The organism is Capnocytophaga leadbetteri (assembly GCF_003054025.1).
Classification (GTDB): domain Bacteria; phylum Bacteroidota; class Bacteroidia; order Flavobacteriales; family Flavobacteriaceae; genus Capnocytophaga; species Capnocytophaga leadbetteri.
This window is the reverse complement of sequence record NZ_QBKG01000002.1, coordinates 1-57,671: the sequence shown is the minus strand read 5'-3', so window position 1 is coordinate 57,671 and position 57,671 is coordinate 1. Positions and strand designations below refer to the sequence as shown.

Here is a 57,671-nt window from a genome sequence, read left to right as displayed (position 1 = left end):
ATAGCTTAGAACATTTAATGCCTAAGAAATGGAGAAATAATTGGGATAAACTATCTTCTAAAGAAAGTGAGATAAATAGAGATCGTAAATTATTAACATTAGGTAACCTAACGATTATAACTCAATCTTTAAATTCATCTATAAGAGATAGTAAATGGGAAGATAAACTAAAAGGAAAAAATAAAAAGGGAGGATTGATAGAATATTCAGGAGGACTTAAGACTATTAGTCAATTCTTAGAATATCCTGAATGGGATGAAAAAACAATAGAAGAAAGAGCTTTATTCTTATATGAAAAAGCTAAGCAAATTTGGAAAAAATAAAAACACAGCAATATCTATATAAAATGCCAAGAAGAAACGACCTACATTGTGTTCTGCTCATAGGATCAGGACCTATTATCATCGGACAAGCCTGCGAGTTCGACTACTCAGGCTCGCAATCATTGCGCTCTTTGCGCGAAGATGGTATCAAAACCATACTTATTAACTCTAACCCTGCTACCATTATGACAGACCCCTCTATGGCGGATGTGGTCTATCTGAAACCTCTCACTACTAAATCATTAGTGGAAATTCTAAAAGCTCACCCTGAAATAGATGCTGTACTCCCTACAATGGGCGGACAAACCGCTCTGAACCTTTGTATTGAGGCTGATGAAAAAGGTATCTGGAAAGACTTTGGGGTTGAAATCATCGGGGTAGATATTGATGCCATACAAATCACTGAAGACCGCGAGAAGTTCCGGATACTGCTTGACCAGATTGGTATCCCAATGGCACCGTCTGAAACAGCTACTTCTTTCCTCAAAGGAAAAGAAATCGCACAACGCTTTGGTTTTCCGTTAGTAATACGTCCGTCTTTTACTTTGGGCGGTACAGGAGCTTCTATCGTCTATAAAAAAGAGGATTTTGATATGCTCCTCAATCGCGGTTTGGAAGCCTCGCCTATCCACGAGGTGCTTATCGATAAAGCCCTTTTAGGCTGGAAGGAATACGAGCTCGAACTTTTGCGCGACAAGAACGACAATGTGGCCATTATCTGTACCATTGAAAATATGGACCCTATGGGTATCCACACGGGGGATTCTATTACTGTAGCTCCTGCGATGACTCTATCTGACCGCACTTTCCAACGTATGCGCGATATGGCTATTAAGATGATGCGTAGTATAGGCGATTTTGCCGGCGGTTGCAATGTGCAGTTTGCGGTATCGCCTGATGAAAAGGAAGATATTATCGCTATTGAAATTAACCCACGTGTATCGCGCTCTTCGGCTTTGGCTTCTAAGGCTACAGGTTATCCTATTGCTAAGATTGCTACCAAACTGGCTATTGGCTATCATTTAGACGAATTGCAAAACCAAATCACTAAATCCACTTCCGCTTTCTTTGAGCCTACATTGGATTATGTGATTGTGAAAATACCGCGTTGGAACTTTGACAAGTTCGAAGGTTCTGACCGTACTATTGGCTTGCAAATGAAGTCGGTAGGTGAGGTAATGGGTATAGGGCGTTCTTTCCAAGAGGCATTGCAGAAAGCAACTCAATCGCTTGAAATCAAACGCAATGGTTTAGGGGCAGATGGCAAAGGCTATAAGAACTACGAACAGATTATTGAAAAACTAACCTACCCCAGCTGGGATAGGGTATTCGTAATATACGATGCGGTACAGATGGGTATTCCGTTAAGCCGCATACACGAAATTACCAAGATAGATATGTGGTTCCTCAAACAATATGAAGAACTCTGTGCGCTCGAAAAAGAAATATCTCGCTACAAGATAGACACCCTACCTAAAGAACTCCTTTTTGAAGCCAAACAAAAAGGGTTTGCCGACCGACAAATAGCTTATATGCTGGGCTGTTGGGAGAGTGAGGTACACAAGAAGCGTGAGGAACTGAACATACGTCGTGTGTTTAAATTGGTAGACACTTGTGCTGCTGAGTTTAAGGCACAGACCCCCTACTACTACTCTACTTTTGAGGCTCCTATACGCACCGCTGACGGCAAGGAATATGTAGCTAACGACAGCGTAGTAACCGACCGCAAAAAGGTGGTAGTACTCGGTTCAGGTCCTAATCGCATAGGGCAAGGTATTGAGTTCGACTACTGCTGTGTGCACGGGGTATTGGCTGCTGAAGAGTGCGGTTATGAAACCATAATGATCAACTGCAACCCTGAGACTGTTTCTACCGACTTTGATACGGCTAACAAACTCTATTTTGAGCCTGTGTTCTGGGAGTACATCTATGATATTATTCAACACGAAAAGCCAGAGGGAGTAATTGTACAGCTTGGCGGACAAACAGCCTTGAAATTGGCTGAGAAATTAGATAAATATGGGATTAAAATTATAGGTACTAGCTTCCAGTCGCTTGACTTGGCAGAAGATAGAGGTAGTTTTTCAACCCTGCTGAAAGAGAATAATATTCCTTATCCTCGTTTTGGTGTGGCTGAAACCGCTGATGAGGCGCTCAAACTTGCTGATGAACTTGACTTTCCGCTACTCGTGCGTCCTTCGTATGTATTGGGTGGGCAAGGTATGAAGATTGTTATCAACAAAGAAGAGTTGGAAGCACACGTAGTAGACCTCTTACGCAAGATACCTAACAACAAACTACTACTCGACCATTATCTCGATGGCGCCATAGAAGCTGAAGCTGATGCTATTTGTGATGGCGAGAATGTGTATATCATTGGTATTATGGAGCATATAGAGCCTTGTGGTATTCACTCAGGCGATAGTAATGCTACCTTGCCACCATTCAACTTGGGTGAGTTTGTGTTACAACAAATAAAAGACCATACTCATAAAATAGCCTTAGCACTAAACACGGTAGGGCTTATCAATGTGCAGTTTGCTGTAAAAGACGATGTGGTTTATATCATTGAGGCAAACCCACGTGCCTCTCGTACGGTGCCATTTATCTCTAAAGCTTACCAAGAGCCGTACGTAAACTACGCTACCAAAGTAATGCTTGGCGAGAAGAAACTCACTGATTTCCATTTCAATCCGCACTTAGAGGGCTTTGCTATCAAGCAACCTGTGTTCTCGTTCAACAAATTCCCGAATGTAGATAAGAAGCTAGGACCTGAAATGAAATCTACTGGCGAAAGCATCTTGTTTATAGATAGCCTTAAAGATGATGCTTTCTATGAGATTTATACGAGGAGGAAGATGTATCTTTCAAAATAAAGAACTAAAAGGGCAAGCCTAGGCTTGCCTTTTTGGTTTTTAGTTGTATATTTGCAGAGATTTTAGAATACAAGGTTGAAAATATAAGAGTAGTGAAATAGCCGAACTATTGTGTTTTTTGGTTAGGAGAAATCCTATAGCCTTATATGAAAAACTATAAGGGAAATGTCATTTCATAGAGACAAACCTCAAGAGAAATAATTCTACTTTGAGCAAGTCCAGCTAAGGTTAATATCTTAGATATGATATACATAACTTTCATAATGTTAGGTTTAGCACGAATGTGCAAATATAGCATTAATATTTCATAGAGACAAACCTCAAGAGAAATAATTCTACTTTGAGCAAGTCCAGCTAAGGTTAATATCTTAGATATGATATACATAACTTTCATAATGTTAGGTTTAGCACGAATGTGCAAATATAGCATTAATATTTTTCTACCCAAATAGAAGACGGAGTGATATATTGACAGCTTTTAATTGATTGATATATCGTATTAGCATACATGGTTCTAGAAGATAGTGTTATCTTCTTAAAAAGCACGGCTCCGCATTTGGATTTCACTACTCTTTTTATAAAGAAAACATGAGAAAAAACAAGAAGGATTGGTTTAAGTTAAAAAAATACCCTCATATAGGAAGACCTATTTCTATTAAAGATAAAAAAAGGGTAATGTCTTATATACTTAGTCCTGAGAATATAGCTAAACATTCATTCCTGCCTTTTATCCATAAAACCTCATTAGTCCGTAAGTTTCGTAAGGAATATAATGAGGAAGGAAATCCTATAAAGGCAGAAGGAACTAATAAAATACAAAGAGTAAAAGGTCAGAAAAAAAGAGAACTTTTCTATGCAAGTCATTTAGATTCTCTTATTTTTAGTTATTATTCTTATCAGTTGTCTGATAAATATGAAAAACTTATAAAGGAATATAAATTAGATGAGGTTGTTTGTGCTTATAGAAGTATCTCAATTGATGAGAATAACCCAAATAGCACTAATAAATCTAATATCGAGATTGCAAATGATGCTTTTGATTTAATAAAGAAATATCCTAAAGATTTTTTCTGTGTAATAGCTTTTGATATTACTAGTTTTTTTGATAACTTGGATCATAGAATATTAAGAGAAAAGTGGGAAGAAGTTCTTTCTGTAGATAAATTACCTATAGATCATTTTAATATATACAAAAACATTACACGTTTCAGTTATGTAGATTTAGTGGATATATTCAGTTTTTTTCAAGGTAGTATCCTGACACAAAAAATAACAACTAGGGGAATACAACAGCCAGTTAAAAGAAAGAAGATTAGCAAGATAAAATTCTTAAGGAATCAAAATGCAATAGCTTTCTGTGAAAAAAAGGAATTTCTTAAGGTAAAACATAAATTAGTTCATTCGTTTAAAACTATTAAAAAAGGAGACCAAATTATACCAAGAACATTTGGGATTCCACAGGGCTCCCCCATTAGTGCTACTTTAGCAAATATCTATTTAGTAGATTTTGACAAGGATATTAATAGTTATATTGAAAAGATTGGAGGGCATTATAAAAGATATTCAGACGATATTATTGTCATCTGTACTTATGAATACAGAAAGGAAGTTTGTCATTTTGTAATGGAAGAGATTACAAAGTATAAATTAGAGATACAAGAGGCAAAAACTCAAGTATTTGAATTTAAAAGAGAGAATAATAAATTAACATGTGCACAAATTTTTGAGGATACTATTAATAGAAATAAAAATCTAACATATTTAGGTTTTGAATTTGATGGCGAAAGTATAAGATTAAAAAAATCAAGTCTTTCAGGGTATTATAGAAAAATGAAAAGATATATAAGTAGAGCAAAATTTTATTCTTATAAATATGAAGAGCCAATTTTTAGAAGGCGAATTTTAAAAAAATTCTCTTACAAAGGAGCCAAAAGAAATAGAAAAGTAGTATGGAATGAGGCAGAAAAAAGGCTATATAAATATGATACATATAATTATGGGAACTATATAACTTATGCAAAAAAGGCTATAAGTAGGATGTCTAATAATAAGATTAATAATCAAATAAAAAAACACTGGAAAAATATCAATAAATTACTTAAAGATTGCCATAAACCTATTTTAAAGAAAGTTCTTCACTAAAAAATTGTTTGTTTTAATTCAATATATTTTGAGCTTTCTAAAATAATAGGAACTTACGAATTGTCATATCCTATTATGCTCCGTTTATTTTTATTCCTTTTCCTTGTATAGTATTAGCACAATATTCAGAAATAAGGAACAGATTTAGAAAAACAAACCGCCACTTATTATATAAACCGTCTTCCCCTCATAAAATAAGGTATTGCGGAATAACTAAAGGGGAATGACTCCATTGTATTTATTATTGGGAAGAAAGATAAGACAGAGCTGCAGCTCACTCTAAACAAAGTTTGCAAAACCGAGGATACCGCCTTTCGCTCTTTTGAAAGGCTTAATCGGGTTTTCCCTCTGTTTAGAGGTCTTCTCTTTCTTATTTTATTAACTTATTAATCGTATTTATATGTTTTACAAAGAATTAGAGGTAGCTCCTAACTCTGTGGGACTCCTCTTCAAAAAGAATGTTTTTCAGCAAGAACTATCTGCGGGTATTTATAAATTTAGTCCGTGGGAGAAAGTGCATATTATCTCACTATCGCAAAAATTAAGAAGTGTAAGGGTGGTAAATCAGGAGGTACTGACCGCTGATAATATCGCATTACGCTTTTCTTTTTACTTGGCTTACAAACTCGATAATACTAAGCTATTTGTAGATAATTTCGGGGTTGAAGCCGATAATTTTGCCGTAGCTGAACAGCAAATAGTAGCAGTTGCACAGGTATTACTACGTCAAAAAATCGCCACTTTCAGTAGCGAAAAACTAAATGAATGTCGCAATGACATCACTGACTTTAAAGAGGAAGATTTTTGTAACGAAGTGGCTACTTTGGGGCTTAAAATAATAAAAGCACAGCTGATAGATATCACCTTCCCTAAAAGTGTACAAGACCTCTTCTCGCGAGTATTAGAAAGCAAAATACGCGCTACCTCCGAGCTCGAAAATGCGCGTACAGCTGTAGCTACTGCCAGAGCCCTTAAGAACGCTTCAGAACTAATGAAAGGCGATGAGAATATTAAGTTTTTCCAATATTTAGAGACTATCACCAAAATAGCTGATAAGGGCAAACATACCTTTGTAATAGGCGAAGTCCCTACTGCTAAAATATAAAAAGTTAGTGTTAGGATTTCGTATTTTCAAAAAAAAGTAGTACTTTCGCCCATTCTTTTATAGCTAACAATATGAAAAAAGCCTTACAATACTGTTCGTTTATTCTTTTTGCTACGCTACTCATCATCGCTTGTACGCCTAATGCCAATACTTATTACAACCGCCAGCTACAGCCAATTGTTACTAAATACAATGTGTTGTACAATGGCGAAGAAGCCTACGCCAAAGGGCTAAACGAGTTGCGAAATAAGTATCAAGACAATTTTAGCGAGATACTGCCAGTAGAGCCTATCGGTATGAGCGGCAAAGTGCAAGTAGGAGGAATGGAAAATCCTAACTTTGAACGTGCTGAAGAAAAAGCTATTAAAACTATTCAGCGCCACTCTATGGTCTTCAATGGGATACAACGCAACTACAAAATTGATGATGCGTATATGCTATTAGGGCAATCGCGTTATTATAACGAACGCTTCTTTCCTGCTTTAGAGGCTTTTAACCACTTACTTACTAACTACGGATTTAGCGAGCGCATACCAGAGGCTGCGGTATGGGCTCAGAAAACTAATTTGCGATTAGGAAGAGACAAAGTGGCTATTGATAAGCTAACAGAACTACTCAGAGAAACTCCTAAAATACGCCGTAACGACAAGGCTGAGGCTTATGCTACCTTAGGGCAAGCGTACATCAACCAAGAGCAGTATCCTGCAGCTGCAGAGGCTCTCTACCTCGCTGGTAAATACACTCGCAACAAGGCATTGCGCGGGCGGTATTACTTCATTGCTGCCCAATTATATGAAAAACAACACCAAAAAGATTCAGCTGCAGTAGCTTTTGAAAAGGTAGTAAAGCAAAATTGGAAAATACCACGTAAGCTATGGGTAGAAGCGCAAGCTGGAAAGGCGCGTAATAAGACCTTTACTCCTGAAGAAAAAGCAGCGTTTTTAGCTTATCTGCAAAAACTTGAGAACCGCTACGAGCACAAAGACTTCCTTGATGTGCTGTATTACACTCACGCCGACTTAGTAAAAGACCCTAATAAACGATTGGCAACTGACTACTACCGTCAATCACTATTGCACAACAAAGACAACAATCCGTTGAAAGCTAAAGCTCACACTCGGCTTTCGGAATTGTACTTCGACCAAAAAGATTATATTGGGGCTTACCAACACTTAGATAGTACTCTTACTTACATTCCTGAAAACACTTTTGAGCATCTATATGTGCGCCGCAAAAAGGACAATTTGGCTAAAATTGCTGAATTAGAATTTGTGGTGAAGAAGAACGACAGCGTGCTAAAGGTAATAAAACTACCCGAAGCAGAGCGCCGCGCTTTCTATCAAAAACATATCGACTCGCTACAACAGCTTGCCGCCCTTAGAAGTCAGAAAACTAAGAATGTCAAAAATGCTAATTTAGGTTTAGGCTTTACTATGCCTACAGCCGATGAACAAAAAGGTGGTAAATTCTACTTCTATAACCCTCTGACTGTAGCATACGGAAAACAGCAATTCGAGCAGTATTGGGGCGATCGCAAGTTAGAAGATAACTGGCGCTGGTCAGCTATGAACAATAGCACGATATCTAACCTCAGCGCTACAACCACTACTCAACAGGTAGCAGAAAAAGAGGTAGATACTCCTGATAATTACCTCAGCAAACTGCCTAAATCCGAAGCTGAAATCAGTAAGCTAACGGCAGACCGCAATGAAGCGCTGTATCAATTAGGGGTATTATACCGCGCCAAGTTTAGTGAGAATGAATTGGCTATACAGCGTTTAGAGCGATTGCTTTCTCTACAACCTACTGCCGACTTAGAGGTAGCTGCCCTATACGAACTACAGAAAAACTACACCGATGTACATAGCCCTAAAGCGGAAAGTATCAAGGAGAAACTTTTAGCAAACTACAGTGGCACTGATTATGCTAAACTATTGCAAGGAGGTGAAACTACTAAGCAAGAACAAAACAAATTGGCTCAGCAGTTTTTAGACTCGCTTACAGCTGAATACAATCGGAATGAGATAGTAGCCGTAGCCGAGCGTCTGCAAAATGAAGCTATCAACTATCGCGAAACAGCTCTTGCACCTAAAATAGCCTTGCTACAAGCCAAAACTACTGCTCGTTTAGAGGGAATCACTGCTTATCAACAACAGTTACAACAGCTCGTAACTAACTATCCAGCTACTGCTGAAAGCGAAGAGGCTAAAAACCTATTAGAGGAACTGAAAGACATAGAGAAAGAGACTTTTGTAACTGACGATAAGGCAACCAGCTGGAAGGTCATCATCACAGGCACTACTTCTGAAACACGTGCTCAGCTGAAAGACGCTCTTACCGAGAAACTACAAGCTATCTCGGCATCGCTTAGTCTTTCTGCCGACCTGTACAACGCACAAGAAACGTGGTGGGTAATTCACCACTTGCGCGATGCTTATACCGCTCATAGCCTTATTGAAGAACTGAAAGATTTCTTAGCGACTCATAAGCTCTCAGCAAAGGCTGTACCTACTGAAAACTACCGTTTAATACAAATACGAAAAGAGAAACTACCTGATTAGTATTACTATACAAAAAAGGGAACAGCGCTGTGTTGTTCCCTTTTCTTTTTAGCTCAGCATCTGCTGGGCTTTTTTAATTCCTTCTATAAAAGTATCTATCTCTTCAAACGTGTTATACACCGCAAAGCTAGCGCGTACAGTACCCGGTATCTGGTAGTAATCCATTATAGGTTGAGCGCAATGATGCCCCGTACGTACAGCTATGCCCAACTTGTCTAAAATAGTACCCACATCATAAGGGTGCACCCCTTTCAGATTAAATGAAATAACCGCTGTGCGCTTGCTCAAATCTTCATTGCCATAGAGCACTATTCCCTCAATCATTTTTAGTTTTTCGATAGCATACACTAACAACTCGTGTTCGTAGGCGGCTATTTCAGTCATACCCAACGAATGCATATAATCAATAGCTGCCCCAAAAGCAATTCCTCCGCAAATATTAGGCGTACCCGCTTCAAACTTATAAGGCAAATCAGCATAGGTACTCTTCTCAAAACACACTTCTTTTATCATCTCACCTCCTCCTTGATAAGGTGGTAGTTGCAACAACAACTCTTCTTTGCCATATAGTGCCCCTACCCCCGTAGGCCCGTACATCTTATGCGCTGATACTGCATAAAAATCTACATCTAAGGCTTGCACATCGGGTTGTAAGTGAGGGGCTGCCTGAGCGCCATCTGCCAAGACTACCGCTCCTACCCTATGTGCCTTCTCGATGATAGCCTCTATAGGGTGAATGTTGCCCAAAGCGTTCGATACGTGTTGCACACTCACTATTTTAGTACGCTCGCTAAGCAGCTGTTCGTATGCTTGTAGGTCTAATACCCCTCGCTCGTCCATAGGTATTACCTTTAGTGATGCCCCACTGCGCTGACAAGCTAATTGCCAAGGCACTATATTGCTATGGTGCTCAGAAGCTGACACGATTACCTCATCGCCAGCTTTCATCAGCGCTCCATAGCCGCTGGCTACCAAGTTGATACTGTGGGTAGTACCAGCTGTAAAAAGAATTTCAGACGACTTGCGAGCATTAAAATGTTTTTGTACTTTGATACGAGCCTGCTCATATAGGTCGGTCGCCTCCTGACTAAGGGTATGCACCCCTCTATGAATATTAGCATTCTCATAAGAATAATACGCTATTATCGCCTCAATAACCTGCATAGGTGTTTGAGAAGTAGCCCCATTGTCAAAATAAATAAGAGGTTTATGATTGATAATGCGCCGCAATATAGGAAAGTCAGCGCGTATTTCGTTGATAGATTTCATTTTTTACTTAGTATTTATTGGCAAAGGTAGAAAAATAATAGCAATTGACAAAACAAACAAAAAAACAACTTTACCAAAGTTTTACCCTTTAGCAAAGTTGTTTATAGTTGTTTTATAGTTTGTAACTATTCTGTAAACTCTATTACATCAGCAGAAACAACCACTTTATAGTTAGCCCCCAACAAAAAGCTAAAATAATGTATTTCTACCGTCTCATTAATGACTGCTTTTGATGAGCCTACTAAATTAGCATTTTGCAACATCTTAGCACGAGCCTCTCCTACAAGTCCTGCTTTAGTACCACCGAAACCTAACACATACAAATTAGAAGCTTCACCTTTCACGTGTTCAACTACATTAAAGTTTTTCTTAGAAAGTACCACTTGGGTAGTGTGGTTGTTTAGGTTATGAGTAAGTTCATTAGTAGAACCACAGCTCGCTAACAATAGTGCCAATGCACCAAATAAAAACAGCTTTTTCATTGCTTATAAAAATTAAATTAGTTATGATTTCCAATACAAAATTTAGGATTAAGGGAAAGTAACAGTTAAAATCTCATCACAAGTTACAGTTCCTGTATAGTCTTTTACAGTAGGATAAAGTATATAACCACTTTTTTGTTTTACATTGATATTTTTACTTCCTAAAGAAGTTTCTATTGTTTTAGTACGGCCTCCTTCTACAACATACTGCTCACTCCCTATGGTTACTGTATACGGACTAGTAGAAGTGTTATTAAGTTTTATTTTCCCTTTTGGACGTCTTATCTGTATAGAAACATAATTGTTAGAATCTTTATACTGATAAGGGTTAATACTTGAATTTTTGGTTTGACAATAAGAATATGCTATATATGGAATTTCACTATTCATAGTATCAGTAATTTCAAAAGAGATCTCTCCTACATTATTGGTAAATTTAGTTTCTCCATTAAACTGTACAGCTACATCTCCCTCTCCTAATAGTTTTCGTTGTTCATCTTCAAAAACAAAAATAAGATTCCTTTTATTCGTATTCAAATCAACAGGAAGTACACTACAATTATCATTTGCAGTTATTCTCATTTCTCTAAAGGGAGCGGTATCAAAACTATTGTTATACAGTTTAAGGGTATGCTCTAAATAATCAGTAGGGGTTGCCCATCTATGCGGAGTAAGATAACCTCTTTTACTTTTACTTTTTTCTACCAAAACTTTGTCAGTTTCATCATCAATACTTACATAAACATCTTTATCCCAATAGTTATTGATATCTATAGGTGATATTTTATCAATATGTACATAAATATTCATTTCTTTATTCTTGATATAAGTAACTATATTTTTCTCTTTCTCTATATCAGTTGCGTTATAAAAACAGCCTTCTTTACTCGCTACTACATAATAGATACCATCTTCTAAATTTTCAAACTGAAGATTTCCGTTAGCATCAGTTACCCCTGATACTACTTTGTTTTTTTCTTGCTCTAAATCAGTCTTTGTTTTATACAAAGTAACTGTAACATTAGGAGCTTTATCTGCTATCCCTCTAGTTCCAAATACGGCTCGTGCTGTATTCTCTGTATAGTAAGTGTATACATAAGCATAGCTTGGTAGTTCTTCTTGCTCTTTCTTACACCCCATTACACCAATAGCCATTGCGGCTAAAATAGTTAAAATTACTTTTTTCATTGCTTATAAAAATTAAAATTAGTTACTTATCATTGAGAAAAACACACAAAAAAAGCGCGGTTACATTCCTTGTTACTTATCATAGAAGCCCGACCAAAGGCTGCGCACAAAGTAAAAAGGAATGCCCACGCTTATTAACGTAGGCATTTCCACTTCACTTTCCTTGTGCTAAAAAATATTGGTCGTATTTCTATGATAGGAAAATCGTAAAGCGAAACGCTAATATTATGTCTTTATGTTATGGTTTTTCTGTTTCTTCTAAATAGGATTTAAATGTTTTTTAAAACTTGCGGTAAATATACACTTATTTTTTAATTGCAAAAAATATTTTTTCTTCCGCTCTCCCTCTTTATTTTAGATACACTTACACTATAGGATAAGCGAAGGATAAATACAGAAAAATATAATTACCTAATTAGTAAATCAACAAATTATCAAATCAGAAAAAATTATCAAAAAAAGTTCGTATTTCAAAGAAAAGTACTATCTTTGTACTATGATTCAGAAGACCATACAAATATTAAACAAAAGGGCTAAGTTTGAATACGAAATTCTCGACAAATATCAGGCAGGTATAGTGCTTGTAGGTACTGAAATTAAGTCGATTAGGCTCGGAAAAGCATCTATAGCCGAGAGTTTCTGCGAGTTTAACGAGCGAGGAGAGTTGTTTGTTATCAATATGACGATTGAGGCATACGACTTTGGCACCTATTACAACCATCGCCCTAAAAGCGAACGCAAGCTGCTATTGCAAAAGAAAGAATTGCGCAAACTGAACAAAGAGGTAAAAAACAGCGGACTTACTATCGTGCCTTTGCGACTTTTTATCAATGATAAAGGGCTCGCTAAGGTAGATATTGCTTTAGTTCGTGGTAAAAAGCTATACGACAAGCGTGAAACTATCAAAGACCGTGACAATAAACGGAACTTAGACCGACTAATGAAGAAATAAAATAAAAAATGTATATTGATTTTAAAGAACTTCCAGAAGATGCCCGTGTGTGGGTATACCAATGCAATCGCAGTTTTACTGAAGAAGAACAACAGCAACTGCACGCTCAATTAGAAGCATATCTAAACCAATGGACTGTACACAAAAAAGACATATTGGCTTCGTACGAGTTGCGCTATAATCGCTTTATTATTATTGGAGCAAACTACGGAGCACACGCTGTTTCGGGCTGCTCTTTAGATGCTTTGGTGCGCTTTATACAAGAGCTTGAAGAGCAATATCAGGTTATGCTGCTCGATCGTATGAATGTGAGTTATCGACAAGGAGAACATATCGCTTATAAAAACTTAATCGACTTTAAGAAGATGGTAAAGGATAAGGCGGTATCGGCAGAGACAATAGTATTTAACAACCTTGTCAATACTAAATTAGAATACGAAGAAAATTGGGAAGTGCCTTTGGCTGAAAGCTGGCACAATCGATTTCTTTAAGAAATTTAAAAACTAACGAATTATTTATTATCTTTGCCCCATAGAAACTAATAAAACCATAATATTATGACAGCAACAACCACAACACACACTACCAAAACCACTACCCACAGAGCTACAAGTACCAAAGGCTTAGCACTTGTAGTACCTAAGAAGAAAGCCACTGTTAAAAAGAAAAAAACAATAGAAGAATTAGCTGAAATAGCCCAAAATATTATTAGCAAGTACGATATTAAACCTTTCAATAGAAAAGAATTATATGGTAATTTGTGATACTAACATTATCAGCAAACTTCTCTTTCGAGACCCTTTAGTACTGAAGCAAATAGATATGATAGGGCTGAAGAATATCTATATTACCCCTATAGTATATATAGAAATCATTCATTGGCTTAGTAGTTATAAAAAGTTCACTCGTGAGGACAGAAAGGAAATCAAATCGTTTATGGACTCTCTAAAAATACTCCATACCAATAAAGCTATTTCAGAACTCTCTATTGATATCATCAGAAATGACAACAGCCTTGACTTCCCCGATATTTTTATCGGGGCTACGGGCTTATATTACGGACTACCCATATATACTCATAATCTGAAACACTTCAAACTTATCAAAGATATTATCTTATACGAAGAAAAATAAAAAAATTAGCAAATTACCAAAGGAGTAATTTGCTAATTTTCAAATTTACTAATTTTTTAGATTTCTATTTCAATTTGTCCTCTTACTAAATCGTCAAAGGTTTCAGCTCTGCGGATAAGATGAGCTTCTCCTTTATACCAAAGCACTTCGGCAGGACGTAGGCGCGAATTGTAATTGCTCGACATAGTGTAGCAATAAGCCCCTGCATTGTGGAAGCAGAGTATATCGCCCTCAGTAATTTCGGCTATCTGTCGGTTAGAAGCAAAAGTATCGGTCTCGCACACATAGCCCACTACCGAATAAAAACGCTTGCGCCCTTCGGGATTAGAGATATTCTCTATAAAGTGAGTAGCCCCGTAAAACATAGGTCGTATAAGGTGATTGAAGCCCGAATCGACTCCCGCAAAAACTGTTGAGGTGGTCTGCTTTACTACATTTACTTTCACTAAAAAATAACCTGCTTGGCTTACCAAGAATTTACCAGGTTCAAAAGCCAAAGTTAGGTCGCGCCCATATTCTTGGCAAAAAGCTAAAAAGCGTGCGCTTAGGCGTTCGCCTAATTCTTCTATGTTCGTCTGTATATCTCCCTCCTTATAAGGCACTTTGAAACCACTACCAAAGTCAATAAACTGCAAATCTTTGAAGTTTTTAGCCATCTCGAACAATATTTCGGCTGCGTATAGAAAGACATCAATATCGAGGATATCGCTACCAGTGTGAATGTGTATGCCGTTGATATGCATTTTCGTATTTTCGACAATACGCAGAATATGAGGTATTTGGTGGATACTAATACCAAACTTGCTGTCTATATGTCCCACTGAAATATTGCTATTGCCGCCTGCCATCACGTGTGGATTGATACGGATACACACAGGCACTTCAGGGTGCTTACTACCAAACTGCTCTAAGACCGAAAGGTTGTCGATATTGAGCTGTACCCCTAAGTGCATTGCCTCTTCTATTTCGTCTAGAGAAACTCCATTAGGAGTAAAAATAATCTGCTGAGGGGCAAAGCCTGCACGCAAGCCTAATTGTACTTCCTGAATGGAAACCGTATCGAGTCCCGCTCCTAATTTTTTCATCAGTTTTAACACTGAAATATTAGAAAGCGCCTTCATAGCGTAATTGATACGCAAATGAGGCACGCTGCTAAAAGAAGCTGTAAGTAGCTGATATTGAGAGCTTATTTTATCAGCATCATACACATACACCGGACTTCCGTAGGTATGTGCTACCGATAGTAAATCTTCTATTTTCATCTTATAAATGTGTTACTTAATGAGTTACAGAACTGCAAAGGTAAGATTTTTACAAAAATAGTACTACATAAAATAAAAAAATAGTATATTTGCCACAAATTTAAGACACAATGAAATTAATTATAACATTTTTGTCTACGCTATTGAGCTTTGTGGTGTGGGGGCAGCAATCGGATTTTGTACGATTGAAAGACCTCTCACCCGACTTTGTGTATGAGTTAAAATACGCTACGCCCGACAACTTCCTAAAGCAGGCGGTATACGATTGTGGCGAGTGCTACTTGCGCAAAAGTACAGCTGAAGCCTTAGTGAAGGCAAATGAGGCTTTTAAACAGCTAGGATACCGCATTAAGCTGTTTGATTGCTACCGACCGCTAAGCGTTCAAAAGAAAATGTGGAAGATACTGCCCGGCACTCACTATGTAGCCAATCCCGCTAAAGGGTCTAAGCACAACAGAGGGGCAGCCGTAGACCTTACGCTGGTAGACGCACAAGGCAAGGAACTTAATATGGGGACGCCTTTTGATTTCTTTGGAAAAGAAGCGCATCACACCTATACTCAGCACTCTAAAGAAGTACTTGAGAACCGCAAACTGCTAAAAGAAACACTCGATAAGTTCAATTTTAAGTCGATTTACTCAGAATGGTGGCATTATGAGTACCGCCCTGAGATGCAATCGAAAGTAGAAAACTTTGAATGGCAGTGCAATTAGCCGGTTTATCAATTAAAAATACTATTTTATTATGAAGATACAGCATTATATAGTAAGTTTATGTTTGTTTTTGGGACTTTTCTGTGCTGAAAAGGCTCAGTCGCAAGCACAAACATTAAAGCCTATCATTAGCGAAAAACGCCTAAGCAGTGATACCTCCACCGCAGGTATGGACGGCCCTCATATATATTATACCGGAAGAGGCCCCGAAAAAGTCATTAAATACATCACTGAAAGCGGTAGAGAGAATATGAAAATCACCTCTAAATGGTATTATTCAGGGGTAAAACGAGGTAAAAAACTAAAAACACAAGTAGGACACAAGCATTTTTTCAGCTTCAGATTGAAAAAGGAACTCACCAAGGAACCTGCAGTGTACGAAATGCCTGAAAAGCTAATTGCTATCTCCGATATAGAAGGAGAGTTTGAGGCTTTTCGCTCTTTTCTTATCGCTAATGGGGTGATGAATGAAAAGTATAAATGGACATTCGGCAAGGGGCATTTGGTAACCGTAGGTGACTTTTTTGACCGCGGACTGATGGTAACCCAAACTCTTTGGCTCATCTATCACTTAGAAAACCAAGCAGAAAAAGCAGGAGGCAAGGTACACTTTATTCTTGGCAATCACGACCTGATGAATATGAATAACGATTTTCGCTATGTACGCAAAAAGTATTTCACCAATGCCGAACTGATGAATATCCCTTATATAGACCTTTATAAGCCCAAGACCGAATTGGGTCAATGGTTAGAAACTAAAAACATAGTAGAGAAGATAGGCAACTATGTGTTTGTGCACGCAGGTATTTCTAAAGAAGTAGCTGACCTCAATCTGTCAGTACAAGAGTTGAACGACAAGGCGCGCCGATATTACTTCAGAAACAAAGAAGCTCAACAACAAACAGACAAGACATACAGCACTATTTACAAATTTGGGGTAAGCCCAACGTGGTACAGAGGTTGGGGCAAACAAACCATAGCCCTTGAAGAGGCTGATGAAATAATGAAAAAGTGGAATGTAGGCAAGTTCGTTATTGGGCATAGTCTTCACAGCGAAGTAACTTACCTATTAAACAAACGCGTTATTGACCTCGATGTATCCCACGCTAAAGGAGTGGTACAAGGTTTGCTAATAGAGAATGGCAATGAGTATAAAGTAGATAACAAAGGCAACAAAACAACAATAGTAGAAAACGCTTCTATCCCTGAAGATGATGATTAATAACTAAAAACTAATAAAAAAATGAAAGGAATTATATTAGCAGGAGGTTCAGGCACCCGCCTTTACCCAATTACAAAAGGAGTTTCAAAACAATTACTCCCTATTTATGACAAACCAATGATTTACTACCCTTTATCAGTCTTAATGTTGGCTGGTATTCGTGAAGTATTAGTGATTTCTACTCCTCAAGACTTACCCGGGTTCCAACGCCTTTTAGGAGATGGCAGTAGTTTTGGTATAAATCTGAGCTATGCTGAACAGCCAAGCCCTGATGGATTAGCTCAGGCTTTTATTATTGGCAAAGACTTCATTGGAGATGATGATGTGTGCTTGGTATTGGGCGATAATATCTTCTACGGACAGAGTTTTTCACAAATGCTTACCCAAGCTGTTCACAATGTAGAAAAAGAGCGCAAAGCTACTGTATTTGGTTACTATGTGAAAGACCCTGAACGCTATGGAGTAGCAGAGTTTGATACAGCAGGAAATGTGCTAAGCATAGAGGAAAAGCCTGCGCAACCAAAGTCGAATTACGCAGTGGTAGGGCTTTATTTCTATCCAAATAAAGTAGTGAAGGTAGCCGAGGGAATCAAGCCTTCGGCACGCGGTGAGTTGGAAATTACGAGCGTTAATCAGGTGTTTCTGAAAGATGGAGAGCTAAAAGTGCAGCTTTTAGGTCGCGGCTTTGCGTGGCTGGATACTGGCACCCACGATTCGCTTAGCGAGGCATCTAACTTTGTAGAAACCTTAGAGAAACGTCAAGGACTGAAAATCTCTTGTCTCGAAGAAATAGCCTATCGCAAAGGTTGGATAAGCACTGAAAAGCTACGCGAATTAGCTCAGCCAATGATTAAAAACCAGTACGGACAGTACCTTTTGCAACTGACAATTGACAATTAACAATTTAATAAAAAAACTCCCCTCCTCACCTAAGTTATGGCAAAACTAAAAACAGCTTATTTCTGTCAGAATTGCGGAACCCAATACAGCAAATGGCAAGGACAATGCCACGCCTGCAAACAATGGAATACTATTGTTGAAGAGGTTGTACAGAAAGACACTGCCCCTGTATGGCAAGAAAAAGAGAGCATAAGCAAAAACAAAGCTCCTAAATACATAGCTGTTTCGCAAATCAGCACTCAACAAGAGTCACGCTTAAATAGCAATAACCACGAACTGAACAATGTGCTTGGTGGGGGGATTGTGCCTGGCTCTGTAACCCTTTTAGGAGGTGAACCGGGTATTGGCAAAAGTACGCTATTGCTGCAAATAGCCCTTAACTTACCTTATCGTACCCTTTATGTGTCGGGGGAAGAGAGTGAAAAACAGATAAAAATGCGTGCTGACCGCATTCCACATCATCTTGATAATTGCTTTATCCTAACCGAAACCAAGACGCAAAATATATTTCAGCAGATAAAAGAACTTCTGCCTGAAATTGTGATTATAGACTCTATACAAACGTTACAATCTGATTATATAGAAGCATCGGCAGGAAGCATCTCACAGATAAGAGAATGTACTTCTGAGCTAATTAAGTTTGCTAAGACTACGCATACTCCTGTAATTCTTATTGGGCATATAACTAAAGACGGACAGATTGCGGGGCCTAAAATATTAGAACATATGGTTGATACTGTCCTGCAGTTTGAAGGCGACCGCAACCACGTGTATCGTATCTTGCGCTCGTTAAAAAACCGCTTTGGTTCTACCTCAGAACTCGGTATTTATGAAATGCTTAGCAATGGTCTACGTGAAGTAAACAACCCTTCAGAGATACTTATTTCTAAGACTGATGAGACTATCAGCGGTACTACAATAGCTGCGACCTTAGAAGGTATGCGACCACTGATGATTGAAATACAAGCTCTTGTGAGTACAGCTGTCTATGGCACACCTCAGCGTAGCACTACAGGCTTTAATGCCAAACGACTGAATATGCTCTTAGCTGTACTCGAAAAACGTGCTGGTTTCCGCTTAGGAGCAAAAGACGTCTTTCTTAATATTACAGGGGGTATCACTATTGATGACCCCGCTACTGACTTAGGGGTAGCAATGGCAATACTTTCATCTAACGAAGATATTGCTATTGAAAAGGATGTTTGTTTTGCGGGTGAAGTAGGGCTTGGTGGAGAAATACGACCTGTACAGCGAGTAGAACAGCGCATTACAGAGGCTGAAAAGTTAGGCTTTAATACTATTTTTATTTCTAAATACAACAAGATAGCCCTTAAAAACACTAAAATTAAGATTGTGAAAGTCGCCAAAATAGAAGATGCTATTGGTGAACTTTTTGGATAAGAAGACTTATATATGCTTAAGAAACTCTTTCAAGATACAGCTATTTACGGAATTGCAACCGTATTGCCACGTGTGATGACGCTTTTGCTCACACGCCTCTACGTTAGCAAGCTAGATACAAATGATTTCGGCATTTATTCAGGTATTTTTGTGTATCTTATTTTGGGCAATGTGCTGTTGTCGTATGGTATGGAAACGGCTTTTTTTCGTTTTATGAATAAAGGTGAACAAAAAAAGCAAGTACAATCTACTGCACTTACTTCTCTAACTGTATCTTCTTTATTTTTCCTACTACTTGCCTACCTGCTAAGAGAATCTATAGCCTCGTGGCTTAACTACAAAGTAGAGCATATTGTTTTTGGTATCTACATAATGGTGCTCGATGCTTTAGTAGTAATTCCTTTTGCATGGTTGCGCAACAAAGGTAAAGCTAACTTTTACGCTTTTGTAAAAGTAGGCAATACCGCCCTTAATTTGCTCCTAAACATCTACTTTTTAAACTACTTGTCTCAAGAAAGTATCGCCACCAACGGAGGGGTATATTACATCTTCTTAGCCAATGTAATAGCGAGCCTAGCAACTCTGATAGTGCTACTGCCTATCTATATCAAAATACGTTTTAGGTTTTATTACTCGCTGTGGAAGGAAATGATGATTTATGCCTTCCCTGTACTTTTAGCAGGGATTGCTTTTGCTGTAAACGAAGGATTTGACCGTGTATTCTTACGTATGTTACTTCCTGAAGAGACAGCTGACGCTACCATAGGTATTTATTCCGCCTGTTATAAAATGGGAGTATTTATGAATCTTTTTGTAAGTGCTTTTAAGCTCGGAGTAGAACCTTTCTTTTTCAGTAGTGCTCAAGACAAGAATGCTCCTAAGACATACGCCCGTATTACTGAATATTTCATCGTATGTAGTGGTTTTATTTTAGTTTTTATCACTGTATTTACTAATGTATTCAAATTTATCTTGATACCCAATAAGGCTTATTGGGAAGCGCTCTGGATAGTACCTATCGTCTTACTTGCCAATCTCTGTTTGGGCATCTACCACAGTCTTTCAGTATGGTATAAAGTAACTGACCGTACCAGCTTTGGAGCTATTGTATCATTAATAGGTATGGCACTTACAGTACTTTTCAATTTTGCTTTAATTCCTTGGCTTAGCTATAAAGGAGCAGCATTAGCAACCCTTATCACCTACGGAGCAATGATGAGTATCTCTTATTACTACGGACAAAAGCACTACCCCATACCTTATAACAAGCGAAAGATAAAAGTATTTCTTAGTATGAGTGTACTCTTCTCTTTCTTAGAGTTTTACCTTTTCAACTGCAATATCTATATCGGGTGCGTATTTCTACTTATTTATGGTTACTTAGCTAGTCTAACCTTAAAGTTTAGATTTCGGAAAAATAAAAAGACTGCCATTTAAAAGCAGTCTTTTTTTGTGTAGTTATAAACTAAAAAGTTTCATTTTTTCTTCTTCTTTAGTGCGCATCAACTCGCTATCTGTAGGTGTTTTATCCTTATAGCCGCAAAGATGCAAAATCCCGTGTGCTAATACTCTTAAAAGTTCTTGTTCAAAGGTTACACCAAAAATATCTGCATTTTCTCGCACTCTTTCTATTGAGATATAAATATCAGAATTAAGAGTATCTCCTTCAGCATAATCAAAAGTGATAATATCAGTAAGGGTATCGTGCTGCAGGTATTGGATATTTATTTTATGCAAATAAGCATCATCACAAAATATATAGTTAATATCCCCTATTTTTTTTTCTTCTGAAAGGGCAATCTGTTTGACCCATTGTTTCACCTTATTTTTATGATAAGGAAAAACAAAAGATATTTCATTAAAAAAAGCTATCATTATTTATTCTTCTCTTTATAAGTACTAATACCCAAAAGCATATATATTGGTGAAAAACCAATCATTATGGTCACTAATAGTAAGATAGATATAGCTCCAAGCACAGAAGCTACAGTTACAGAAAACTCATTATACAAACCTAAAATAGCAATAACTACTATTATCAAAAGGCGAATGTTCTTATCTAAAGCACTAATATTTCTTTTCATATATCTGACTTTTTTTAAAATTTGTGGCAAATGTACTTCTTTATTTTGTATAAAGCAAATTTTCACTATCTCTTAAAGTTCCCACTTTATTCCTACAAAATATGTTCTCCCTGGTGAAATACTCGAATAAAAACTAGTAGTTTTTGTTACATAGTCAAAAAGGTTATCGATACCAGCATTTAAGGTAAAATGATAAGGAAGTCTTGATGATAGCTGTAATCGCCATATAGTATATGGAGCATAATAGGTGTAATACTCTATATTATTAGATGTTTCATAGATAGTAGTAGCACTTACATATTTACCACTCACTATTACATTGGGTATATATTTTGTTTCAGTTTTCGGAATGTATTCAGCTTTCCAAGTAGCAGTATGAGGACGATTTTCTGAACGCTGTTGACTAGTATGATAATAGGCATATGATCCCTTTAAACGCAAACTTTTAGTAGGCCTATAAGTAGCCGACAACTCTGAACTTACTATTTTCGCATTTCCATAATCATTCACATATTGAATTGTGTCAGTAGCACGCGACCATTTATAAATTATTTTGTCTTTCACCACTGAAAGCTGCGTCATAGCCGTTACATTAATTTTTGAAGTATTATAATCTACTGAAAAGTTAAAATTATTACTCTTTTCAGGTTTTAGATCTTTATTACCCATTATCTGAAAACCTCCCCCCCAAGGGTGAAACCAGTTTGTATAAAGTTCTTTCAATGTAGGCGAACGAAAACCTGTAGAATACCCACCTCTGAAAGTAAAATTTTCTACCTTAAACATTCCTGAAAATCTATAAGTAAAGAAATCTTTAAAGAGTGAGTGATAATCCATTCTAACTCCCGATACTAAGGTAAAAACAGGTGATAGAGCCCATTCTTGTTGTGCAAAGAGTGTATAATTCTTAGCATTTTGCTTTGCCTCTGTTCCCGTATTATTGAAACGAAAGCTAAGTAACTCATCCGATAGCACTTCAGCGCCTGCTACCAAAGAGTGTTTCTCAAAAAGTGACTGGTTATACTGCGCTACTACACGCCATATACTATTTTCATAGTTTTTTTCTTGTTCATTGAGCAAACGGTAATAATTAAACTTATCATAGCGGTCAAAAGCTCCAGAAAGACTCAGCTTTTTATCTTCTGAAAGTGCTATATTAGTTTTGAGATTCATCACATAGTTATAATAGCGGTCTCTCACTTTTTTAGAGCTTTCTGTACCTGCATCACGTTCACTAAAATAATAATTAGGTGTTAGGGTAAGGTCTATTTTAGGAGTTACATTAAAGATAAGCTTAGGAGTAATACCATAGTTACTACCTCCTGAAATATTCAATCCTCCTTGTGTAACCAATACCAAACGACCATTCTCATAAGTACGCAAAGGCTCTTTATCCTCTAATATATAAGGTTTCATATAGTTATGATACCCTGACAGACGTACACTTCCCCAGTTCTTTTTGCTCCCTAATGAAATATTTGTTTTATGATTCCCACGATTCTCATAAAGGTAACCTACACCTGCTTCTAAAGGTTTATGAGCATTCTTAGTAATGATATTGATAACTCCTCCTAAAGCATTTGAGCCATAGAGCGAAGAGGACGCTCCTTTAATAATCTCTATACGTTCTATATTGTCAAGGTCTATACGGTTATAATCAATATTATCAAAAGTTTCACCAGCCATACGCTCACCATCTATCAAGAAAAGTACGTACTTACCTCCAAACCCCATCATATTGATATTAGGCATTCCCCCATCATATGTAAAGTTAACACCTGCAAACTCTGTCTCTAAAAACGATTGAAAATCAGTAGCCTGTGATTTTCTTATATCTTCAGCAGTAACCACTTGTACAGTGATGGGCACATTCTTGAGGTTTCGCTGGGCACGAGTAGCCGTCACGATTACCTCATTGAGTTTTATCTCTTTATCTTTATTATCTTTATCATTTTGTGCAAAAGCTTCTTGTAGTGTCAGAAAAGCAATAAACGCTGTAATAATAATCTTTTGCATAATTTTATTTGTATTTTAGAAAAAAGAGGCTGTCCACAGCTGAACAGCCTCATAAACTATCTTTTTAACTTAGAATTTACTATCTTTACTAACTATATAGTTAAATTTAGGATGTCCTCCTTTATTTTTATCATTTAAATAATCTGTAAACTGTATTTTTACAAAATCACCATTTGCAGCTTTTAAAACATATACATACTTGTAAATTTCATAAGGATTTCCTCCTCCACTTTGCATTACTTTGGGGTTGTAAGTAACGTAGCCCGTTTTATTTTCATCTTTCATTCCTCCTGAAATTATTTTACAGAAAGTGCCTTCTATAGGTTTAGGAGGCATACCAAGTTGCATAGTACCTTTTTCATCTTTGCTGTAGCCTGTGGTAGGAGCTTCGTTTACCTCATTCCACTGAGTTTTATCAGTTTTCAGCGCTTCTGCTTTACCATCTCCCGATGCACCACCATTTAATTTTACATAGTAACGATTGAAAGCAATATCCCAATCCAAGCTGGTAGTAGGACTCGCTACCGACACTTCTTTTCCAGAAGAAAAAGAAAAGTATTTCCATTCATTTCCTGAAGCATCAATTGTAGCTTCTCTAGCATTCTCCATAGGAGCTTCAATCTTGTTATCATCATCTTTCTTACAAGATGTACTAAAAAGCATCATTCCTGTCATAACCGCAGGTACTAAAAATTGTAATTTCATATATGTTTGGTTTTAATATTTTTGACGCTGCAAAGATACAAACTATTTAGAAATATACAAAATAATAGACTACTTTATTTAGAAATATTTTAATTCACTCAAAAAACACCTACTCCTCACCTACTAAATATTCCTATTGATTACATAATTCACCATCAAAATCAATGATTCTTTATAAGCAGAAGCAGGAAATTCATCTAACAAACTCAGTGCTTTTTGCTGAAAATCTTTCATCTTAGCTGTAGCATACTCTAATCCATTATGAGTTTTAACAAAGTTTATAACCTCTTTTACTCTTTTCTTATCCTTATTATATTTTTTTACCGAGTTGATAAGCCATTTTTTCTCTTCTTCTGTACAAGTATTAAGTACATAGATAAGAGGAAGAGTCATTTTTTGCTCTTTAATATCTATACCTGTAGGCTTTCCTATAGCATCTTCTGTATAATCAAAAAGATCATCTTTTATCTGAAAAGCCATTCCTATATACTCTCCAAAGAGGCGCATTTTCTCTATCAACTCTGGTGCATCAGGCATTACTGAGCAAGCTCCCATAGCACAACACGCAGCTATAAGGGTAGCTGTTTTTTGCCTAATTACTTCATAATATACCTCTTCTACTATATCCAAGCGGCGAGCTTTCTCCATCTGTAGCAGTTCGCCTTCACTCATCTCCCGTACAGCTACTGAAATAATACGTAGCAGGTCAAAATCACCATTATCAATAGACAGAAGCAAACCTTTCGACAGAAGATAGTCTCCTACTAAAACAGCTATTTTATTCTTCCATAGTGCGTTGATAGAAAAGAAACCTCTCCTTTTATTGCTATCATCTACCACATCATCGTGTACTAATGTAGCTGTGTGAATAAGCTCTATCACCGAAGCTCCGCGATAAGTACGCTCTGTTACCTTGCCTCCCGAAAGCATTTTTGCTACCAAAAAAATAAACATTGGGCGCATTTGCTTGCCTTTCCTATTTACTATATAATAGGTAATACGGTTTAGCAAAGCTACTTTAGACGACATAGCTCCGCGGAACTTCTGTTCAAAAAGCTCCATCTCCTCTCTGATGGGTTCTTTTATTTGAGCGGTTATTTTCATTGGGTTACCTCAGCCACATTTTTATTTTCTGCTGGTATCTCGGCTTCTATAGCTTCTTCAGCATCTTTGTATTTTCGCTTACCAAAAATATTTTCCAAATCATCGCGGAATATCACTTCTCGTTCTAAAAGTAGATTTGCCAAAATAGTAAGTTTTTCTTTATTTTCCGAAAGTATCTTTATAGCGCGTTGGTATTGTTCCTCTATAATTTTAGAGATTTCCTCATCTATCAAATGGGCAGTACGCTCGCTATAAGGTTTTGTAAATCCGTAATCAGACTGTGCTGAATCATAATAAGTAAGGTTACCTATTTTGTCATTAAGTCCATAGATAGTCACCATAGCGCGAGCTTGTTTAGTCACTTTCTCAAGGTCACTAAGGGCTCCTGTTGATATTTTATCAAAAATCACTTTCTCAGCAGCTCTACCTCCTAAAGCGGCGCACATCTCATCAAGTATTTGCTCTGTGCGAACTATTTGTCTTTCCTCTGGCAAATACCAAGCGGCTCCTAATGATTGTCCTCGTGGCACAATAGTCACTTTCACTAACGGAGCGGCATATTCTAACAGCCAGCTAACCGTTGCGTGTCCAGCCTCGTGAAAAGCAATTGCCTTACGCTCTTCAGGAGTCAATATCTTGCTCTTTTTCTCAAGCCCTCCTACTATTCTGTCTACCGCATCTAAGAATTCTTGCTTACTTACAGCTGTTTTTCCTTTACGGGCAGCTATAAGGGCTGCTTCATTACATACATTGGCAATATCAGCTCCCGAAAATCCTGGTGTTTGCTTCGCAAGGAAGTCTATATCCAATGTTTCTGATGTCTTAATAGGCTTCAAATGCACCTGAAATATCTGCTTGCGCTCATTTAGGTTAGGCAGCTCTACATATATTTGTCGGTCGAAACGTCCTGCTCGCATCAGTGCTTTGTCCAATATATCAGCACGGTTAGTAGCAGCCAATACAATTACATTAGTATGCGAACCAAAACCATCCATTTCTGTTAGTAGTTGGTTAAGGGTATTTTCGCGCTCATCATTAGCGCCTGTCATTACATTTTTGCCACGAGCACGCCCTATCGCATCAATCTCATCTATGAAGATGATAGCGGGTGCTTTTTCTTTAGCTTGTTTAAAAAGGTCTCGCACTCTCGAGGCTCCTACCCCTACAAACATCTCTACGAAATCAGAACCTGATAACGAGAAGAATGGCACTTGTGCCTCTCCTGCTACAGCTTTCGCTAATAAGGTTTTACCCGTTCCAGGAGGACCTACTAATAAGGCTCCTCTTGGAATTTTTCCCCCAAGCGAAGTATATTTATCTGGATTTTTAAGAAAATCTACTATTTCTTGTACCTCTTCTTTAGCTCCTTCAAGTCCTGCTACATCTTGAAATGTTACGCGGTTTTCTTTTTTCTCATCAAAAACTCTTGCTTTCGATTTCCCTATGCTAAAAATACCTCCAGGGCCACCTCCAGACATACGGCGCATTATATAAATCCAAACACCTATAACTAAGGCAAAAGGTAAAACGGTAAGCAGCAGGTCTGACAATAAATTCTGCTGACTCTTGTTTTCACGAGTGGTTTCTAAGTTATTATCTTTTACTATTTGGTCAAATCGGTTCTCAAAGTTGCTCAAGTCTCCCAATTCAAATCGATATTGGGGCACATCTGCAGGATTACCACTTTGCATAATAGCATTGCCTGTAGGTCTCACCTCTTTGTGCTCTTCTTTTTTCAGGGCATTAGGGGTAAGGTATACATTAGCTTCTTTCTTATTGAGAATGATTATTTTAGATACATCGCCATTGGTCAAATACTCTTCAAATTTTGATTGAGGTATCTCTTTCGGTTGCGTCCAAAATGTTGCTCCCGAATAATAATTAAATCCTAAAAGTATAAGGAGTAAAACAGCGTAAAGCCAATAGGCTGAAAATCGACTTCCGTTATTATTGTTATCTGCCATATTAATAGTTAGTTTCTAAGTTTATAATTTTAGCATCACCCCATAGCCCTTCTAAGTCGTAGTGGGCACGCAAACGCGTCTGAAAGATGTGTACAACTACATCTACATAGTCTATCAGTACCCATTCAGCATTAGCTTCTCCTTCTACGTGCCAAGGATGCTGATGTTCGTCTGCTTGGCTTACTACTCTCTGTATAGCGCCCGAAATAGCTGCCACTTGGGTGTTTGACGAACCATTGCATAAAATGAAATAGTCACACACCGTGTTCTCTACTTCACGCAAGTCCATAATAGTGATGTCTGTTCCTTTTACTTTTTCAATACCTGCTATAATATTGGTTATCAGGGTATTTGATGATAATTCTTTATTCAAAGCTCTTCTATTTTTTTAGTTATAACTATTGTGTGCTTATAAAGCGTGCAAAAATACTATTATTTACTTTAAAAAGCAAAAATATTGCCAATATAATCTATCAAGCCATTTTGTCAGTTTTATCTAAAACTTGTAACCGCTGGCATTCGTTGCGAAAAACTGTGTAATCTAAAGTCGTCATTGGTATCTCCTGTTATCTTTATGATATGATTCCCCGTACCTGGTACTACTGGGTAATACGCAAATGAAAATTGTATAGCTCCAAAAGGCAAATAATCATTAGTGATGTAAAAACCCAAGGCACATTTAGCATAACATTCCGTTTTAAAAAAAGAGGTGTTATCTCGTCCTATAAAACCTAAGTCTGCTGATAAAAACGGACTAATACGAAAACCAATAAACTGAAAAGGGGCATAAATTTGTGTTTGTGTGGTTAGTAAGAGCTTTCTAGTACCGTAAACTTTCTCGCTGCTAAAGCCTGAAATCCCATTGCTACCATTAAGGTTGATGATTTTATGTTGATATACAAAGTCATTAACTCCTAACACAAAGTTTGCTCTTAAAAACTCTCTAAAGTGCCAGTTACCTATATCAAATAGATTAGTGAAGTGAGTAGCACTCCCTTTTATTACTATTTCTTTCAAAGCTCCTTGAGTTATAAAAGTACCTACTTCCAAATGCATTGCATAATACCCACTTTTGGCGTAATAAGCGCGTTGTGCTCCAACAGAAAAATAGGGCAAAAGTGTGGTATTTTTCCAAATCATTCCAGAGGTTAGAAATATAGAATGTCCTACCCCTACATCTTCTGTATCTCCATTGCGAAATAGGTATCGGTCTTTCACAAAGTTACTGCTGTTCAAACTAAACTGCGTAAGCCATTGATTTTCATTAGAATGATAAGTTTCTTTATAAGGAACCTGAAGTGAATTTCTGTAATAACTTATATTTCTGTAATTTACAGCTATTATAAAGTTGTTGATATTCTTATTGCCCTCCATCTTTATAGGTTTAACCCAACTACCAAAAGCGGTAAAACTTTTCGAGTGAAGTAAAGGGGTATAAGTAGTACGCGTACGCAAATCTTCCTCATCTCTGTATTCGTAATAAGACAATCCCCCCGACCATCGAGCTAATGGCGAATACAGCGGGCGCTCTACATACAAATATTTGCTGAAATAATTGTCATAATCTGCATAATATGATCCGCGTACATTTATATGAGTATTCCTAATATTCCGCAATGTATAACTCATACCTTTCCCGTTATTAGAAATCCCAGAAAAGAATTGTTGATAGGTAAATGTGGCTTCGTGTCCTAACCCAAAAAGGTTCTGCTCTGTAAGTCGTGTCCATCCTTTGTTCCCCGCTAAATCTCCATCAAAGTACATTGTCCAACTGTCAAGTACAGTTACATACACATCTACCGAATCCGACGACTGCGAAATAAGCTCTGGTGTTATCTGCACCCTTCGTATATACCGCTGATTACGCAATAATCGCTCACTCTCGCTCAGCAAGAGAGTATCTAATGGGGTATGCGATTTAAACAGCAGTATCCCCTTTACAGTACCCTCACGTGTCTTTATATGCAACATATTGCCATAATGCTCTAAACGGGTACGAGGCACTTTTGTACTATCTTTTTCATCAAACCCAAAGGGGTCTAATGTACGAATATGTATTTTCCGAATTATTTTCCCCTGATAAGAGGGCTTAGGTATTATCTTTTTTTCAGGAATAGTAATTAATTGAGTAGGGGTAGCTACCGCAGCTGTAGCAGTAGGTGTTTGTATGAGGTCATCTAACCTTTTTGTGAGTCTATGTTTGCGTAAGTACGTCCGTATTTTCTCATAGAAGGCTTTATTTTTAGCAGAACGTTGCGGATTAATAGGATTGATAAGAGTATCTTTTGTTTTTACTTCCAATGTATCAACTGTTTGGGAAAAAAGTGAAGTCATTCCCAACCAAAATGATAGTATGAAAAGTAGTCTCATCATCGTTTTCTTTTCTGCTGAAAAAATTGTTTTAAAAGTTCTGTAGCAGGCGCTGCTAACACACCTGTTGTAATGTCGGTTTTGGGGTGAAGAGTACCACCCATCACGGTATACCCTCTGTGCGTATCGGCTGCCGCATAAACTAACCGCGACAACTGACTCCAATATAAGGCTCCCGCACACATAGCACAAGGCTCTAAAGTGAGGTACATAGTACAATCTTTTAAGTATTTACCTCCTAAGTAGTTAGCTGCCATCGTAATAGCCTGCATCTCAGCGTGCGCTGTAACATCATTTAGTCGCTCAGTCATATTATGCGCACGTGCTATTATTCTGTTGTCAATAGTTATAATAGCTCCTACCGGTATTTCATCTTCTTCAAAAGCCACTTTTGCTTCTTCAAGTGCCTTCTGCATAAAGTATTCGTCTTCTGTCATAACTAACAAAAATTACTTTGGCAGAGCAAAAACTCTGCCAAAGTAAAAATCAATGTATTAAAATGTAATTATTTACCTCCGAAAAGGTTACCTATACCACCCATTATATCATCCATTACATTTCCGTCCTTGTTTTTATCAAGGAAAGAGGTAAGCATATCGCCTATATTTCCGCCTTTTCCTCCAAAGAAGTTAGAAATCATAGGAGTTAAGTTTTGGAATATTTGGCTCACATTGTCAAGAGAAACTCCTGTTTTTTCGCTGATAGCTTGCAAGGTAGACGATTGTCCGTCGCCTGTTAGTTTGCTTAGCAGTTCAGCGCCAGTATTTTCACCTTGTCCTAACATTTGCTTAAGCGAATCTAACACGGTACCTACTTTATCTGTTGATACTCCGGTCTTTTCACTAAGCCCGTTAACGATTTGTTGGAGGTTCTCCCCACCCAAGAAGTCTAAAATTCCTGCCATTTTATATAATTATTTTAATAAAGTTACTATTTGAGCGGCTAATTCTGTGCCGATACGGTCTTGTGCCTCATTAGTAGCTGCACCTATATGGGGCGTAAGCGAAATTTGGGGGTGCATCAGCACTTGTATAGCCGGATTAGGTTCATTTTCAAATACATCTAAGCCTGCAAAAGCTACTTTTCCGTGATCTATAGCTTCTATTAGCGCTACTTCATTCAGTGCTCCTCCTCTTGATAGATTTATAACCCCTACTCCGTCTTTCATCATCCTAAATTCTTCTTCATCAAGCACATAACCTCCATCTGCTGGACTGTTATTAAGGGTTATAAAATCTGATTCCATCAGTAGTTGCTCTTTTGCTACTGTTTTCACTGTAAAAGAGGTCTCTTGTCCGTCAAAAAAACTAAGAGTAATTACAGTCTCTTGCACATTAGGGTCATATGCTAACACACGCATTCCTAAGCCTATAGCTATACGGGCTACTGCTTGGCCACTGCGTCCAAAGCCTATAATACCAAGAGTTTTACCTCTCAGTTCTGCCCCATTATTGTAGTTTTTCTTCAGTTCATTAAATCGTTGGTCACCTTCCAATGGCATATTGCGGTTAGCGTCGTGTAGATAGCGAACTCCAGTAAAAAGGTGTGCAAATACCAATTCTGCTACCGAATTAGCTGATGAAGCAGGAGTATTAATTACGTGTAGCTGCTTGCTCTTAGCATACGCTACATCTATATTATCCATACCTACCCCTCCCCTACCAATAAGTTTTAGTGTAGGACAGCCATCTATAATATCTTTGCGCACTTGGGTAGCCGAACGTACTATCAGAGCATCGATATTGTGTTTATTTATATAATCTACTAACTGATTCTGAGCTACTTTTGTAGTGATAACCTCAAATCCTTCCCGCTCCAAAGCTACCTTACCTGTCTCAGATATACCATCATTTGCAAGTATTTTTATCGCCATTATATATTATTATTTTTATTATATTTTTAATCTTTTTCTCTCTCCAACAAATTTGCTAATCTGCTAATCTGCTAATTTGCTAATTAAACCCTCCTTTGTACTACCTCAAATACTCTTTCTCCATCGCATTTCAGGGTTTTCGACGGAAATTTAAGTATAAGGGCGTAATCGTGTGTAGCCATTAATATAGTACGTCCCGAAGCATTTATCTCCTTCAGTACTTGCATTATTTCCACACTTGTTTCTGGGTCTAAATTCCCTGTAGGTTCGTCAGCAAGTATAAGCTCTGGGTTGTTTAAAAGGGCACGCGCAATAGCTACACGTTGTTGCTCCCCTCCTGAAAGCTCGTGCGGAAACTTAAAGTCTTTCGTTTCCATCTTCACCTTTGTTAAAACTTCTTTTATACGGTTTTTAATAGCTATTTTATCTGTCCAACCAGTTGCTTTTAGTACAAAAGCGAGATTGTCATACACACTACGATCGGTAAGCAGTTTGAAATCCTGAAATACCACCCCTAATTTTCTCCTTAGCAAAGGTATTTTGTCTTCATTTAGCTTCTTCAAATTAAAACCGACTACCTTTCCTTGCCCTTGTGTCAGAGGTAAATCACCGTATAGTAATTTAATAAGGCTACTCTTTCCCGAACCTGTTTTCCCAATAAGATATACTAACTCTCCTTTTCCTATCGCAAGATTGATATTCGAAAGAATAAGATTATTATTTTGATATACAGCTACATCTTTCAGCTGTAATATGGGTGCCTCCATTTATTTTCTTATAATTAATAATTGCAAAGATACAAAATAATTGAGAATTCACAAAATTCCTTATTACTTAGCGCTGATAAGCTGTTTCAGCGCACTCATCTCTCTGTATTTTTCTCTTGCTTCTCCTGCTGGGTAACCAAAGTAGGTTTGATTGCCTTCTAATGATTTCGACACACCGCTCTGCGCCAATATAACGGCTTTCTTGCCAATAGTTATCCCACTGGTCATTCCTACTTGCCCCCATATAGTTACCTCGTCTTCTATTACCACACAGCCAGCTATGCCTGTCTGCGAAGCTATTAAGCACTTCTCTCCTACTACAGTGTCGTGCCCTATATGCACTTGGTTGTCTATTTTCGTCCCTTTCTTTATAGTGGTATCTCCTGTCACTCCTCTATCTATAGTACAAAGGGCGCCTAAATCTACATTATCTTCTATCACTACTCTCCCGCCTGATTTTAGCTTATCAAATCCTTCAGGGCGTTTTTTATAATAAAATGCATCGGCTCCCAATACAGTCCCTGCGTGTATAGTTACATTATCTCCTATTACGCAATTGTCATATACCGATACGTTAGAGTGTATAAGGCAGTTCTTCCCTATTTTCACATTATTACCGATAAAAGCCCCTGGTTGTATTATAGTATTTTTCCCTATTACAGCGGTAGGTGCTACTAACGAAAAAGCTTTTACAAAAGGCTTAAAAAAATCGGTTAGCTTATTAAAGTCTCTAAATGGGTCGTCCGATATTAGTAGAGCTTTACCTTCAGGACACTCTACTTCTTTGTTTATCAGCACTATAGTCGCTTTCGATTGCAGTGCTTTATCGTAGTACTTAGGGTGGTCTACAAACACTATATCACCGGGTTGTACTACGTGTATCTCATTCATTCCCAATACGCTAAAATCATCATCGCCTATATATTTGGCATTGATAATAGTAGCTATTTGTTTTAATGTATAAGGTTGAGGAAAACGCATATGAATGTTTATTTTAATAAAAAAGAGGTTCTCCGTCAAAAAGTTTATTTTTCTTTAGGACAACCTCTTTTGTTGAATAGTAAAATTATAAATATGGGGAAACTAATCTTTCATCCTTTCTACATAAGTACCTTTTTCGGTTTCCACTTTTATGCGGTCTCCTTCATTGATGAAAAGAGGTACATTTACAGTTGCTCCTGTTTCTACAGTGGCAGGTTTAGTAGCATTAGTAGCTGTATTTCCTTTCACACCTGGTTCTACGTGTGTTACTGTTAGGATTACATTGGCAGGCATTTCTACCGAAAGAGGAGTTTCATCCTCTGCGTTAAAGATTACCATTACAGTCTCTCCTTCTTTTAGAAGGTCTGGGTAATCAAGCATATCTTTGCGGATATGTACTTGGTTGTAATCATCGTTATTCATAAACACAAACTCATCTCCTTCTGCATATAAGTACTGAAATGAGCGAGTCTCTACACGTACATCTTCTATTTTATGCCCTGCCGAAAAAGTGTTATCCAATATTTTACCTGTGGTAACGCTTTTCAGCTTGGTACGTACGAAAGCAGGTCCTTTCCCTGGTTTCACGTGTAGGAACTCTATGATTTTATAAATGTCGTGGTTAAAGCGGATACATAATCCTTTTTTAATGTCTGCTGTTGTTGCCATTAATTATTATTGTTTTTATTTTTAAATACTCTTCTAAACACTTTCACCGTAATAGCCTTTCATTATACCGTGTTGCGATTTGCGCACAAATTGCAGTATCTCATCGCGCTCCACGGTAGCCTCCATTTCGGCTTCTATATATTCCAAAGCGTGCGAAGTGGTCAGTTTCTTCTGAAAAAGCACACGGTATATATCTTGTATTTCTCGTATTTTTTCTACACTGAAGCCTCTTCTGTGCAACCCTATTGAGTTTACTCCTACATACGAAATAGGATTACGCGCTGCCTTAGCATAAGGGGGTACATCTTTTGATACCATTGTCCCACCTGTTACGAAAGCGTAACTACCTACCGAACTAAATTGGTATACAGCTGTCATCCCTGCCATTACTACGAAATCACCAATAGTTACGTGCCCAGCAAGAGTTGTACTATTAGAAAAAATACAACCCTCACCTATAATGCAGTCGTGTGCCACGTGCGAGTATGCCATTATCAAACAGTTGTTACCCACTACTGTTTTCATACGGTCTGCGGTACCTTTGTTTATGGTCACACATTCTCGTATAGTAGTGTTATCCCCTATATGAGTAGTAGTTTCTTCTCCTTTGTATTTAAGGTCTTGCGGAATAGCCGAAATAACCGCCCCTGGGAATATTCTACAATTCTTCCCAATGCGTGCGCCTTCCATAATGGTCACATTAGGACCTATCCAAGTACCTTCTCCTATCTCTACATTCTTACTAATAGTAGTGAAAGGCTCTATTACTACATTCTTTGCTATTTTAGCATCAGGGTGTACGTAAGCTAAAGGTTGTATCATATACATTTATTTTACTTTTACTATTTGAGCCATCAGCTCTGCTTCTGTAGCTAACTTACCATTTACGTATGCATATGCTTGCATATGGCAAATACCTCTTCTTATAGGGGTTAGCAATTCTAATTTAAAGATAAGTGTATCTCCAGGTACTACTTGCACCTTAAATTTCACATTATCTATTTTCATAAAATAGGTAAGATAATTCTCCGGATCGGGTACAGTACTAAGTATAAGTACCCCACCTGCTTGTGCCATAGCTTCTATCTGCAATACCCCTGGCATCACAGGTGCTCCAGGAAAGTGCCCTACAAAGAAAGGCTCGTCCATCGTCACATTTTTTAATCCTATTACATGCTTGTCCGAAAGCTCAAATATCTTATCTACTAATAAAAATGGAGGACGATGTGGCAACAATTTCATTATATCAGCCGTATTAAACAATGGCGGCTGATTAATATCTATTGAAGGCACGTTATTACGTCGCTCATTTTTTATTATCTTCAAAAGTTTTTTAGCAAACTGTGTATTGGTGAAGTGCCCTGGTTTTGTAGCAATCACTTTCCCACGTATACGGGTACCTACTAAGGCAAGGTCTCCTATTACATCTAATAGTTTGTGGCGAGCTGCCTCATTGGGGTAGTGTAGCGTAAGGTTATCAAGTACCCCATTAGGTTTTACAGTAATCTCATCTTTGTTGAAGATTTTCTTTAACTTTTGCATAGTAGTATCCGATATTTCTTTATCTACATACACTATAGCATTATTTAGGTCACCTCCTTTTATAAGCCCGTGGTCAATTAGCGTCTCAAGCTCGTGCAAGAAACTAAAAGTACGCGCATCTGCTATCTCGTTCTTAAAATCTGATAGCTTATTCAGATAAGCGTTTTGGGTACCCAATATCTTGGTACCAAAGTCCACCATTGTAGTTACTTGGTACTCATCAGCAGGTATAAGGGTTATCTCACTACCTGTTTCTTCATTTACGTAGGTAATTACTTGTTTCACCACGTATTCATTACGTGGGGCATCTTGTGGCTCAATCCCCGCTTGGGCTATTGCTTCCACAAAAAACTTAGACGAACCGTCCATTATTGGCGGCTCTGATGAGTTCAGTTCAATAATAACATTATCCAAATCCATCCCTACAAGTGCCGCAAGTATATGCTCACAGGTCTGTATTCTCACACCTTTTTTCTCCAACACTGTGCCTCGCTCAGTGTTCGATACGTAGGTTGCGTCAGCTTCTACCACAGGGTTTCCTTCTAAATCAGTACGTACGAAGGTAAATCCGTTATCAATAGCGGCTGGTTTTAGCACCATTTTTACTTGTTTGCCTGTGTGTAGGCCAATACCTTCTAAAGATATTTCTTTGGATAAAGTATTTTGCTTCACCATATTATATTGTTATTTTAATTTCTTTTCTAATTCTTCTATGCGTTTTAGCAAGTTTGGCAACTTGCGAAATACTACATAGGCTTTGTTGTATTCTGCATAGCCCAAGGCTGGCGAACCTTGTATCACTTCATCATCTTTCAGATTGCGTCCTACTCCTGTTTGGGCTTGTATGCGTACGCGGTTTCCTATCGTTAGGTGTCCTACTATGCCCACTTGCCCTCCTATCATTCCATTTTCACCTATTTTAGTAGAGCCTGCTACACCCGTTTGCGCAGCTATCACTGTATTTTTACCTATCTCTACATTATGGGCTATCTGTATTTGGTTATCCAATTTCACCCCTTGTCGTATAATAGTCGAACCCAGAGTAGCACGGTCTACGGTACTATTCGCCCCTATATCTACATTATCTTCCAATACTACATTACCTATTTGGGGCACTTTGCTATATACCCCTATTTCATTAGGAGCAAAGCCAAAACCATCTGCCCCTAATACCACACCACTGTGTAGAGTACAATTTTTCCCTATTACAGTCTCCGAATATATCTTACAGCCTGAGAATATAGTGGTATTATCACCTATTACCGAATTATCACCTATATAGGTGTTAGGGTATATCTTCACATTGTTGCCTAATACTACATTTTCGCCTATATAAGCAAAAGCTCCTACATACACATTCTCGCCCACTTTAGCAGTGGCAGCTATAAATGAGGGCTGCTCTATCCCCGTCTTGTTCAACTTTATCTCGTTGTAAAACGCTAATAATTTCGAGAAAGCAGCGTAAGGGTCATCTACTCTTACTAAGGTGGCAGTAAGCGCACTCTCTGGTTCAAAATCCTTCCCTACTATTACTACAGACGCGTGGGTTGTATAGATAAAATGCTTGTATTTAGGATTGGCTAAAAATGAAATACTCCCTTCTGTCCCCTCTTCTATTTTTGAAAGTTTATACACCTCCACCGTGGGGTTTCCTTCTACTTCTCCACCCAGTACATTGGCTATTTGTATTGCTGTAAATTTCATTTAATTAGTTTATAATCAAAACGATATAGCTCTAAAGCTACCTGTTTCAGATGTTTCTAGACTCTATTTTTCGCAACAAAAGTATAAAAATTATTTTAAACTACATCTATTTTTATCATTTTTTTTCAATTTTCTTTCCTCTCGCTCCACACAGACTACTTAGGGTAGCACACATAGTATTTCACCGTTTTTTGTGCCAGAGCCTCAAGGTTCAGCCCCTCAGCGGTCTTGCTAATATCCACTACTCTACCATTCTTAGTCAAGAGTTTTACGATTTGCTTCTCAGGATTATAGGCTCTATTTTCCATCATTCCTGTAAATACAAAATAATCTACCGTTTCAGGAGCATAGCCATTAATCACCGCCATATTCTGTAGTCGTTTTATCTTAAGCGCTTCAAAATCTGTAGGACGCAGTTTTACTTTCAGCAGGTCGCGGTTCAGCAGCATTCTGCTCAGTGAGGAAAGCACCCTATCTGAGTGAAACTGCCACTCTTTCATAGCTGCAAAAATATCAGTATCGTCTAACAGAGCAAACTGTTCGAGTACTTCTGTGGTAAAATTTTCGTTTGAAATTCTGTTATGTACAAAAAATGATAAGGCTGACGACATTCGCAGTGGTTCTCCTGCTTGCACTAATATCTTAGCTCGTTTCAGAAGCCTAATAAGCATCTGCTCTGCTGTCACACTAGTTTTGTGCAAATACACCTGCCAATACATAAGCCTTCTGGCTATCAGAAACTTTTCTACCGAAAACAGCCCTTTTTCTTCTACTACCAACTCGTCATTGCGCACATTCAGCATCGAGATAAGTCGTTCTGAGTTGATATTCCCTTCTGCTACTCCGGTATAAAAACTATCTCGCTTCAGATAATCTGCTCTGTCCATATCCAGCTGACTCGAGATGAGTTGGTGCATAAACTTTCGCGGATAAGTACCCTGAAATATCTGTATAGCCAACTCTAATTTCCCATTGAAAGTAGCATTGAGTTCTTTCATAAAAAGCAGCGAAATATCCTCGTGCGAGATATTCTCTACTATGCTATGTTCCATAGCGTGCGAAAAAGGCCCGTGCCCTATATCGTGCAGCAAAATAGCAATGTATAGCCCCTCTGCCTCCTTGTCCGATATACTCACACCTTTAAAACGGAGCATCTCTACCGTCTTCTGCATCAGGTACATACACCCCAAGACGTGTTCAAAACGAGTGTGCTTAGCCCCTGGGAAAACTAAGAACGAAAGCCCCATTTGGTTGATACGTCGCAAACGCTGAAAATAGCGATGCTCTATAATATCAAACACCAATGTGCTCGGTATATGTATAAACCCATAAATTGGGTCGTTAATAATTTTTAGTTTATTTCTTGACCGCATTCAGTTGTTGTTTTTTGAGCCAATGCGAGGTTGCTTGGTATGCCGAAATACATTCTTTTACTTCTTGTCCTGTAGGCGTTTGCGCTTGCTGCTCATAGAACAAAGGGTAATCTTTTGCAGGCTGTTCTGCCTCTGGCAACAATTGGTATTGTCGTATTTTATTCAAGGGCGAAACAATAGTCAAATGGGTAGGCGACAAATAGCCCAAATCCTGATAAGTAGCTATATAAGCTCTCGGTGTGTAGTGCCCGCTAAATACATCTTGTCCTATAAATTTAGAAGTGTATTCAAAATTCAAGAGCCCCAATACGGTTGGCATCACATCTATTTGCGATACAAGCGTATCTACCTTTTTAGGTGTTATAAAATCAGCGTAGATAAAGCACGGTATCCTATACCCATCAAGGGGCAATTCTGTACTACCTGCACTCGAAGCACAGTGGTCTGCTACTATCACAAATAAGGTGTTTTTATACCATTCTTGTTGTTTAGCCAATTCAAAAAAGTGTTTTAGCGCATAATCGGTATACTTCACGCCTCCTATTCGCTTCTTTAGGGTAGGTGGTATATCTATTTTTCCATCTGGATAAGTAAAAGGTCTGTGATTGCTAACTGTCATCCAGTGATTAAAGAATGGCTTGCCTGTTTTAGCCTGCTCATTCATCACTTTTATAGCTTTATTAGCCATATCTTCATCACAAACACCCCATATATTCGAAAAAGTAACCTCTTGTGGCGAAAAACTCTTGCTATCTACTATCTCATAACCATTACCTGTAAAGAAATCCTTCATATTGTCAAAATAGCTATCGCCTCCATAAAGGAATTTCACATCATACCCTTTACTTCTAAACACACTACCTGTAGTAAACTTATTCTTATTATCCTTGCGTTTTACCACACTTTCCCCTGGTGTGGGGGGTATGCAGAGCGTCAAAGCTTCCAATCCACGTACCGTGCGATTTCCCGTAGCATAAAGATTAGTAAAAAACAGACTCTTATCTACCAATTCGTTTAAAAACGGTGTGCGATTATCATCATTCCCATAGAGAGCAAGGTATTCAGCCGACAGACTCTCTACCGAAATAAGCACCACATTACGGCGTTGCTCTTGCCCCTTAGCAGCTACAGTACGCTCAATGGCAGGAGCATTCATCTGTTGTAGAAGTGTTGCTTCAGCCTCTGCTTCCTCTAAAGTAGGATAGAATTGAGCGTAATCCAACTCACTATGGGTGAAAGCGTAATAAAATTTATAAACTCCATTAGCTTGCATTTCTTGTGCAAATATATTACTACCGCTCAAGTTGTGCAGTGCTGGTAAAGCCCAAATAGCTAAGATAGAGAGTACGGCATAGTTAAGCACATATATACTCTTTTGCAATAGGGTCGGAATAGAGGTCAAAACCGATTTCGTTTTTACAAATACCCATATAGTGAGCGCCAATACTACTGCAAATACCCCAGAAAACAGCGGCACTACAGGGTAACTCTCCATTATATTGCCTATCACTTCATTAGTGTAAATCAAATAATCTACTGCTATAAAGTTATACCGAATACCAAATTCATTCCAAAAGAAATACTCGCTTACCGCATTCATCACTATAGCAAAAACATAAATAAATAAAGTGATGAAATAGAGAATATTCCGCAGTGTTGCGCGATATTTAGGCAAGAAGAGCAAAAGACCAAAACAGAAGGTTTTAAAACCAAAAAAAGCCAATGCTATTTCAGGAATAACCCCTCCGTACTGCTCAAATATATTATTAGGGTAGAATTGGATATAGAGCAAGAAGAGCACCAATGCCCCAAAGATGAGATAACCATAAGGCTTTTTGTATTTCACATTGGCTATAAAAAGGAAGTAAATAGCCAAAATACCCATCGCTAATACTATTGTTAGCACGTCTGAAACCAACCCAATACTACATATTTTCAGCACTTCTACAAAAGAAAAAGAAGCCGTAGTGATAGGGTGAAATACAAACACACAGCGCATTATCAGCGATATTATCACATATAAGCCAGCTATATAAGCGAAAGGTTTAAGTTTTCCTATAAAGTATTTCATATATCAAATTATAAACAATCATTAAAATCCCCCCCCTTTTACTAATATTCGTGTATGCATACCATCACATCTCCCCCTTTGAAGGGGGCTGGGGGGATGTTTTTGTGTAAAACTTCAAAAAAGGCATTTCACCCTCCTGCCCCACAATTTGGGATTATTTTGCAAAAGTAATAAAAAACTTCCAAACCACCGAAAAAAATCACTACTTTCTTTTTGCCGCCCATTCGTCTCTCGCTTCTCATCTTTCGTCTTAAAAAAAGTGCTTTCAAGAAAAAACTTCTCAAAAGCACTTTTTTTCAATAGATATGAATAAAAAAAACTATCTTTTACTGATTGTTAAGCATTATAGGCATCGCCAGCATCAGTACTTTTTCTCCCTCGTCTAAACCATCAATAGGAGTAATAATACCGGCGCGATTAGGCAATGACATTTCTAACAATATCTCGTCAGAGTCAAGGTTGTTAATCATCTCTTTCAAGAATTTAGAGTTAAACCCTATCTCCATATCATCGCCCTGATAGTTACAAGTCAAACGCTCCTCACCTTTATTGCTGTAGTCTACGTCTTCTGCCGAAATAATAAGACTTGAGCCAGCTACTTTAAGGCGTACTTGGTGAGTCGTTTTATTAGAGAATAGTGAAAGACGATTCACCGAGTTGTAGAATTGCGAACGGTTTAGCGTCAGCTTATTAGGATTTTCTTTCGGGATAACCGCATCGTAATTTGGATATTTACCATCTATCAATCTACAGATAAACTCCATATCATCAAATGAGAACTTAGCGTTGCTCTCATTGTATTCTACGGTTACCTGAGTTTCGCTACCTGCCAAAATACCCTTCAATATATTGAGCGGTTTCTTAGGCATAATAAAATCAGTAGCCTCTGTAGCTTTAATGTCTGCACGTTCGTATTTCACCAATTTATGAGCGTCAGTACCTACAAAGGTAAGCCCTTGCTCGTTAAACTGAAATAGCACCCCACTCATTGTCGGACGCAAGTCATCATTCCCTACTGCAAAAATCGTCTTTTGTATAGCAGTTGCTAACACGTCACCTAATAGCGTTACTTTGTTAGCCTCTGGCAAAGCCACTGGCTGAGGGAACTCTGCCCCATCAAGGTATGCCAATGTATAGTTACCAGTTGTCGAACTAATTTCTATTATATTATTCTCTTTTACAAGAAAAGTAAGTGGTTGTTCTGAGAAAGTTTTCAGAATATCAGTCAAAAGCTTTGCCGAAATAGCAATACTCCCCACAGAATCCGACTCCACTTCCAATGTCCCTCTCACAGTAGTCTCAAGGTCTGAGGCTGAAATAGTTAATGAATTGGGTGAAAGTTCAAATAAGAAATTATCAAGTATAGGCATAGTGTTACTACTATTGATAACACCTCCAAACACTTGCAATTTCTTTAATAGATACGAACTTGATACTATAAATTTCATATTTTATGTATTTTAAACGACAAATCTTCCCCCTCATCGGGAGTAATAATGGCAAAAGTAATAAGAAAATTTATTACTACCAAATATTTTTTAATATTTTTTATTTCCGCCCATTCCCTCCATACACTAAGTCAAACTCATCAATGATAGCTACAAAAGTATCAGGCAAATATTTCCAACGCATTTTCTCTACTATAGCTTCCGGCATCTCCTTATAAAAAGCCACCGCTATACCTCCCGTTATACACGCTATGGTATCACTATCTCCCCCTAACGAAATGGCTATGCGTATAGCATTCTCATAATCAGTACTTTCTAAAAAGGCAACAATAGCTTGCGGTACCGTTTCTTGGCAACTTTCATTAAATTTATAAGTAGGGCGTATTCCATCTATCGTGAAGTTCAAATCATACCCAAAAGTCTGTGTTACAGCTTCTTTTATCTCCTCTTTGCTCTTACCCATACGCGCCCAAAAAATAGCCGCTGCTGTAGCTTGAGCCCCTTTTATCCCTTCTGGGTGATTATGCGTTACCTCAGCCGTTTGTTCAGCTTTTTCAAGTACCGTTTCCAAATCATTATAAGCAAAGCCTACAGCACTCACACGCATAGCCGAACCGTTACCCCAACTGTTATAAGCGGGCGTTGGCGTTTCTTGTGATAACCACCATCTAAAGCGTCCTCCGTAGCCCCTATTGGCATACGTCCTCCCATAGCTGTGCATAGTAGCAGCAAAATCCTTATTATGGAGTAGGGCATCAGCTACAGCTATGGTCATCACCGTATCATCAGTAAAAGTTGTATCGTCTTTAAATAGCGGAAAATCAATTGTATGCACATTATCAAACTCATACACCGACCCTATCACATCTCCTGCTATAGCTCCTAATATAGTCTGTCCTTGTACCATAATTCTACTAATTTGCTAATTACTCAAACGACTGCATCTCCACTAACTTCTTATACATTCCCTGCTTTTGCAGTAGTTCCGTATGGGTGCCCTGCTCCACTATCTGTCCCTTTTGCATCACCACTATATGGTCAGCATTTTGTATGGTAGAAAGGCGGTGGGCTATCACTACCGAAGTGCGGTTCTTCATCATATTCTCCAAAGCAACTTGCACCAAGCGTTCACTCTCAGTATCCAATGCCGAAGTCGCTTCGTCAAGCACCATTATAGGCGGATTTTTCAGCACCGCCCTCGCTATACTCAGGCGCTGCTTTTGTCCCCCACTTAGCTTACTACCGGCATCCCCTATATTTGTATCCAACCCATCAGGGAGGTCTTGTATAAACTCATAGGCATTTGCTATTTTGGTAGCGGCTATAATCTCCTCATCTGTTGCCGAAGGCTTACCTATCAGCAAGTTATTCTTAATGGTATCGTTAAAAAGAATCGAATCCTGCGATACCACACCTATCAGGTGGCGTAGCGAATCCGTCTGCATATCACGCACATCTACCCCATCTATCAGCACCTGCCCCTCATTCACATCATAAAAACGAGTGATAAGGTTTGCCACGGTACTCTTTCCACTCCCCGACTGCCCTACCAAAGCCACTGTCTTGCCCTTAGGCACTTCCAATGTGAAGTTAGTCAGCACATTAGCCTCTTCATATCTAAAAGTTACCTTATCAAAACGAATAGCCGCAGTAAAATCTTGCATCACCACAGGCTGTTCTTTTTCCTTTATCGGGTTGTCGTAATCTAGTATCTCCAATATACGCTCAGCCGCGGCATTTCCTCTTTTCATATCATACGAAGCCTTGCTGATAGCCTTAGCGGGAGTTAAAATATTATAAGCCAAGCCCATAAAAGCAATAAACTGCGTACCTTCTAAAGTCTTGTCAAGCAACACCAGCGAACCTCCAAACCAAAGCAATATCGCTATCATCAGTATACCGAGAAACTCGCTCATCGGCGACCCTAAGTTCTGACGGTTCATCACCTTATTGCTCATCTTCATAAAGTGCTCACTCGACTGACTAAAGCGCTGAGTAAAAATACGCTCTGCCGTAAAAGCCTTTATCACGCGCAAGCCTCCTATCGTCTCCTCTATAAGCGAAAGAAACCGCCCCTGCTCTTGCTGTACAGCTATCGAGTTCTTTTTTAGTGATTTCCCTATCTTCGAAATCACCGCAGCTGCTATCGGTATAAATACAAAGGTGAAAACAGTCAGCTTCACACTGATGCCCAACATCACTATTATCGAAAAAAGTATCGTCAGCGGTTCGCGTACGTACGCCTCTAATCCCGAAAGCAAAGAGTACTGTACCTCATTCACATCTCCTACCATTCGCGAAATAATATCGCCCTTGCGCTGGTCTGAAAAAAAGGCTACCGGCTGACTTATTATTTTTTTGTAAAGGCTGTCTCGCAGGTCGCGTAGCACCCCATTGCGCAAATAGGTAATGAACAGCGATGCCAAATAGCTAAACATATTCTTCAGCAAAAAAAGCGAGATAACCAAGGCGATAACAATAGCCAACGCCCATATAGTATCCTCTCCCGCCATTTTTCCTACTTGATAGTTCAGATATGCTTTGCCATAGCCGCCTAAGTCCATCAAACTCCCTGAATATACAGGGGGCTCACTTATGGGCTTATTCTTGCCAAAAAGCACATCCAGCATCGGAATAAGTGCTATAAACGACAGCGCACTAAAAAGCGAATAGAGTACATTGAAAAAAATATTGAGCAATGCCTGTTTCTTATAAGGCAATATATAAGGAATAAACCTTTTCAGCTTCATAGTAGGTTATTGTTTGTATTTCTTTACGGTTTCATCACGCCTTATCTTCTGATTATCAGTATATACAAACTCAGGTACAAAGTAAATCTGGCGTGGCACTTCATACTTCAGCATATCCTTATCCATATAAATATCGTGCGAAAGCGTAGGATAATCCTTCTCATCACCCTGCACATACAGCACAGCGCGTTGTCCTAACTCTTCGTCAGCCTCTTTAGTGATGAAGTAATCCCCTTTGATATATTTCTTTATCTTTCTTTCCACACTTTCAGGGAACACCTTAAAGCCTCCCGAATTGATAATATTATCAAAGCGTCCTACCCATTCAAATTCAGTGCGCGATATAAGGTTCACTATATCGTTTGTGACTACAGGGTGGTCAGCTATCAAAGGAGCATCAATCACCAAACAGTGGCGCTCATCTTGCGTAAATGTCACATTAGGCAATGCCTTATATGTATTCTGATGTACTTCTGTATGGTTCACCTTGCGCATCGCTATATGCGAAATGGTTTCCGTCATTCCATATGACGAATACACTTCTGTTGAAATAGTTTGTAGCTTAGCCTCCAATTCTCCATCTATCGAAGCCCCTCCCAAGATAACCTTCTTCACACGTGGCAAATCCACTAATGATTTCGAAGCCTGTAGCGGAATCATCGCACAGAAATCGTAATTCTTGCTCGTAAGCGAAAGTGGCATAGACGAAGGTCTGATAATATCAAGATGTAGCCCCAGAATAATAGAGCGGATAATCATCATCTTACCTGCAATAAAGTCAGCTGGCAAACATAGTAAAGCCCTATTTTTAGGCGAAAGTTTCAAATAATCACCCGTAGCAAGAGCCGAATTTACCATACTTTGTTTCTTTAGCTTTATTTGCTTAGGAATACCTGTCGAACCAGAAGTGGTAGCCTCTACATAATCACGGTCATCCAACCAATCTAATAAAAAACGTCCTACCGACTTACGATAAGGAAGACCATCTTTCACATAAGCCACTGCCAATATAATAAGGCGATTTCTGTCTATCGGAAAACCATTAATTCTAAAATCTTTATGTACAAACTTGTAATCTATTTCATTCATTTTATTACTATATTAAATATTTTCTACTATTATATTTTCATACGCTTTACACCTCTTACTTTCACCGAACGATGAGCGAACAATGAGCGAAGGATAAGCGAAGGATAAGCGAACAATGATTAACTAATTCGCTAACCAATGATAATTGCTGCAAAACTACAATAATTAAACGAATTGAGCAACAATAAATAAAACTAATATTTCTATAATAGTGATTATTAACACTTTAAGTAAAAACAACAAAAAAAATTCTATTTACACCCTCTATATCAAAAATATTTTTTACCTTTACCGCAATAATTTAAGTTGAATATGTACGTATTAGATCAAACTGATTTACAATTATTAGACGAACTCCAGCAAGATAGCGAGCAGTCTATCAAACAATTAGCTGAAAAGGTGAAACTCTCTATCACCCCAGTACACGAGCGGGTGAAAAAGTTAGAACAAATGGGGATTATTCAAAAATATGTAGCTGTCGTAAACCCCAAAGCATTAGGCAAAAAATTAGTAGCTTACTGCCAAGTAAAACTACTTAGGCATAACGGCGAACTATTTGAAGAGTTTGAAAACTATATAAGCACCTTAGACGAAGTATTAGAAGCCTCTTATATGGCGGGTGCTTATGATTTCCTACTGAAGTTGGTGCTTAATGATATGGAAGAATACCAGACTTTCGTAGTACATAAAATATCAAAATTAGAAATCATCGCAAACATACAAAGTTCTTTTGTTATCCAAGAAATCAAAAACACCTCTATGATTCGTTGTTTGCGCGAAAATAACGACAAAAAATAACAGAAAAAATGCACATAGCTATAGCAGGAAATATCGGAGCTGGCAAAACCACCCTTACCGCCCTTCTGGCTAAGCACTACCAGTGGGAAGCTCATTTCGAAGATGTTGTCGACAACCCCTATTTAGATGATTTTTACCATCAAATGGAGCGTTGGAGTTTCAACCTACAAATCTACTTCCTCAACAGTAGATTTCGACAAATATTAGACTTTCACGAAAAAGGCAACGATATTATACAAGACCGCACCATATATGAAGATGCTCATATCTTTGCCCCCAACCTACACGAAATGGGACTAATGAGTACCCGCGATTTCGATAATTATCGTTCGTTATTTGCTCTTATGGAGCGACTTATCTCTCCTCCTGACCTTCTTATATATCTAAGAAGTTCTATTCCCAATCTGGTAAAACAAATCCAAAAACGTGGCAGAGAGTACGAAAACTCCATCTCCATTGACTACCTAAACCGACTAAACCAGCGCTACGAACAATGGATAAAACAATACAACAAAGGCAAACTCCTCATCATAGAAGTTGATGATATCAATTTCGTTGATAACCCCGAAGATTTAGGCGACATCATCAACAAAATAGACGCACTTCTCTACGGATTATTCTAAAAATAAAAAAAGTCTATCATTACAAATGATAGACTCTTTTTATTTTTATCTTCTTTATCTCTCTATTTGAAGTAGTTATTTACGTGAAATGCTACTAAGCCATCAATAGGTTTCCTCAATACAGTTCCCAACTTAAGTTTGTTTTCTGCTAATACTTCTTCCAAAATATCTTGAAGGAAGAAAGCGATACTACCTACGAAGTTAATAGGCACTTCATAACGTTCTTCATATTGTGAAATCCAGTGGTCTACGAATAGTTGCATTCCTTTCTTCACTATGGTACGGCAATACTCGTGATTTTTATTTTCCACTATAAATTTTGCAAAAGTAGCCAAATAGCTATTAGGGTTTGGCATCTTATAAAGGTGGTTTTTCACTACATCAGAGCCCAACTCATACTGACTTTCGAACTTTTGTACAAGGTCAGCTGGCATCTTCTTAAAGTAGTAATCTATTATCAAGCGTTTGCCATAAAAATTCCCACTTGATTCATCCATCAAGATATAACCCAATGAGTCTACTGCTTGGTAAAGCTCCTTACCATTCCAGAAAGAACAGTTAGAACCTGTACCTAATATACAAACTATAGCTTTTTCACTTGGATTAGTTGTTGCAAATACAGCCGCATAAGTATCTTCCTTTACATCTATTTTAGCGTTTTTAAAGATAGTTGCCAAACTGCGTTCTACAAAATAGCGAATGCGTTCTGTACCACAACCTGCCCCATAAAAATAGATTTCACTTACACTATTTCTATTTTCAAATAGTTGGTAGTTAGTTGTAATACGCTCTACAAGTATCTCTTCAGTTAAAACCTCAGGATTAAGCCCTAATGTTTGAGTAAAAAATACCTTTTCTCCTTTGCTGTTTAAAGCTGTCCAATCTGCCTTAGTTGCTCCACTATCAACAATTAAAATCATATTATTTCGGTTTTATTATGTTATTAATAGTAAAAAATAAAGGTGAAGTACTAACCAAAGTACTTCACCTTTCGTTAATTATAATTTAGCTACGTGTTGTGCCAAATCTACCAATTTGTTAGAGTAACCTGTTTCATTGTCATACCAAGAAACTACTTTAAAGAAGTTTGAGCTTAAGCCTATACCTGCTTTGGCATCAAAAATAGATGTATTCTTGCATCCTACGAAATCTTGAGATACTACTAAGTCTTCAGTATATCCAAGGATACCTTTTAGTTCTCCTTCTGAAGCTTTTTTCATAGCAGCATTGATATCTTCAAGAGTTGTAGCTTTCTTAGTACGGAAAGTCAAATCAACTACTGATACGTCTGCAGTAGGCACGCGGAATGCCATACCTGTAAGTTTACCATTAAGTTCTGGAATTACTTTTCCTACAGCTTTTGCTGCTCCTGTACTTGAAGGAATAATATTGCAAAGTGCAGAACGTCCTCCTCTCCAGTCTTTTTTAGAAGGACCATCTACTGTTAATTGAGTAGCTGTAGTAGCGTGAACAGTAGTCATTAAAGCTTCTTCAATACCAAAGTTATCATTTAATACTTTAGCAATAGGAGCCAAACAGTTAGTTGTACAAGAAGCGTTAGACACAATAGTATCAGTAGGTTTTACTGATTTGTGGTTAACACCCATTACGAACATAGGAGCATCTGCTGAAGGAGCTGAAATAACTACTTTTTTAGCACCTGCATTGATGTGTGCTTGAGCTTTTTCTAAAGTAGTGAAAATACCGGTACATTCAGCTACTACATCTGCACCTACTTCGTTCCATTTAAGATTGTTAGGATCTTTTTCTGCAGTAATACGTACTACTTTCCCGTCTACTACTAAATGTCCATTTTCTACTTTCACGTCTCCTTTGAAAGTTCCGTGAACTGAATCATATTTCAAAAGGTAAGCGATGTAATCAACATCCAAAAGGTCGTTAATACCAACGATTTCTACATCGGCTCTCTCATAAGCGGCACGGAATACAAGACGTCCAATACGTCCAAATCCATTAATTCCAATTTTTACTGACATATTAATTCTCTTTTAATTTAATTAACTTATTATTTTATTTCTATAAATATTTTACCTCTCAAAAAACTATGTAGCCATTATTTCCGCTACACGAAGAAGTTCTGTATTGATTTTAGAACTTCCTTTGATAGCTTTTTCAAGAGGAGTAAGCTCCATTTTAGTACTGCGGATACCCACCATATAGTTTGATTTTCCTTCTAAAAGTGACTCTACTGCTTTCACTCCCATTCGGCTTGCCAACACACGGTCGAAACAAGAAGGAGAACCTCCTCTTTGCATATGTCCTAACACAGACACACGTACATCATAGTCAGGGTGATGTTGCTCTACGTACTCTTTTAGTTCAAATACGTTTTTACCGATTTTATCTCCCTCTGCAACTACTACTAAACTCGAGGTCTTACCAGTACTTCTACTTTTCTCTAATGAGCTAAGCAGTTTTTTAAGCCCTATATTCTCCTCTGGTATTAATATCTCTTCAGCCCCAGCTCCGATACCAGAATTAAGAGCTATATGCCCTGCATCACGCCCCATTACTTCTATAAAGAAGAGACGATTATGAGAGCTTGCAGTATCTCTAATCTTATCGATAGCTTCAATAACAGTGTTGAGGGCGGTATCATAGCCTAGAGTAAAGTCAGTACCATAGATATCATTATCTATAGTCCCTGGTATACCTATCACAGGAAATCCATACTCTTGGTTAAACAAAAGCGCCCCCGTAAATGAACCGTCTCCGCCGATAACTACTAATGAATCTACTCCTGCAGCTTTTAGATTTTCATAAGCTACTTTTCGTCCTTCAGGAGTTCTAAAATCTTTTGAGCGAGCTGATTTTAGTATAGTTCCTCCTCTATTGATAATATCGCGTACACTACGCGCATTCATTTCTTTAAAGTCGCCTTCTATCATTCCTTGATAGCCGCGATATACACCTACTACGCCTATATTGTGATAGGCACACGTACGCACCACTGCTCTAATGGCTGCGTTCATACCAGGAGCATCGCCTCCTGATGTTAATACTGCTATTTTCTTTACTGACATTTATCTTTTTATTTTTCGCATCAAAGGTACGAATTATTTTTCAAATAAAAGCAATTTTATTGCTGTTTTTTTTCTATATTCTTGCTAACTCTCTAATTAACTATTAATTAACTTTTTCTTCTCGCCCTTACATTTCATATTTTGCATTCGGTCTATCGCTTTTTATAGCACTCTAATCCTTTTTTTAGTATTTCTACCGCTCTCTCTATTTTTTCTTTTTCAAGCACATAAGCTATACGCACCTGATTGCGTCCTAAACCTGGAGTAGCATAAAAACCCTCTGCTGGAGCTAACATTACTGTTTCATTATCTACAGAAAATTGGTCTAAAAGCCATATACAAAAATCTTCAGCATTCTCTACTGGCAACTCAGCTATACAGTAAAAAGCTCCCTTAGGCATCGACACACGTACTCCTTCTATCTTTTGTAGAGCATCTATTAGTACATTTCTGCGCTGAGTATACTCTTTCAGCACTTCTTCAAAATAAGTTTCTGGTACATCAAAAGCCTTTTCTGCTCCTATTTGAGAATAAGTAGGAGGTGAAAGACGTGCTTGAGCAAACTTTAGAATAGATTTCATTACCTCTTTGTTTTTAGAGACTACCCATCCTATACGTGCTCCACACATACTAAAACGTTTTGACACAGAATCTATCATTATAGCGTTTTGCTCAATATCAGGCACTTGCATAATAGAAAAATGCTGTGCTCCATCATATACAAATTCACGATACACTTCATCAAAAATGAGGAAAATATCGTATTTTTTAGCTATTGCAGCTAACTGCAAAATTTCTTCTTTAGAATACAAATAGCCTGTAGGATTTCCTGGATTACAAATCAAGAAAGCTTTAGTCTTAGGTGTGATTTTTTTCTCAAACTCCTCAATCGGCGGGAGAGCAAAATTATTATCAAAAGAAGAGGTTATAGGCACACATACTGCATCAAAAGCTTCTGAAAAACTGATATAATTTGCATAATAAGGCTCTGGAATGATAATCTCATCATCAGCATTAGCTACTGTAGCGATTACATAAGTAAGGGCTTCAGAGCCTCCACAAGTAATAATAATATCACTACTATCTACCTTTATATCGTGTTTTTTATAATACTCTACTACCTTTTCTCTCAGTGAATTAATCCCCTCACTCTTAGTATATTCAAGCACTGTAGGACTAAAATCTTTTACAGCTTGAATAGCTATTTCAGGAGTTTTAATATCTGGCTGACCAATATTAAGGTGGTAAATGGTCTTTCCCTCCTTAGACGCTTTTTCAGCATAAGGAGTCAATTTCCTGATAGGTGATTGGGGTAATATTTGTGCTCTATGTGATATTGTTGGCATTTTTTATAGTTTTTAGTTGTTAGAAATTAATCGTTAGTACTTAATAGCTAAAGACTAAGTACTAACGACTAATAACTGATTATTTTTTTGCTACTAATTCAGCAATGCGAATAATCACTTCAGTAGCTTTCTCGAGGTTTTCTACAGGTACAAACTCGTATTTACCGTGAAAATTATGGCCTCCTGCAAAAATATTAGGACAAGGCAAGCCCATAAAGCTAAGTTGTGAACCATCAGTACCTCCACGGATTGGTTTTGTAATAGGTGTGATACCCAATTCCTTCATTGCGCGCTCAGCTACTTCTACAATATGCATCACTGGTTTAATTTTTTCACCCATATTATAATATTGGTCTTTTATTTCAGCTACAGCTACATTGGGTATTTGTTTGTTAAGATCATCTACTATTTGCTGTACTAAAGCTTTGCGCTTATTAAAAATATCACGATCGTGGTCGCGGATAATAAGTTGTACTACTGTATTTTCTACATCTCCAGAAATATCAGTAATGTGATAAAAACCCTCACGACCTTCAGTGCGAGCAGGTATCTCGTCAGCAGGAAGCGCATTAATAAACTGATTGGCAACAAGCATTGAGTTAATCATCTTGTTTTTAGCAGTTCCTGGATGAACGTTTTTCCCTTTGAAGTGAATCTTAGCTCCTGCAGCATTAAAACTCTCGTATTCAAGTTCGCCTATTTGTCCACCGTCCATCGTATATGCCCAGTCAGCCGCAAATTTCTTAACATCAAATTTATGCGCTCCTCGTCCTATTTCCTCATCCGGAGTAAAACCTACGCGTATCTTGCCGTGCTTGATTTCTGGGTGGTGAACAAGGTATTCCATAGCGGTCACAATTTCGGCAATCCCCGCCTTATCATCAGCTCCTAAAAGGGTAGTACCATCGGTTGTGATAATAGTATTGCCTTTGTAGAGCAATAAATCTTCAAAATAAGAAGGTGATAACACTATATTTTGTTCCTTGTTAAGTACAATATCGCCCCCATCATAATTTTCTACAAAGTGTGGATTTACATTCTCTCCTGAAAAATCAGGTGAAGTATCGAAGTGAGAGATAAAACCAATAGTAGGAACCTCATAGTCTACATTTGATGGTAAGGTAGCCATTACATAGGCATTCTCATCTACAGTCACATCTTGCAAACCAATGGCTTTCAGTTCTTCTACCAATAAGTTTGCCATATTCCATTGTTTTTTAGTACTAGGAGTTGTTATACTCTCAGGGTCTGACTGAGAATCTATTTTTATGTACTTAATAAAACGATCTACTAAATTTTTCATTATATTATAGTTTTTAATTCTTTATTCATTTGCCAATTGGCTAATCTTCCAATATTTTCTTTCTTCTCAATTCAAAATTCCTTCCAAGATATACCTTCCTCACCATCTCATCAGCTGCCAATTCCTCTGGCACTCCAGATTTAAGAATCCCTCCTTCAAACATCAGGTAAGTGCGGTCAGTAATAGCAAGAGTTTCCTGTACGTTGTGGTCTGTGATGAGAATACCTATATTCTTATCTTTGAGTTGTGCCACTATACGCTGAATATCCTCCACTGCTATAGGGTCTACTCCTGCAAAAGGCTCATCAAGCAGGATAAACTTCGGACTAGTAGCTAAGGCACGAGCTATCTCTGTACGGCGCCGTTCACCCCCTGAGAGCAAATCTCCTCGGTTTTTTCGGATATGCCCCAAGCTAAATTCATCTATCAGCTCATCTGTTTTGCGTTGTTGCTCAGCTTTTGAGAGCTTTGTGAGTTGCAATACGCTTTTGATATTGTCTTCTATACTCAATTTTCTGAATACCGAAGCCTCTTGCGCCAAATAGCCTATTCCACTTTGGGCACGCTTGTACATCGGGTAATGAGTAATCTCTGTATTATCTAAAAAGATAGTACCCCCATTGGGTTTGATAAGCCCTACTATCATATAGAATGACGTAGTTTTACCTGCCCCATTAGGCCCTAGTAGCCCAACGATTTCACCTTGATTTACTTCTAGCGAAACCCCTTTCACTACCTTCCTACCTTTATAGATTTTGATAATATTATTTACTATTAATTTCATATATTAAAACGAAAAGCGATAAGGTATTTCGTTGAGTTCTGTCTCTAAATCTACCCAATCATACACCTCAGTCACAAGGCTGTACACCATCTCTTCAGTAAGTACTTTACCTGCGTAAATATCTGAAATTGTTTGTTCAGACATCGTTTCTTGTAGATAAGCCTCTTCTCCTAAGTAAGCTTTCGCCCACTCTTTATATACAGCAGGGTTAGTAGTGATTTTGTCAAACTTATCAATATGCTCCTCTACAGCAAAATTCTCTATACAATGCCAAGTTTCACCATCTAACGAATAAATAACAAACGGAATATCACTCTCTGCAAAATTCTTGCGATAATAAGGCAAAAAGACTTTAGGAAGTTTCCTTTCTAAATCGTGATTATCACCTCCTTTACTATCTTCAGCACTCGATGAAGGTACTATTATGCACGCCTTATCGACAAAGTAGAAAGAAAGTGAAGAGCCATCTTCATCTTCAAAGCCATGCCCCCATTGGGCTTCATAGCCATCATACTCTTCTTCATTTGCTTTGTAGTACGTATGATATACCTCATACTCGTGACCACAAATAATCCAGTCTAACACAGCTTTTCCTTTGCAAAGCTGTTTCAACGTTTTCACGTTGGGTAATTGCTGTAAGTAGGTATTACAATCCATTAAAATATTAAGTTACCTTGTTTTGTTCTTTTTTTAAAACGTATGCCGAAATAAATATACTCACTTCGTATAACAACATTATTGGAATCGATACAATAATTTGACTTGTAACATCGGGAGGGGTAATGACAGCAGCTATTATCAGTACTACTATTACGGCATGCTTGCGATATTTGCGCATAAAATCTGGATTTACTACCCCTAATTTTGTCAGAAAATAGATAACTATCGGAAGCTCAAATATTATGCCACACGAAATAACTGACGAACGCACTACTGAGATGTACGAATCAATGTCTATTTGGTTTTTTACCTCTGGACTAACTGAGTATGAGCCTAAAAAATTAACTGACAATGGAGTTATAAGGTAATAACCAAATAATACTCCTATGAAAAAAAGTATAGAAGCTATTAGTATAAAGCCTCGTGCTAACTTCCGTTCATTGTCATACAGCCCCGGACTGATAAATCTCCATACCTCATAGAGAACATAAGGGAATGCAACTATTACTCCTGTCCAAATTGATGTCCAAATATGAGCCGAAAACTGACCTGCCATTGTTCTACTCTGAATAGTAAAAGGTAGCTGCTCTGCACAAAAATCACTCTCAAAATTAAACCAATGACCAACTTTGCAAAACATTTGATAAGTAAAAAAATCTCCGTTTTTTGGAGCAAAGAGAAGGGCAAAAATGTAGTCTTTAAACACAAAAGCAATCACGGCTACTACTAATACCGCTACAGCTGAGCGTATTATATGCCACCGAAGCTCCTCCAAATGGTCTAAAAAAGTCATTTCTCCTTCCGATACTTTCATCAGTTTTACGTATTAATATGGTTTTCAATTTGCTAATTAGCTAATCAACTTTTTTCGTTGCAAAGATAGTATTTTTTTCGTAACTATTCAAAAAGAGACTATCTGAAAAAGTTAAACTCATTAACTTTTTTAGATAGTCTCTTTGTTTTTATTATAAAATAATGGGTATCATTATTAGAGGTTAGTCCATGCTTACGATTATGAACTCACTTCGACGGTTTGCTTGGTGTTCCTCATCTGTACAAGGCACTCCGTTAGAGCAACCATTTACTAATTGAGTTTCTCCATAACCTTTAGCCGTCAAACGTTTGCGTTCTATACCTTGTTTTACCATCCATTCGAGGGTAGCTTTAGCACGGCGGTCAGAAAGTCGAAGGTTATATGAGTCATCACCACGGCTATCGGTATGAGAACGAATATCAATCTTCATCTTCGGATTTTCACGCATTACTTCTACTATCTTAGCAAGCTCAACAGCTGCATCAGGTCTAATATCTGATTTATCGAAGTCAAAGTAAATTTCTTTGATATTCAATACTTTAGCTAAATCAACATCTTTATCAATAGCTATTTCGCGTGGTTTGATCATAAATTCATAGAATACATCTCCTTCTACATTTAAATCTACTTTTACTTCAGTAGTTACATAGTCACCAATCTCAGCACGTAAATAGTAGTAAAGATCTTTACAATCTACTTTATCAAAGGCAAACGAACCATCTTCTTTTGTTTTTTGGCGCGCTACCTCTTTCATTGTCTTATCAGAAAGGACTATTACCCCATCAGCTATTACATCATTTTTTTCAGAGTCTTTTAGCACTCCTTTTATCATTTTTTCACAGTCAAATACCAATGGTTTTTCTTCATAAAAACTATAGATATCATCTCTACCTTTCCCTCCTGGACGATTAGAACTAAGGAAACCAACCTTTGTATCACTATCCATCACAAAGCAAAAATCATCATCAGCACTATTACCTGGCATACCTATATTAATAGGTTTTGATACGGTACCATTTTCGTAGAATTTCACAGCAAAAATATCTAATCCTCCTAAACCTGGAATACCATCAGAAGAATAGTACAATATATTATTTTTTGACACAAAAGGGAAAGACTCTCTTCCCGAAGTATTGATTACATCACCTAAGTTTTCAGGAGTGCTATATTCATTATCTCCAAGTATTTCTACCCTAAAAATATCTGATTCTCCTAATGTACCTTCCATATCAGAGGCAAAATACAAAAACTTCTCATCGGGGCTAAGAGCAGGATGTGCTACGTTGTAATTATTGCTATTGAAAGGGAGTTCTACCACATTACCCCAATGACCATCACTATCCTTAGTAGCACGAAGTATCTTTAGCAAAATAGTATTTTCAACATTAGTTCCTATTCTACGGTTTACATAATTATTACGAGTAAAATACAACGTATTACCATCTTTGGTAAAAACTGCTGTAGACTCATTAAAAGGTGTATTAATAGTAGTTGAAAAAAACTTCTTATTAGAAAGAGCTTGTTTGTCACGATCAGCTATATACAAATCATAATAGCTCTCTCCTGTCCATTGAGAAACTCCTCCTTTAGATGTTTTACCACTATTAGCTGCTGTAAATACAATTTTATCTCCGTATAGGGCTGTGCCATATTCTGAAAACTCAGTATTGATAGATACAGAATGTAACTCTAACCTCCCTGAATTGCTGTGAATAACCTCTTGATAATCCTTATTTTCTTCAAATAATACTGCACGAGTATCTGTATTTCCTGTCAACTCTGCAAACTTATTCATCATCTTATCTGATTCGTCATACCTACCTACTGATTTCAATGCTTGTGCATAACGATAATAGTATTCAGTTTTTACATCATATTTTCCTTCTTCAAAAAGTTGTTCATACCATCGCAAGGCATTCTTATACTCTGCATTGTAGTAATAGGAGTTACCTAAACTCTCGAGCATTTCCTGATTCACGTAGCCTTTTTCAGCTATTTTCTCGTAAATTTTAATAGCATCAACATATGCGTAATTCTTGTACATATTATTAGCTTTTTGCAGCTCACGTTCGTGCTGCGCAAATAATGAAGTAGTGCATAAAAATGCTAATGTAATATTCAATAATTTCATATCTAATATTAATAACGTTAACAATGAAATAAATTAGAAGAATCGAGGTGATACGATTTTCTTATAGGTTTTAACAAGCTCGTAGCGCAAGAATATCTCGTGTGAGCCTGAGTTATATTTTGATAATT

52 protein-coding genes (1 of these 52 running past the window's edge) are annotated in these 57,671 nt (G+C 37.7%); 16 read left to right on the top strand and 36 right to left on the bottom strand.

The window, feature by feature from the left end; all coding sequences use genetic code 11:
- The 5 genes from C8P65_RS03145 to porW all read left to right on the top strand — a co-directional run.
- Positions 1-323, top strand: the 3' end of a protein-coding gene (locus tag C8P65_RS03145) for a DUF262 domain-containing protein (RefSeq protein WP_107781246.1). The gene continues 1,387 nt to the left of window position 1, outside the view; only the last 323 of its 1,710 coding nucleotides appear in the window; its start codon lies beyond the left edge, outside the window; its stop codon occupies positions 321-323.
- Positions 324-346: 23 nt separating this feature from the next.
- Positions 347-3,199, top strand: a complete 2,853-nt coding sequence (carB, locus tag C8P65_RS03140) for a carbamoyl-phosphate synthase large subunit (RefSeq protein ID WP_107781518.1) — start codon at positions 347-349, stop codon at positions 3,197-3,199.
- A 588-nt stretch (positions 3,200-3,787) separates the two neighbouring features.
- Positions 3,788-5,341, top strand: coding sequence for a reverse transcriptase domain-containing protein (locus tag C8P65_RS03130; RefSeq protein ID WP_107781242.1), 1,554 nt, complete (start codon positions 3,788-3,790; stop codon positions 5,339-5,341).
- Positions 5,342-5,741: 400 nt separating this feature from the next.
- Positions 5,742-6,446 (top strand): slipin family protein, encoded by a 705-nt coding sequence (locus C8P65_RS03125; RefSeq protein ID WP_107781240.1) that lies wholly within the window; start codon positions 5,742-5,744, stop codon positions 6,444-6,446.
- A gap of 71 nt (positions 6,447-6,517) precedes the next feature.
- Positions 6,518-9,007, top strand: coding sequence for a type IX secretion system periplasmic lipoprotein PorW/SprE (gene porW, locus C8P65_RS03120; RefSeq protein WP_107781238.1), 2,490 nt, complete (start codon positions 6,518-6,520; stop codon positions 9,005-9,007).
- Positions 9,008-9,055: 48 nt separating this feature from the next.
- Here porW and C8P65_RS03115 read toward each other — a convergent pair whose 3' ends face one another.
- The 3 genes from C8P65_RS03115 to C8P65_RS03105 form a co-directional block, all read right to left on the bottom strand.
- The gene (locus tag C8P65_RS03115) at positions 9,056-10,276 is read right to left on the bottom strand and encodes an aminotransferase class V-fold PLP-dependent enzyme (protein ID WP_107781236.1); all 1,221 of its coding nucleotides are present in this window, start codon (positions 10,274-10,276) and stop codon (positions 9,056-9,058) included.
- Between the two features lie 125 nt (positions 10,277-10,401).
- A complete protein-coding gene (locus tag C8P65_RS03110) occupies positions 10,402-10,758 on the bottom strand; it encodes a DUF6567 family protein (RefSeq protein ID WP_009391197.1) in 357 nt (118 codons plus the stop codon).
- Between the two features lie 48 nt (positions 10,759-10,806).
- The gene (locus C8P65_RS03105; protein ID WP_107781234.1) at positions 10,807-11,946 is read right to left on the bottom strand and encodes a SpaA isopeptide-forming pilin-related protein; all 1,140 of its coding nucleotides are present in this window, start codon (positions 11,944-11,946) and stop codon (positions 10,807-10,809) included.
- A 496-nt stretch (positions 11,947-12,442) separates the two neighbouring features.
- On the opposite strand from C8P65_RS03105, the gene smpB reads away from it, so the two are divergent.
- From smpB to C8P65_RS03085, 4 genes are all read left to right on the top strand, one after another.
- Positions 12,443-12,898: an SsrA-binding protein SmpB gene (gene smpB / locus C8P65_RS03100; protein WP_107781232.1), complete on the top strand. Its 456-nt coding sequence runs from the start codon at positions 12,443-12,445 to the stop codon at positions 12,896-12,898.
- Positions 12,899-12,906: 8 nt separating this feature from the next.
- Positions 12,907-13,389 carry an ABC transporter ATPase gene (locus C8P65_RS03095; RefSeq protein WP_107781229.1) on the top strand — a complete coding sequence of 161 codons (483 nt, stop codon included), beginning with the start codon at positions 12,907-12,909 and terminating at the stop codon, positions 13,387-13,389.
- Between the two features lie 66 nt (positions 13,390-13,455).
- The gene (locus C8P65_RS03090) at positions 13,456-13,662 is read left to right on the top strand and encodes a hypothetical protein (RefSeq protein WP_107781227.1); all 207 of its coding nucleotides are present in this window, start codon (positions 13,456-13,458) and stop codon (positions 13,660-13,662) included.
- Entirely contained in the window at positions 13,649-14,032 is a 384-nt protein-coding gene (locus tag C8P65_RS03085; RefSeq protein WP_107781225.1) for a PIN domain-containing protein, read from the top strand. Before C8P65_RS03090 ends, C8P65_RS03085 begins: the two co-directional genes overlap by 14 nt.
- Positions 14,033-14,088: 56 nt before the next feature.
- Here the strand turns inward: C8P65_RS03085 and lysA are convergent, their stop codons facing one another.
- On the bottom strand, positions 14,089-15,294 hold the full coding sequence (gene lysA, locus C8P65_RS03080) for a diaminopimelate decarboxylase (RefSeq protein ID WP_107781223.1): 1,206 nt from the start codon (positions 15,292-15,294) through the stop codon (positions 14,089-14,091).
- Between the two features lie 110 nt (positions 15,295-15,404).
- Here lysA and C8P65_RS03075 point away from each other — a divergent pair, with 110 nt between their 5' ends.
- From C8P65_RS03075 to C8P65_RS03055, 5 genes are read left to right on the top strand one after another with little or no spacing between them, the layout of a single operon-like run.
- Entirely contained in the window at positions 15,405-16,007 is a 603-nt protein-coding gene (locus C8P65_RS03075) for a M15 family metallopeptidase (RefSeq protein WP_107781221.1), read from the top strand.
- A 31-nt stretch (positions 16,008-16,038) separates the two neighbouring features.
- Positions 16,039-17,229, top strand: coding sequence for a metallophosphoesterase (locus tag C8P65_RS03070; RefSeq protein ID WP_107781219.1), 1,191 nt, complete (start codon positions 16,039-16,041; stop codon positions 17,227-17,229).
- Positions 17,230-17,250: 21 nt separating this feature from the next.
- Positions 17,251-18,129 (top strand): glucose-1-phosphate thymidylyltransferase RfbA, encoded by an 879-nt coding sequence (rfbA, locus tag C8P65_RS03065; protein WP_107781217.1) that lies wholly within the window; start codon positions 17,251-17,253, stop codon positions 18,127-18,129.
- 36 nt (positions 18,130-18,165) lie between these two features.
- The gene (gene radA / locus C8P65_RS03060) at positions 18,166-19,530 is read left to right on the top strand and encodes a DNA repair protein RadA (RefSeq protein WP_107781216.1); all 1,365 of its coding nucleotides are present in this window, start codon (positions 18,166-18,168) and stop codon (positions 19,528-19,530) included.
- Between the two features lie 12 nt (positions 19,531-19,542).
- A complete protein-coding gene (locus tag C8P65_RS03055) occupies positions 19,543-20,967 on the top strand; it encodes a lipopolysaccharide biosynthesis protein (RefSeq protein WP_107781213.1) in 1,425 nt (474 codons plus the stop codon).
- 21 nt (positions 20,968-20,988) lie between these two features.
- Here the strand turns inward: C8P65_RS03055 and ybeY are convergent, their stop codons facing one another.
- From ybeY to C8P65_RS02940, 23 genes are all read right to left on the bottom strand, one after another.
- Positions 20,989-21,405, bottom strand: a complete 417-nt coding sequence (ybeY, locus tag C8P65_RS03050) for an rRNA maturation RNase YbeY (RefSeq protein WP_107781212.1) — start codon at positions 21,403-21,405, stop codon at positions 20,989-20,991.
- Entirely contained in the window at positions 21,405-21,614 is a 210-nt protein-coding gene (locus tag C8P65_RS03045; protein ID WP_107781210.1) for a YgaP family membrane protein, read from the bottom strand. Before C8P65_RS03045 ends, ybeY begins: the two co-directional genes overlap by 1 nt.
- A 72-nt stretch (positions 21,615-21,686) precedes the next feature.
- Positions 21,687-23,630 (bottom strand): TonB-dependent receptor plug domain-containing protein, encoded by a 1,944-nt coding sequence (locus C8P65_RS03040; protein WP_107781208.1) that lies wholly within the window; start codon positions 23,628-23,630, stop codon positions 21,687-21,689.
- Between the two features lie 69 nt (positions 23,631-23,699).
- Positions 23,700-24,335 carry an HmuY family protein gene (locus C8P65_RS03035; protein WP_107781206.1) on the bottom strand — a complete coding sequence of 212 codons (636 nt, stop codon included), beginning with the start codon at positions 24,333-24,335 and terminating at the stop codon, positions 23,700-23,702.
- A gap of 123 nt (positions 24,336-24,458) precedes the next feature.
- Positions 24,459-25,439 carry a polyprenyl synthetase family protein gene (locus tag C8P65_RS03030; RefSeq protein ID WP_095913164.1) on the bottom strand — a complete coding sequence of 327 codons (981 nt, stop codon included), beginning with the start codon at positions 25,437-25,439 and terminating at the stop codon, positions 24,459-24,461.
- Complete coding sequence (gene ftsH, locus C8P65_RS03025) at positions 25,436-27,403, bottom strand: ATP-dependent zinc metalloprotease FtsH (RefSeq protein ID WP_107781204.1); 1,968 nt, start codon at positions 27,401-27,403, stop codon at positions 25,436-25,438. Before ftsH ends, C8P65_RS03030 begins: the two co-directional genes overlap by 4 nt.
- Before the next feature lies 1 nt (position 27,404).
- On the bottom strand, positions 27,405-27,776 hold the full coding sequence (rsfS, locus tag C8P65_RS03020; RefSeq protein WP_034540847.1) for a ribosome silencing factor: 372 nt from the start codon (positions 27,774-27,776) through the stop codon (positions 27,405-27,407).
- Positions 27,777-27,895: 119 nt separating this feature from the next.
- The gene (locus C8P65_RS03015; protein ID WP_107781202.1) at positions 27,896-29,773 is read right to left on the bottom strand and encodes a BamA/TamA family outer membrane protein; all 1,878 of its coding nucleotides are present in this window, start codon (positions 29,771-29,773) and stop codon (positions 27,896-27,898) included.
- Positions 29,773-30,210 (bottom strand): nucleoside deaminase, encoded by a 438-nt coding sequence (locus C8P65_RS03010; protein ID WP_095913167.1) that lies wholly within the window; start codon positions 30,208-30,210, stop codon positions 29,773-29,775. Before C8P65_RS03010 ends, C8P65_RS03015 begins: the two co-directional genes overlap by 1 nt.
- Positions 30,211-30,278: 68 nt before the next feature.
- Positions 30,279-30,677: a DUF937 domain-containing protein gene (locus C8P65_RS03005; protein ID WP_009391173.1), complete on the bottom strand. Its 399-nt coding sequence runs from the start codon at positions 30,675-30,677 to the stop codon at positions 30,279-30,281.
- A gap of 9 nt (positions 30,678-30,686) precedes the next feature.
- Entirely contained in the window at positions 30,687-31,646 is a 960-nt protein-coding gene (locus tag C8P65_RS03000) for a D-2-hydroxyacid dehydrogenase (protein WP_107781200.1), read from the bottom strand.
- 83 nt (positions 31,647-31,729) lie between these two features.
- A complete protein-coding gene (locus tag C8P65_RS02995; RefSeq protein WP_095913169.1) occupies positions 31,730-32,413 on the bottom strand; it encodes a cell division ATP-binding protein FtsE in 684 nt (227 codons plus the stop codon).
- A 63-nt stretch (positions 32,414-32,476) separates the two neighbouring features.
- The gene (locus C8P65_RS02990) at positions 32,477-33,394 is read right to left on the bottom strand and encodes a UDP-3-O-(3-hydroxymyristoyl)glucosamine N-acyltransferase (protein WP_107781198.1); all 918 of its coding nucleotides are present in this window, start codon (positions 33,392-33,394) and stop codon (positions 32,477-32,479) included.
- 102 nt (positions 33,395-33,496) lie between these two features.
- Entirely contained in the window at positions 33,497-34,063 is a 567-nt protein-coding gene (gene efp / locus C8P65_RS02985) for an elongation factor P (RefSeq protein WP_009391169.1), read from the bottom strand.
- 33 nt (positions 34,064-34,096) lie between these two features.
- Positions 34,097-34,885, bottom strand: a complete 789-nt coding sequence (gene lpxA, locus C8P65_RS02980) for an acyl-ACP--UDP-N-acetylglucosamine O-acyltransferase (RefSeq protein WP_034540269.1) — start codon at positions 34,883-34,885, stop codon at positions 34,097-34,099.
- A 6-nt stretch (positions 34,886-34,891) separates the two neighbouring features.
- The gene (locus C8P65_RS02975) at positions 34,892-36,280 is read right to left on the bottom strand and encodes a bifunctional UDP-3-O-[3-hydroxymyristoyl] N-acetylglucosamine deacetylase/3-hydroxyacyl-ACP dehydratase (RefSeq protein ID WP_095913171.1); all 1,389 of its coding nucleotides are present in this window, start codon (positions 36,278-36,280) and stop codon (positions 34,892-34,894) included.
- A 9-nt stretch (positions 36,281-36,289) separates the two neighbouring features.
- Positions 36,290-37,309: a UDP-3-O-(3-hydroxymyristoyl)glucosamine N-acyltransferase gene (gene lpxD / locus C8P65_RS02970; RefSeq protein ID WP_107781196.1), complete on the bottom strand. Its 1,020-nt coding sequence runs from the start codon at positions 37,307-37,309 to the stop codon at positions 36,290-36,292.
- Positions 37,310-37,464: 155 nt separating this feature from the next.
- On the bottom strand, positions 37,465-38,682 hold the full coding sequence (locus C8P65_RS02965) for an HD domain-containing protein (RefSeq protein ID WP_107781194.1): 1,218 nt from the start codon (positions 38,680-38,682) through the stop codon (positions 37,465-37,467).
- Positions 38,666-40,753, bottom strand: coding sequence for an LTA synthase family protein (locus tag C8P65_RS02960; RefSeq protein ID WP_107781192.1), 2,088 nt, complete (start codon positions 40,751-40,753; stop codon positions 38,666-38,668). The genes C8P65_RS02965 and C8P65_RS02960 overlap by 17 nt, the downstream gene beginning before the upstream one ends.
- Before the next feature lie 326 nt (positions 40,754-41,079).
- A complete protein-coding gene (dnaN, locus tag C8P65_RS02955) occupies positions 41,080-42,201 on the bottom strand; it encodes a DNA polymerase III subunit beta (protein ID WP_095913175.1) in 1,122 nt (373 codons plus the stop codon).
- Positions 42,202-42,301: 100 nt separating this feature from the next.
- On the bottom strand, positions 42,302-43,108 hold the full coding sequence (locus C8P65_RS02950) for an ADP-ribosylglycohydrolase family protein (protein ID WP_211305873.1): 807 nt from the start codon (positions 43,106-43,108) through the stop codon (positions 42,302-42,304).
- A 19-nt stretch (positions 43,109-43,127) separates the two neighbouring features.
- Positions 43,128-44,951 (bottom strand): ABC transporter ATP-binding protein, encoded by a 1,824-nt coding sequence (locus C8P65_RS02945; protein ID WP_107781190.1) that lies wholly within the window; start codon positions 44,949-44,951, stop codon positions 43,128-43,130.
- A gap of 6 nt (positions 44,952-44,957) precedes the next feature.
- Positions 44,958-46,040: an AMP-binding protein gene (locus C8P65_RS02940; RefSeq protein ID WP_107781188.1), complete on the bottom strand. Its 1,083-nt coding sequence runs from the start codon at positions 46,038-46,040 to the stop codon at positions 44,958-44,960.
- Positions 46,041-46,352: 312 nt separating this feature from the next.
- On the opposite strand from C8P65_RS02940, the gene C8P65_RS02935 reads away from it, so the two are divergent.
- A complete protein-coding gene (locus tag C8P65_RS02935) occupies positions 46,353-46,838 on the top strand; it encodes an Lrp/AsnC family transcriptional regulator (protein ID WP_095913178.1) in 486 nt (161 codons plus the stop codon).
- 8 nt (positions 46,839-46,846) lie between these two features.
- Positions 46,847-47,461 (top strand): deoxynucleoside kinase, encoded by a 615-nt coding sequence (locus tag C8P65_RS02930; protein ID WP_009391156.1) that lies wholly within the window; start codon positions 46,847-46,849, stop codon positions 47,459-47,461.
- 62 nt (positions 47,462-47,523) lie between these two features.
- On the opposite strand, the gene C8P65_RS02925 is transcribed toward C8P65_RS02930, so the two are convergent.
- From C8P65_RS02925 to C8P65_RS02885, 9 genes are all read right to left on the bottom strand, one after another.
- Positions 47,524-48,381 (bottom strand): hypothetical protein, encoded by an 858-nt coding sequence (locus C8P65_RS02925; RefSeq protein ID WP_009391155.1) that lies wholly within the window; start codon positions 48,379-48,381, stop codon positions 47,524-47,526.
- Between the two features lie 78 nt (positions 48,382-48,459).
- A complete protein-coding gene (gene gap / locus C8P65_RS02920; protein ID WP_009391153.1) occupies positions 48,460-49,458 on the bottom strand; it encodes a type I glyceraldehyde-3-phosphate dehydrogenase in 999 nt (332 codons plus the stop codon).
- A 66-nt stretch (positions 49,459-49,524) separates the two neighbouring features.
- Positions 49,525-50,505, bottom strand: coding sequence for a 6-phosphofructokinase (pfkA, locus tag C8P65_RS02915; protein ID WP_009391151.1), 981 nt, complete (start codon positions 50,503-50,505; stop codon positions 49,525-49,527).
- A 152-nt stretch (positions 50,506-50,657) separates the two neighbouring features.
- Complete coding sequence (locus C8P65_RS02910; RefSeq protein WP_107781186.1) at positions 50,658-51,851, bottom strand: pyridoxal phosphate-dependent aminotransferase; 1,194 nt, start codon at positions 51,849-51,851, stop codon at positions 50,658-50,660.
- A 79-nt stretch (positions 51,852-51,930) separates the two neighbouring features.
- On the bottom strand, positions 51,931-53,154 hold the full coding sequence (pepT, locus tag C8P65_RS02905) for a peptidase T (protein WP_107781184.1): 1,224 nt from the start codon (positions 53,152-53,154) through the stop codon (positions 51,931-51,933).
- A 40-nt stretch (positions 53,155-53,194) separates the two neighbouring features.
- Complete coding sequence (lptB, locus tag C8P65_RS02900) at positions 53,195-53,938, bottom strand: LPS export ABC transporter ATP-binding protein (protein WP_009391145.1); 744 nt, start codon at positions 53,936-53,938, stop codon at positions 53,195-53,197.
- Positions 53,939-53,941: 3 nt separating this feature from the next.
- On the bottom strand, positions 53,942-54,595 hold the full coding sequence (locus tag C8P65_RS02895) for a hypothetical protein (protein ID WP_107781182.1): 654 nt from the start codon (positions 54,593-54,595) through the stop codon (positions 53,942-53,944).
- Positions 54,596-54,602: 7 nt separating this feature from the next.
- Entirely contained in the window at positions 54,603-55,412 is an 810-nt protein-coding gene (tatC, locus tag C8P65_RS02890) for a twin-arginine translocase subunit TatC (protein ID WP_095913184.1), read from the bottom strand.
- A gap of 181 nt (positions 55,413-55,593) precedes the next feature.
- Positions 55,594-57,543, bottom strand: coding sequence for an OmpA family protein (locus tag C8P65_RS02885; RefSeq protein ID WP_107781180.1), 1,950 nt, complete (start codon positions 57,541-57,543; stop codon positions 55,594-55,596).
- Positions 57,544-57,671: the final 128 nt, after the last annotated feature.

Coding starts and splice junctions, on each gene's coding strand:
- C8P65_RS02965 (WP_107781194.1), bottom strand. CDS start 38,682: ATGCGGTCAAGAAATAAACTAAAAATTATTAACGACCCAATTTATGGG.
- C8P65_RS02950 (WP_211305873.1), bottom strand. CDS start 43,108: ATGGTACAAGGACAGACTATATTAGGAGCTATAGCAGGAGATGTGATA.
- C8P65_RS03030 (WP_095913164.1), bottom strand. CDS start 25,439: ATGAAAATAACCGCTCAAATAAAAGAACCCATCAGAGAGGAGATGGAG.
- rfbA (WP_107781217.1), top strand. CDS start 17,251: ATGAAAGGAATTATATTAGCAGGAGGTTCAGGCACCCGCCTTTACCCA.
- pfkA (WP_009391151.1), bottom strand. CDS start 50,505: ATGTCAGTAAAGAAAATAGCAGTATTAACATCAGGAGGCGATGCTCCT.
- C8P65_RS03045 (WP_107781210.1), bottom strand. CDS start 21,614: ATGAAAAGAAATATTAGTGCTTTAGATAAGAACATTCGCCTTTTGATA.
- dnaN (WP_095913175.1), bottom strand. CDS start 42,201: ATGAAATTTATAGTATCAAGTTCGTATCTATTAAAGAAATTGCAAGTG.
- C8P65_RS02975 (WP_095913171.1), bottom strand. CDS start 36,280: ATGGTGAAGCAAAATACTTTATCCAAAGAAATATCTTTAGAAGGTATT.
- C8P65_RS03010 (WP_095913167.1), bottom strand. CDS start 30,210: ATGACAGAAGACGAATACTTTATGCAGAAGGCACTTGAAGAAGCAAAA.
- C8P65_RS03040 (WP_107781208.1), bottom strand. CDS start 23,630: ATGCAAAAGATTATTATTACAGCGTTTATTGCTTTTCTGACACTACAA.
- porW (WP_107781238.1), top strand. CDS start 6,518: ATGAAAAAAGCCTTACAATACTGTTCGTTTATTCTTTTTGCTACGCTA.
- C8P65_RS03110 (WP_009391197.1), bottom strand. CDS start 10,758: ATGAAAAAGCTGTTTTTATTTGGTGCATTGGCACTATTGTTAGCGAGC.
- C8P65_RS02940 (WP_107781188.1), bottom strand. CDS start 46,040: ATGAATGAAATAGATTACAAGTTTGTACATAAAGATTTTAGAATTAAT.
- C8P65_RS03125 (WP_107781240.1), top strand. CDS start 5,742: ATGTTTTACAAAGAATTAGAGGTAGCTCCTAACTCTGTGGGACTCCTC.
- C8P65_RS03000 (WP_107781200.1), bottom strand. CDS start 31,646: ATGGCGATAAAAATACTTGCAAATGATGGTATATCTGAGACAGGTAAG.
- C8P65_RS03015 (WP_107781202.1), bottom strand. CDS start 29,773: ATGAGACTACTTTTCATACTATCATTTTGGTTGGGAATGACTTCACTT.
- C8P65_RS03035 (WP_107781206.1), bottom strand. CDS start 24,335: ATGAAATTACAATTTTTAGTACCTGCGGTTATGACAGGAATGATGCTT.
- C8P65_RS03090 (WP_107781227.1), top strand. CDS start 13,456: ATGACAGCAACAACCACAACACACACTACCAAAACCACTACCCACAGA.
- lysA (WP_107781223.1), bottom strand. CDS start 15,294: ATGAAAATAGAAGATTTACTATCGGTAGCACATACCTACGGAAGTCCG.
- C8P65_RS03130 (WP_107781242.1), top strand. CDS start 3,788: ATGAGAAAAAACAAGAAGGATTGGTTTAAGTTAAAAAAATACCCTCAT.
- C8P65_RS02885 (WP_107781180.1), bottom strand. CDS start 57,543: ATGAAATTATTGAATATTACATTAGCATTTTTATGCACTACTTCATTA.
- C8P65_RS03075 (WP_107781221.1), top strand. CDS start 15,405: ATGAAATTAATTATAACATTTTTGTCTACGCTATTGAGCTTTGTGGTG.
- tatC (WP_095913184.1), bottom strand. CDS start 55,412: ATGAAAGTATCGGAAGGAGAAATGACTTTTTTAGACCATTTGGAGGAG.
- C8P65_RS03105 (WP_107781234.1), bottom strand. CDS start 11,946: ATGAAAAAAGTAATTTTAACTATTTTAGCCGCAATGGCTATTGGTGTA.
- C8P65_RS03055 (WP_107781213.1), top strand. CDS start 19,543: ATGCTTAAGAAACTCTTTCAAGATACAGCTATTTACGGAATTGCAACC.
- C8P65_RS02895 (WP_107781182.1), bottom strand. CDS start 54,595: ATGGATTGTAATACCTACTTACAGCAATTACCCAACGTGAAAACGTTG.
- C8P65_RS02990 (WP_107781198.1), bottom strand. CDS start 33,394: ATGCGTTTTCCTCAACCTTATACATTAAAACAAATAGCTACTATTATC.
- ybeY (WP_107781212.1), bottom strand. CDS start 21,405: ATGATAGCTTTTTTTAATGAAATATCTTTTGTTTTTCCTTATCATAAA.
- C8P65_RS03005 (WP_009391173.1), bottom strand. CDS start 30,677: ATGGCAGGAATTTTAGACTTCTTGGGTGGGGAGAACCTCCAACAAATC.
- efp (WP_009391169.1), bottom strand. CDS start 34,063: ATGGCAACAACAGCAGACATTAAAAAAGGATTATGTATCCGCTTTAAC.
- C8P65_RS02945 (WP_107781190.1), bottom strand. CDS start 44,951: ATGAAGCTGAAAAGGTTTATTCCTTATATATTGCCTTATAAGAAACAG.
- gap (WP_009391153.1), bottom strand. CDS start 49,458: ATGTCAGTAAAAATTGGAATTAATGGATTTGGACGTATTGGACGTCTT.
- C8P65_RS03070 (WP_107781219.1), top strand. CDS start 16,039: ATGAAGATACAGCATTATATAGTAAGTTTATGTTTGTTTTTGGGACTT.
- lpxA (WP_034540269.1), bottom strand. CDS start 34,885: ATGATACAACCTTTAGCTTACGTACACCCTGATGCTAAAATAGCAAAG.
- C8P65_RS02930 (WP_009391156.1), top strand. CDS start 46,847: ATGCACATAGCTATAGCAGGAAATATCGGAGCTGGCAAAACCACCCTT.
- C8P65_RS02910 (WP_107781186.1), bottom strand. CDS start 51,851: ATGCCAACAATATCACATAGAGCACAAATATTACCCCAATCACCTATC.
- C8P65_RS03095 (WP_107781229.1), top strand. CDS start 12,907: ATGTATATTGATTTTAAAGAACTTCCAGAAGATGCCCGTGTGTGGGTA.
- ftsH (WP_107781204.1), bottom strand. CDS start 27,403: ATGGCAGATAACAATAATAACGGAAGTCGATTTTCAGCCTATTGGCTT.
- C8P65_RS03085 (WP_107781225.1), top strand. CDS start 13,649: ATGGTAATTTGTGATACTAACATTATCAGCAAACTTCTCTTTCGAGAC.
- smpB (WP_107781232.1), top strand. CDS start 12,443: ATGATTCAGAAGACCATACAAATATTAAACAAAAGGGCTAAGTTTGAA.
- C8P65_RS02925 (WP_009391155.1), bottom strand. CDS start 48,381: ATGATTTTAATTGTTGATAGTGGAGCAACTAAGGCAGATTGGACAGCT.
- radA (WP_107781216.1), top strand. CDS start 18,166: ATGGCAAAACTAAAAACAGCTTATTTCTGTCAGAATTGCGGAACCCAA.
- lptB (WP_009391145.1), bottom strand. CDS start 53,938: ATGAAATTAATAGTAAATAATATTATCAAAATCTATAAAGGTAGGAAG.
- C8P65_RS02935 (WP_095913178.1), top strand. CDS start 46,353: ATGTACGTATTAGATCAAACTGATTTACAATTATTAGACGAACTCCAG.
- C8P65_RS02995 (WP_095913169.1), bottom strand. CDS start 32,413: ATGGAGGCACCCATATTACAGCTGAAAGATGTAGCTGTATATCAAAAT.
- C8P65_RS02960 (WP_107781192.1), bottom strand. CDS start 40,753: ATGAAATACTTTATAGGAAAACTTAAACCTTTCGCTTATATAGCTGGC.
- C8P65_RS03115 (WP_107781236.1), bottom strand. CDS start 10,276: ATGAAATCTATCAACGAAATACGCGCTGACTTTCCTATATTGCGGCGC.
- pepT (WP_107781184.1), bottom strand. CDS start 53,154: ATGAAAAATTTAGTAGATCGTTTTATTAAGTACATAAAAATAGATTCT.
- lpxD (WP_107781196.1), bottom strand. CDS start 37,309: ATGAAATTTACAGCAATACAAATAGCCAATGTACTGGGTGGAGAAGTA.
- carB (WP_107781518.1), top strand. CDS start 347: ATGCCAAGAAGAAACGACCTACATTGTGTTCTGCTCATAGGATCAGGA.